General features: G+C 45.9%; 45 protein-coding genes (2 of these 45 only partly in view). 31 read left to right on the top strand and 14 right to left on the bottom strand.

The genetic code is table 11. The annotated features are described in order from the left end of the window. The 5 genes from MHI25_RS29500 to MHI25_RS29480 all read left to right on the top strand — a co-directional run. A protein-coding gene (locus tag MHI25_RS29500) for an ABC transporter permease (RefSeq protein ID WP_076191718.1) crosses the window boundary here: on the top strand, positions 1–474 show its 3' portion. The gene continues 339 nt to the left of window position 1, outside the view; the window shows 474 of its 813 coding nt (coding positions 340–813); its start codon lies beyond the left edge, outside the window; its stop codon occupies positions 472–474. Then, positions 474–1,391 carry an ABC transporter permease gene (locus tag MHI25_RS29495; RefSeq protein WP_081390534.1) on the top strand — a complete coding sequence of 306 codons (918 nt, stop codon included), beginning with the start codon at positions 474–476 and terminating at the stop codon, positions 1,389–1,391. Before MHI25_RS29500 ends, MHI25_RS29495 begins: the two co-directional genes overlap by 1 nt. 136 nt (positions 1,392–1,527) lie before the next feature. Further along, positions 1,528–2,628 carry an ABC transporter substrate-binding protein gene (locus MHI25_RS29490; RefSeq protein WP_076124036.1) on the top strand — a complete coding sequence of 367 codons (1,101 nt, stop codon included), beginning with the start codon at positions 1,528–1,530 and terminating at the stop codon, positions 2,626–2,628. Positions 2,629–2,732: 104 nt separating this feature from the next. Beyond that, a complete protein-coding gene (locus MHI25_RS29485; protein WP_076282151.1) occupies positions 2,733–4,196 on the top strand; it encodes a CoA-acylating methylmalonate-semialdehyde dehydrogenase in 1,464 nt (487 codons plus the stop codon). A 30-nt stretch (positions 4,197–4,226) separates the two neighbouring features. After that, complete coding sequence (locus tag MHI25_RS29480) at positions 4,227–5,585, top strand: aspartate aminotransferase family protein (protein WP_312149343.1); 1,359 nt, start codon at positions 4,227–4,229, stop codon at positions 5,583–5,585. Here the strand turns inward: MHI25_RS29480 and MHI25_RS29475 are convergent. Beyond that, the gene (locus MHI25_RS29475) at positions 5,560–7,248 is read right to left on the bottom strand and encodes a PucR family transcriptional regulator (protein ID WP_076124031.1); all 1,689 of its coding nucleotides are present in this window, start codon (positions 7,246–7,248) and stop codon (positions 5,560–5,562) included. The two genes, MHI25_RS29480 and MHI25_RS29475, sit on opposite strands and share 26 nt — an antisense overlap. A gap of 318 nt (positions 7,249–7,566) precedes the next feature. On the opposite strand from MHI25_RS29475, the gene MHI25_RS29470 reads away from it, so the two are divergent. The 4 genes from MHI25_RS29470 to MHI25_RS29455 are packed head-to-tail and all read left to right on the top strand — an operon-like array spanning position 7,567 to position 11,973. After that, on the top strand, positions 7,567–8,958 hold the full coding sequence (locus tag MHI25_RS29470) for an NAD(P)-dependent oxidoreductase (protein ID WP_076179221.1): 1,392 nt from the start codon (positions 7,567–7,569) through the stop codon (positions 8,956–8,958). A gap of 44 nt (positions 8,959–9,002) precedes the next feature. Next, the gene (gene preA / locus MHI25_RS29465; protein ID WP_076099706.1) at positions 9,003–10,292 is read left to right on the top strand and encodes an NAD-dependent dihydropyrimidine dehydrogenase subunit PreA; all 1,290 of its coding nucleotides are present in this window, start codon (positions 9,003–9,005) and stop codon (positions 10,290–10,292) included. A gap of 2 nt (positions 10,293–10,294) precedes the next feature. Then, positions 10,295–11,722: a dihydropyrimidinase gene (gene hydA / locus MHI25_RS29460; protein ID WP_248548949.1), complete on the top strand. Its 1,428-nt coding sequence runs from the start codon at positions 10,295–10,297 to the stop codon at positions 11,720–11,722. Then, on the top strand, positions 11,722–11,973 hold the full coding sequence (locus tag MHI25_RS29455; protein ID WP_051491218.1) for a hypothetical protein: 252 nt from the start codon (positions 11,722–11,724) through the stop codon (positions 11,971–11,973). The genes hydA and MHI25_RS29455 overlap by 1 nt, the downstream gene beginning before the upstream one ends. Before the next feature lie 322 nt (positions 11,974–12,295). Here the strand turns inward: MHI25_RS29455 and MHI25_RS29450 are convergent, their stop codons facing one another. After that, positions 12,296–12,814: a GNAT family protein gene (locus tag MHI25_RS29450; RefSeq protein WP_248548950.1), complete on the bottom strand. Its 519-nt coding sequence runs from the start codon at positions 12,812–12,814 to the stop codon at positions 12,296–12,298. A gap of 180 nt (positions 12,815–12,994) precedes the next feature. On the opposite strand from MHI25_RS29450, the gene MHI25_RS29445 reads away from it, so the two are divergent. Further along, positions 12,995–13,612: a TVP38/TMEM64 family protein gene (locus tag MHI25_RS29445; protein ID WP_036682051.1), complete on the top strand. Its 618-nt coding sequence runs from the start codon at positions 12,995–12,997 to the stop codon at positions 13,610–13,612. A gap of 59 nt (positions 13,613–13,671) precedes the next feature. After that, positions 13,672–14,583: an aldo/keto reductase gene (locus tag MHI25_RS29440; RefSeq protein WP_076301471.1), complete on the top strand. Its 912-nt coding sequence runs from the start codon at positions 13,672–13,674 to the stop codon at positions 14,581–14,583. A 12-nt stretch (positions 14,584–14,595) separates the two neighbouring features. Here MHI25_RS29440 and MHI25_RS29435 read toward each other — a convergent pair whose 3' ends face one another. The 4 genes from MHI25_RS29435 to MHI25_RS29420 form a co-directional block, all read right to left on the bottom strand. Further along, positions 14,596–16,107, bottom strand: coding sequence for an aminotransferase class V-fold PLP-dependent enzyme (locus tag MHI25_RS29435; protein WP_340394720.1), 1,512 nt, complete (start codon positions 16,105–16,107; stop codon positions 14,596–14,598). A gap of 125 nt (positions 16,108–16,232) precedes the next feature. Continuing rightward, a complete protein-coding gene (locus MHI25_RS29430) occupies positions 16,233–16,709 on the bottom strand; it encodes a DsrE/DsrF/DrsH-like family protein (protein ID WP_036682046.1) in 477 nt (158 codons plus the stop codon). Positions 16,710–16,830: 121 nt separating this feature from the next. Then, complete coding sequence (locus MHI25_RS29425) at positions 16,831–17,148, bottom strand: hypothetical protein (RefSeq protein ID WP_076124017.1); 318 nt, start codon at positions 17,146–17,148, stop codon at positions 16,831–16,833. A 54-nt stretch (positions 17,149–17,202) separates the two neighbouring features. Next, positions 17,203–17,826 (bottom strand): GPR1/FUN34/YaaH family transporter, encoded by a 624-nt coding sequence (locus tag MHI25_RS29420; protein WP_036682044.1) that lies wholly within the window; start codon positions 17,824–17,826, stop codon positions 17,203–17,205. Positions 17,827–18,161: 335 nt separating this feature from the next. Between MHI25_RS29420 and MHI25_RS29415 the strand changes: the two genes are divergently transcribed. The 4 genes from MHI25_RS29415 to MHI25_RS29400 all read left to right on the top strand — a co-directional run bounded on the left by MHI25_RS29415 (position 18,162) and on the right by MHI25_RS29400 (position 22,042). Next, a complete protein-coding gene (locus MHI25_RS29415; RefSeq protein ID WP_340394719.1) occupies positions 18,162–19,079 on the top strand; it encodes a prenyltransferase in 918 nt (305 codons plus the stop codon). A 35-nt stretch (positions 19,080–19,114) separates the two neighbouring features. After that, positions 19,115–19,891 carry a DUF6081 family protein gene (locus MHI25_RS29410; RefSeq protein WP_076303570.1) on the top strand — a complete coding sequence of 259 codons (777 nt, stop codon included), beginning with the start codon at positions 19,115–19,117 and terminating at the stop codon, positions 19,889–19,891. 38 nt (positions 19,892–19,929) lie between these two features. Beyond that, complete coding sequence (gene menA / locus MHI25_RS29405) at positions 19,930–20,883, top strand: 1,4-dihydroxy-2-naphthoate polyprenyltransferase (protein ID WP_076219134.1); 954 nt, start codon at positions 19,930–19,932, stop codon at positions 20,881–20,883. 163 nt (positions 20,884–21,046) lie between these two features. Further along, positions 21,047–22,042, top strand: coding sequence for a Gfo/Idh/MocA family oxidoreductase (locus tag MHI25_RS29400; RefSeq protein ID WP_076179214.1), 996 nt, complete (start codon positions 21,047–21,049; stop codon positions 22,040–22,042). Positions 22,043–22,130: 88 nt separating this feature from the next. On the opposite strand, the gene MHI25_RS29395 is transcribed toward MHI25_RS29400, so the two are convergent. Next, complete coding sequence (locus MHI25_RS29395) at positions 22,131–23,486, bottom strand: dicarboxylate/amino acid:cation symporter (RefSeq protein ID WP_036682429.1); 1,356 nt, start codon at positions 23,484–23,486, stop codon at positions 22,131–22,133. Positions 23,487–23,842: 356 nt separating this feature from the next. On the opposite strand from MHI25_RS29395, the gene MHI25_RS29390 reads away from it, so the two are divergent. The 5 genes from MHI25_RS29390 (at position 23,843) to MHI25_RS29370 (ending at position 33,815) form a co-directional block, all read left to right on the top strand. Next, positions 23,843–24,613: a hypothetical protein gene (locus MHI25_RS29390; protein ID WP_340394718.1), complete on the top strand. Its 771-nt coding sequence runs from the start codon at positions 23,843–23,845 to the stop codon at positions 24,611–24,613. Between the two features lie 73 nt (positions 24,614–24,686). Then, a complete protein-coding gene (locus tag MHI25_RS29385) occupies positions 24,687–28,415 on the top strand; it encodes an S-layer homology domain-containing protein (RefSeq protein ID WP_340394717.1) in 3,729 nt (1,242 codons plus the stop codon). A gap of 693 nt (positions 28,416–29,108) precedes the next feature. Next, positions 29,109–29,915: an ABC transporter ATP-binding protein gene (locus tag MHI25_RS29380; RefSeq protein ID WP_036682032.1), complete on the top strand. Its 807-nt coding sequence runs from the start codon at positions 29,109–29,111 to the stop codon at positions 29,913–29,915. After that, positions 29,908–31,566 carry a hypothetical protein gene (locus MHI25_RS29375; RefSeq protein ID WP_340394716.1) on the top strand — a complete coding sequence of 553 codons (1,659 nt, stop codon included), beginning with the start codon at positions 29,908–29,910 and terminating at the stop codon, positions 31,564–31,566. Before MHI25_RS29380 ends, MHI25_RS29375 begins: the two co-directional genes overlap by 8 nt. Positions 31,567–31,799: 233 nt before the next feature. Further along, positions 31,800–33,815, top strand: a complete 2,016-nt coding sequence (locus tag MHI25_RS29370; protein ID WP_038573706.1) for an EAL domain-containing protein — start codon at positions 31,800–31,802, stop codon at positions 33,813–33,815. Positions 33,816–33,892: 77 nt separating this feature from the next. On the opposite strand, the gene MHI25_RS29365 is transcribed toward MHI25_RS29370, so the two are convergent. Further along, positions 33,893–35,590: a methyl-accepting chemotaxis protein gene (locus tag MHI25_RS29365; RefSeq protein WP_076303575.1), complete on the bottom strand. Its 1,698-nt coding sequence runs from the start codon at positions 35,588–35,590 to the stop codon at positions 33,893–33,895. Between the two features lie 243 nt (positions 35,591–35,833). Here MHI25_RS29365 and MHI25_RS29360 point away from each other — a divergent pair, with 243 nt between their 5' ends. After that, entirely contained in the window at positions 35,834–36,265 is a 432-nt protein-coding gene (locus tag MHI25_RS29360; RefSeq protein ID WP_081383619.1) for a MarR family transcriptional regulator, read from the top strand. A gap of 112 nt (positions 36,266–36,377) precedes the next feature. Here MHI25_RS29360 and MHI25_RS29355 read toward each other — a convergent pair whose 3' ends face one another. Further along, positions 36,378–38,243 carry an LTA synthase family protein gene (locus MHI25_RS29355; protein WP_076124004.1) on the bottom strand — a complete coding sequence of 622 codons (1,866 nt, stop codon included), beginning with the start codon at positions 38,241–38,243 and terminating at the stop codon, positions 36,378–36,380. 282 nt (positions 38,244–38,525) lie between these two features. On the opposite strand from MHI25_RS29355, the gene MHI25_RS29350 reads away from it, so the two are divergent. Continuing rightward, positions 38,526–40,838, top strand: a complete 2,313-nt coding sequence (locus MHI25_RS29350) for a helicase C-terminal domain-containing protein (protein ID WP_340394715.1) — start codon at positions 38,526–38,528, stop codon at positions 40,836–40,838. Positions 40,839–40,891: 53 nt separating this feature from the next. Continuing rightward, positions 40,892–41,860 (top strand): Gfo/Idh/MocA family oxidoreductase, encoded by a 969-nt coding sequence (locus tag MHI25_RS29345; protein WP_076182005.1) that lies wholly within the window; start codon positions 40,892–40,894, stop codon positions 41,858–41,860. 76 nt (positions 41,861–41,936) lie between these two features. Here MHI25_RS29345 and MHI25_RS29340 read toward each other — a convergent pair whose 3' ends face one another. Beyond that, complete coding sequence (locus MHI25_RS29340) at positions 41,937–42,620, bottom strand: CidB/LrgB family autolysis modulator (protein ID WP_076123999.1); 684 nt, start codon at positions 42,618–42,620, stop codon at positions 41,937–41,939. Then, entirely contained in the window at positions 42,614–42,988 is a 375-nt protein-coding gene (locus tag MHI25_RS29335) for a CidA/LrgA family holin-like protein (RefSeq protein ID WP_340393038.1), read from the bottom strand. The genes MHI25_RS29340 and MHI25_RS29335 overlap by 7 nt, the downstream gene beginning before the upstream one ends. Positions 42,989–43,099: 111 nt before the next feature. Between MHI25_RS29335 and MHI25_RS29330 the strand changes: the two genes are divergently transcribed. The 7 genes from MHI25_RS29330 (at position 43,100) to MHI25_RS29300 (ending at position 52,849) form a co-directional block, all read left to right on the top strand. Beyond that, positions 43,100–44,029: a LysR family transcriptional regulator gene (locus MHI25_RS29330; RefSeq protein WP_340011539.1), complete on the top strand. Its 930-nt coding sequence runs from the start codon at positions 43,100–43,102 to the stop codon at positions 44,027–44,029. Between the two features lie 114 nt (positions 44,030–44,143). Then, positions 44,144–44,413 (top strand): aspartyl-phosphate phosphatase Spo0E family protein, encoded by a 270-nt coding sequence (locus MHI25_RS29325; RefSeq protein WP_076099698.1) that lies wholly within the window; start codon positions 44,144–44,146, stop codon positions 44,411–44,413. Between the two features lie 164 nt (positions 44,414–44,577). After that, positions 44,578–45,975: a DNA-binding protein gene (locus MHI25_RS29320; protein WP_076105042.1), complete on the top strand. Its 1,398-nt coding sequence runs from the start codon at positions 44,578–44,580 to the stop codon at positions 45,973–45,975. A 270-nt stretch (positions 45,976–46,245) separates the two neighbouring features. Further along, a complete protein-coding gene (locus MHI25_RS29315) occupies positions 46,246–46,767 on the top strand; it encodes a MarR family transcriptional regulator (protein ID WP_081383179.1) in 522 nt (173 codons plus the stop codon). Beyond that, positions 46,760–48,520 (top strand): ABC transporter ATP-binding protein, encoded by a 1,761-nt coding sequence (locus MHI25_RS29310; RefSeq protein ID WP_076123992.1) that lies wholly within the window; start codon positions 46,760–46,762, stop codon positions 48,518–48,520. The genes MHI25_RS29315 and MHI25_RS29310 overlap by 8 nt, the downstream gene beginning before the upstream one ends. Beyond that, positions 48,517–50,412, top strand: coding sequence for an ABC transporter ATP-binding protein (locus MHI25_RS29305; protein ID WP_076123991.1), 1,896 nt, complete (start codon positions 48,517–48,519; stop codon positions 50,410–50,412). Before MHI25_RS29310 ends, MHI25_RS29305 begins: the two co-directional genes overlap by 4 nt. Positions 50,413–50,632: 220 nt before the next feature. Continuing rightward, entirely contained in the window at positions 50,633–52,849 is a 2,217-nt protein-coding gene (locus tag MHI25_RS29300; protein ID WP_340394714.1) for an MMPL family transporter, read from the top strand. Positions 52,850–53,331: 482 nt separating this feature from the next. Here MHI25_RS29300 and MHI25_RS29295 read toward each other — a convergent pair whose 3' ends face one another. The 3 genes from MHI25_RS29295 to MHI25_RS29285 all read right to left on the bottom strand — a co-directional run bounded on the left by MHI25_RS29295 (position 53,332) and on the right by MHI25_RS29285 (position 57,051). Beyond that, positions 53,332–53,643, bottom strand: coding sequence for an antibiotic biosynthesis monooxygenase (locus tag MHI25_RS29295; protein WP_076179209.1), 312 nt, complete (start codon positions 53,641–53,643; stop codon positions 53,332–53,334). Between the two features lie 992 nt (positions 53,644–54,635). Beyond that, on the bottom strand, positions 54,636–55,355 hold the full coding sequence (locus MHI25_RS29290; protein ID WP_036681981.1) for a 3-ketoacyl-ACP reductase: 720 nt from the start codon (positions 55,353–55,355) through the stop codon (positions 54,636–54,638). Positions 55,356–55,503: 148 nt separating this feature from the next. Continuing rightward, a complete protein-coding gene (locus tag MHI25_RS29285) occupies positions 55,504–57,051 on the bottom strand; it encodes an FAD-dependent oxidoreductase (protein ID WP_340394713.1) in 1,548 nt (515 codons plus the stop codon). Positions 57,052–57,210: 159 nt separating this feature from the next. Here MHI25_RS29285 and MHI25_RS29280 point away from each other — a divergent pair, with 159 nt between their 5' ends. Beyond that, positions 57,211–57,671, top strand: the 5' end (the start) of a protein-coding gene (locus tag MHI25_RS29280; RefSeq protein WP_339170298.1) for a spore germination protein. 898 nt of this gene lie beyond the right edge of the window; the window shows 461 of its 1,359 coding nt (coding positions 1–461); it begins with the start codon at positions 57,211–57,213; the stop codon falls past the right edge of the window.

The raw sequence follows: 57,671 nt of genomic DNA, 5'->3' as shown, positions 1-57,671 counted from the left end.
ATTCTGGGGTTGGCGCCCATCATCTACGGGATTGTGCGCGATGAGCAGACCTCGCGGATTATTATTTCGGGATATATCACCTTTTTCCCCGTGGCTCTGAACATGCTGCGCGGCTTGCGGAGTGTAGATCCATCAGCGCTCGAATTGATGCATTCTTACGCGGCGAAACCTTGGGCGGTCTATTGGAAACTCAGATTCCCGGCGGCTTTGCCGGGTTTGTTCGGTGGGCTTAAGATAGCTGCCCCACTTGCTGTGACTGGAGCTATTCTGGTGGAGCTTATGGGTGCCCAGCATGGCATTGGTGTAATTATGCTGCGCAATCTCTATTATGGAAGCTCTCACACCTATATGTTCTGGTCTACGGTGATTGTGGGTGCCTTGCTGGGAATCGTAAGCTACTGGTTAATCAGTCTGATAGAACGCCTGGTAACGCCTTGGCAGCCTGAATATCGTCCGAAAGGAGGCAGCCGCTAATGGAAACTAACTCCGTTCGGGAGACCACGTTTATAGGCTCTACTGGTAAAGAAATGGCTCAGCCGGCGCTAACGGCTACACCAAAGAATGCTGTAGCCGTTCCGAAACCTGCGGAAGCTACGGCGAGTCGCGGCGGCTCACGAATGCTGAAGAGGATATTTAGCGCAGGGGTACTGCTGCCTGTACTGGCAGGTCTGTTATTTCTTGCACTATGGGAATTTCAATTTTTTCATAAGATCTTTGATCTGAAAAAATATCAACTCCCGCTGCCTACAGCCATCGCCGAAACCATGCGAGATAATTTCAGCTTGTTGCTGTCCTATACCGGATACACTCTTGCTGAAGCTGTGCTGGGAATGTTGGTTGGTTCTGCTATCGGCTTCCTGATCGCTTTAGTCGCGACAGCTTGGCCGCGCTGGGGGAGTGGAAGCTTGACGCTGGTTGCCGCCCTAAATGCTGTGCCTATCGTCGCCCTCGCGCCCATCATGAATCTGTGGTTTGGAGATGGGATAGGCTCACGAATTGCCATAGTAACAGCAACTACAATGGCAGCGATGGCGATCAACGCCTATAAAGGTATGGCGGCGATTGATCCATTGGCGCTGGATCTGATGCATTCTTATGCGGCGGGTAAACCGGCGGTATTCCGTTATCTGCGGATTCAGAGCAGTCTGCCCTATGTATTTACAGCACTGAAGATTAATGCTACTGCCAGTATGATTGGTGCCATTGTTGGGGAATTCTTTTTCTCCTCAAAAGGGCTTGGATATCTGCTCTCCAATTCCATTAAAGTTGCCAAAATGCCACTGGGTTGGTCCTGTATTGTGTTGGCTGCAATTGCAGGCGTGCTCTTCTATTTAGTGGTTGAGCGGCTGGAGAAAGTATTCATTAAGTGGCATCCTTCGCAGCGTACTTAATATTACCCTCATTACATCCGGCCATAGTGGGAATGGAAAAGAGAAACCGCCCACGGCTGTATGCATAAACGCACCACGATGATTGTCCATACTGTGCTTGTTACAAACTTAAATTACGATAGGGGGAGTTCGATTGATGAACGGGAAAAAACGCAAATTTCGTGGTGGTTTGTTGGCAATCGTGATGATGTTGAGTGTTTCTTTAATGGCGGGTTGCGGTGGCAACAATAATAACTCGGCAGCTGAAGCTACGACTGCCCCTGAAGCTTCAGCAGCTCCTGACGCAAGTGCTGCTACTGAACCGGCTGCTGATCCAGTTACAGTGAAGCTACAGCTGAAATGGGTGCCGCAGGCACAATTCGCTGGGTATTTTGTGGCGCAGGATAAAGGATATTACAAGGAAGAAGGCTTGGATGTAGAAATTCTGCCGGGTGGGCCTGATATCGTTCCGGAACAGCAAGTGGCAGGTGGCTCCGCAGATATCGGTGTGGGTTGGGTAGCCAGCTTGCTGCCGAGTCTTGAAGAGGGAATGCCGCTGGTGCAGATCGCGCAAATCTATCAAAAGAGCGGGTTGGTCCTGGTCTCCAAAAAAACTGCTGGCATTAACTCAGCCGCTGATCTTAAGGGTAAAAAAGTCGGCAACTGGATGGGTGGCAACGAATTTGAACTATTAGCGTTATTCGATAAATATAAGTTCGATCCGAATAAGGACCTAAGCTTTACGAAGCAAGGGTTCACGATGGATCAGTTCTTGGGCGATCAGATCGATGCGGCCTCAGCGATGACTTATAACGAGTACCAAGTGGTTTTGGAGTCAGGTATTAAGGCTGAGGATCTGAACGTCATCGACATGAATACAGAAGGCGTTGCGATGCTTGAGGATAACTTGTTCGCGAATAAGGAATGGCTTGCGGAGAATAAAGAGACTGCAGCAAAGTTTGTACGTGCCTCCCTGAAGGGCTGGAAAGATGCAATTGCTGATCCTGCAACTGCCGTGGACAGTGTGATGAAGCAAGCGGAAGACGGCAGTACGACGAAGGAACATCAGCTGACAATGATGACTGAGGTTGCCAAGCTGATTCTGCCTGAAGGCTTTGACAGTGCCAAGATGGGATATACCGATGCGGCGGCGTTCCAGCAAACCGCTGATATTTCGCTTAAATTTGGTGTCATTAAAGAACCGGTTAAGGTAGATGAGGCTTATACGAACGAAATCGTAGAAATGGCGGCAAAATAACTAACTGAGCTTAATGTTATAGTGGATGGCCGCCTGATCTGGCGGTCATCTATTATAATCAGCAGTCCATCAGTGCATCTGAAACAGAGAAAGGGGTGCGAACTATGTCTCTCCTAGTAACGCAGGCTGAAAGAGTTAAGAATTATGTGAATGGAGCTTGGGTAGAATCGTCGTCCGGGCGAGATGAAGAGGTTTATAATCCGGCGACAGGTGAAGTGATTGCTTATGTGCCCATTTCTAGTAAGGAAGAGCTGGGTGCGGCGGTAGAAGCGGCTGCGGCGGCATTTCAAGCGTGGAAAAGGGTCGCTGTGCCGCGTCGTGCCCGCTATTTTTTTCAATATCAACAGCTGCTGGTAAAGCATTGGCATGAGCTGGCCGAGCTGATTACGCTGGAGAATGGCAAAAGTCTGGAAGAGGCGCAAGGTGAGGTGCAGCGTGGAATTGAGTGTGTGGAATTTGCCGCAGGCATCCCCACGTTGATGATGGGCAGCCAGCTTCCGGACATTGCTACCGGAATTGAATCCGGGATGTACCGTTATCCATTGGGGGTTATCGGGGGGATTGCCCCGTTTAATTTTCCGATGATGGTTCCTTGTTGGATGTTTCCGCTTGCCATCGCTTGTGGAAATACCTTTGTGCTGAAGCCTTCTGAACGGACGCCGCTGCTGGTTAATCGACTGGCAGAGTTATTTGCCGAAGCGGGCTTTCCTCCAGGTGTACTGAATGTGATACATGGGGCGCACGAGGTTGTGAATGGGCTGCTGGAGCATGATGAAGTGAAGGCGATTTCGTTCGTGGGTTCGCAGCCAGTTGCGGAATATGTATATAAGACAGGGACAGCGCAGGGAAAACGGGTGCAGGCGCTAGCTGGAGCCAAGAATCACTCGATTGTGCTGCCTGATGCGGAGCTGGACAATGCGGTCAAAAATATCATTGCGGCTTCCTTTGGTTCGGCAGGTGAGCGGTGTATGGCTTGCTCGGTCGTAGTGGTTCATGAGGATATCGCTGACGAGCTAGTGAACCGTCTGGCTGCGGCTGCGGATGAGCTTAAAATTGGTAATGGCGCGGATGATGGGGTGTTTTTGGGTCCGGTAATTCGCCAGTCGAATAAGGAGCGGACGCTTTATTACATTGAGACTGGTGAAGCTGAGGCAGCCAAGCTTGTGAGAGATGGGCGGAAGGATGCGGCTACGGGTGGTGCGGGTTATTTTATCGGGCCGACGATATTTGATCATGTACAGCCGGGAATGACCCTCTGGAAGGATGAAATTTTTGCGCCGGTATTGTCTGTGATTCGTGTAAAAAGTCTGAGTGAAGCGATTGCGGTAACGAATCAATCCCCATTCGCGAATGGGGCGTGTATTTATACAGATAGCGCAAAGGCGATCCGTGAATTTCGGGAAGAAATTGATGCAGGGATGTTGGGTGTGAATCTGGGTGTGCCTGCCCCCATGGCATTTTTCCCCTTCTCGGGTTATAAGAAATCGTTCTATGGAGACCTGCATGCCAATGGGCGTGATGGGGTGGAGTTCTATACGCGTAAAAAGATGATCACTGCCCGTTATTAGAGAAAATAGCTGCTGAGAGGAGAAAATGTTATGCAGATTCTGGGGAACGATAGTGAGCTTGCGGTGAAGAAGGATCAGGAATATTTATGGCACAACATTACGCCTTATAGTGAAAAGAACCCGCCTATGATTGCCGCCTCGGCAAGTGGGTCGTGGATTACAGATATACAGGGCAATCGATTTTTGGACGGGATGTCTGGCCTGTGGTGTGTAAATGTGGGATACGGGCGCAAGGAGCTGGCGGAAGCTGCTTACAATCAATTGCTGACCCTGCCATATTTTCCTCTGACACAAAGTCATCTCCCGGCGATTGCGCTGGCGGAGAAGCTGAATGAGTGGCTCGGAGACGATTATGTGATCTTTTTTTCCAATAGTGGATCGGAAGCCAATGAGGCTGCTTTCAAAATGGCCCGCCAGTACCAGCAGCAAATCGGCCAGCATTATCGCCATAAATTCATTGCCCGTTATCGTGGGTACCATGGCAGTTCACTTGGGGCATTATCTGCAACGGGCCAGGCCCAGCGCAAATATAAATATGAACCGTTGGCGGGTGGTTTTCTGCATGTAGCTCCCCCGGACAGCTATCGCCGCCCGGTCGGGATGACTGTGGAAGAATTCAACCTCCAGTGTGCACAGTCCATAGAGGATATGATCATCTGGGAAGGCGTGGAGACGGTAGCTGCGGTGATTATGGAGCCTGTAATTACGGGTGGTGGCGTCATTGTACCGCATCAGGTTTATTTGGATCGGGTGCAGGAAATCTGCCGTAAGCACGGTGTGTTGCTCATTATGGATGAGGTGATTTGTGGATTCGGACGTTCTGGACGTAAGTTTGGTCATCACAACTTTAATGTGAAGCCTGACATCGTAACGATGGCTAAGGGACTGACTAGCGCTTATCTTCCTCTATCTGCCACTGCTGTTCGTAAGGATATCTATGAGGTATTTAAGGACAATAGCGATGACTATGGGCATTTTCGCCATGTGAATACTTTTGGTGGTAACCCTGCTTCCTGTGCGCTGGCGCTGCGTAATCTGGAAATTATCGAGCAGGAGAAGCTGGTGGAACGTGCGGATCTTTTAGGTAAAAGAATAAATACAGAATTTACTGAGCTGCTTGATCACAAGCTTGTAGGTGATGTCCGCAGCTTTGGTTTGGTGACAGGGATTGAGCTGGTTGAAGACAAGGTCAGTAAGAAACCGGTTGATCTGAATATTGTGAAGGGGATTATTGCCGAATGTAAGTCCAAGGGGCTTATCATCGGTAAAAATGGCGATACCGTAGCTGGGTTCAACAACGTGCTTACCTTCGCCCCGCCGTTATCCTCCACGGATGAAGATATAGAATTTATTATCGATACCTTTAAATCTGTGCTGAACGGGGGCTAGGTAAAGTGATTTTGTCTGGATATAGAAATTGGTAAGCGCGCAGGGCGACTTGAATGGAGATCCGATTCTCTGGCTGCATGAAGTCTTCACCCAGTAGCTCTGTTATTTTGTCCAGGCGATAATAAAGGGACTGTCTGACAATGAATAGGTTTCGAGCGGCAATTTGTTTGGAACCATCATGATCCAGATAAACACGAAGGGTAAGCAGCAGCTCGCTGCCTTTGGTTTGGTCGTGGTCGATTAGCGGGCCGAGATAACTGCGAATGAAGTTCTGCAACGTTTTTCCGTCATTTAAGCTCAACAGCAACTGGAATACACCCAGCTCTTCATAGAAGAGTAGTGACTTCTGGTAACAGGAGTATAACGACAATGCCTGTAGGGCTTCCTGATAACCGGAATAGGCTCGTTTTAGGCGCTTATGCGATTTGCTAACTCCAATGACGAGCTGCAAATCCTTGAGCTTCTCATCGGAGCGGATGTTCTGCAGGGCTTCAAGTGCTTGTTGAAGTCGCATTTTTCCAGGCATTTTCGATTGGATATCGAGGGCGATGACGGTGAGGCGATTGTTCTTAAGGGTGATCAGCGGACGTAAAGAATATTTCTCAAAGATGGAACGCAGGATGAGCGAAAGGTGGAAGGTGATGGACTCCCATTCGTTCTCTGAGCTGTTCCATTTTACATCTCTGGGGTTCTTGATCTCTATAAGGCATACACGGTAAGGGAGCTCGTTGACTACGTTGAAATTAGAGCCGATCAGGCCCTTTAAGCGGTTATCATCTTCGATGCGGCCATTGATCAGCTCGTCGACCCATAGATTTTCTGAAAAAAGCTTACGCTCCTCCATATACCGCGTCCGCAGCAGCTCTTGTGCAATGGACAAAGAGGCGGAATCCAGCAGCAGACAGTCGAACTCCTGTGGTTTGTGATTGCATACCATCAGAATGTAAGCCCAGGTCTGATCCAGCGCACCTACAGGCTTGAGCGCGATGGTCTTCTGTCCATATTCCCGGATATAGGGGGCGGCGTCAGGTTGAATTCCTTCCAGCTCGTCGCCGAAGGCGGTGAAAAAATTCAGCAATGGAGCCTGCTCTTCCGGCGGAAGTGCCGGAAAAAATAAGGGTTTGCCTTGCAGCTGCATATAGACAATTTGTGTGCGGGTACTTTTGCACAATAATTGCAGCACTTTCAGCGTTCCTTGTGAAGTTAAGGTCAGGCGGTGGAATTCACGTGAGATTTTTTCAAGTTCTTGGAGCATCCGGTGATGCCGGTTGATGATAATCGAGTGAAGATCCAACGTGATATCTACGAAACGAACCGTGCGGGTGAAGATGATTAGCGGAAAGTCATGCCTGTCGGCTAAGTCGATCATCTCTTGCGGGATGGTACTGAAATACGTACCTAACTCAATACATAGGCAAGCTGCATTTTTGTCGATCAGGTTCTGCATAAACTCCAAGGAGGAAGGGAGATCGACACTTGCACCAATCCCCGTAGTCAAAATCATTTCTTCGCCATGAATCAGAGTCTCGAAGTTGGCACTTTCCAGCACATGCACCCAGCGAATGGCACGGCTTAGGCCGCTTTTCCCGCCGATCACCTCGGCTTCTGCGAATAGTGGTCTTTTTAAAGCGTCACGAATGGTTAATACAAGCTCCCAATCCATAGGTACTCCCCCTCGATCTTCTGCGCTCTGGCCTTCGGCTAACGCCTTGTTATTCTCAGCCTATTCTCACACGTAAAAAATACAGTTTTGAAATTAGACAAAGTGTCTAATGCAACGAAAATTCGAAATGACTATAGTTTGATTAACGGATGTCAGTATATATAACCTAATCAGGAAGAACGTTGAGAGATAATTTCTGTTAATGCTTATATTACTACAATAAATTAAAGATGTAAGCAAAATATTCAGACAAAACTTGAAATAATGTTATATTATATAACACAAATATGAAAAATTACCCATAAGGAGGGACTAGTGATGGAGCATTCATCTCCGTTAACAGCATTTACACCTGATATGTTCATGCGCAATTTCGCCGAGGCTGAGCCGCCTCTGACCCATAAAGGTGCCCTGGATGAGTCTAATCGCTGTCTATATTGCTACGATGCCCCATGTATAAAAGCATGTCCGACCAGCATTAATATTCCCTCCTTTATCAAACGGATCGCTACTGACAATTTGAAAGGCTCGGCACAGACGATTATGGATTCCAATCCTGTGGGTGCCAGTTGTGCTCGTGTTTGTCCTACAGATGAGCTGTGTGAAGGAGCCTGTGTGTTAAATGATGCCTCGGCGCCGATCCAAATCGGACTGCTGCAGCGTTATGCGACAGATTGGGCGATGAACAGCGGAGTTCAATTATTTAAGGCTGGCACCCCTAATGGGAAAAAGGTAGCCGTAATTGGTGGTGGTCCTGCGGGATTGTCTGCGGCTAGGGAGCTCGCCCGTGAAGGTTTTGCTGTTGTGATCTACGAAGCAAAGGCGTTAGCGGGTGGGCTGGATACACATGGGATTGTATCGTTTCGGCTCCCGCAGTCTGTATCTCTTTGGGAAGTAGAGCAGGTAGAGAAGCTGGGTGTGGAAATACGTACAGGTGTAAAAGTCGGAGTGGATGTTTCTGTAGATGAGCTGAAGTCGAATTATGATGCTATCGTTTTGGCAGCGGGTATGGGATATGTGCCTCCAATAGGGATTGAAGGTGAAAAAATGGCTGGAGTTTATGACGCTATTGCGCTTGTAGAATCTACTAAGACGGGCATTCCTCTGCTAGAGCTGATGGGTCAGCGGGTCGCTGTCATTGGGGCAGGGAATACGGCTATTGATGCAGCGACTTGCTCAGTGCGGCTGGGAGCCACCAATGTGAAAATGGTCTACCGCCGGACCCGCGAAGAGATGACGGCATATGACTTTGAATATGAATTCGCGAAGCAGGAAGGTGTGGAGTTCAGCTGGCTTACCTTACCGAAACGTATCGTGGGTGATGAGCTTGGGAATGTAACCGCACTGGAATGTGTGCAGATGAAGCTGACGGAGGAGCTGGGCAAAGATGGGCGTCCAATACCTATGCCGATCGAGGGTTCTGAGTTCTTGATTCCTGTAGATGCGGTTGTAATAGCTATTGGTCAAAAGCGTCGTCTGGATCTAATAGATTCCTTAGGTCTTATGCATGACCGTGGGGTTGTTAAGGTGGATGAGGTCACCTGCCAAACCTCCGATCCGCAGATTTATGCCGCTGGGGACATTATTTTTGGTTCAGGTAAGGGTGAGGCCATGGTTGTGTCAGCGGCACAGCAGGGAAAAGATGCAGCCCATGCGATTGTTAAACAATTCTCAGGCCAGCAGGAGGTCGTTGTTAGATCAGCGGGCTGAGCGTAGAAATCAAATTGGATTTTACATGACAGGGAGGGAACATCATGGCAGATTTAAGTATTAATCTCGCAGGAATCAAATCACCGAATCCGTTCTGGCTGGCCTCCGCGCCGCCTACGAATACAGGTTATCAAGTGCAGCGGGCCTTTGAAGCAGGTTGGGGCGGTGCGGTGTGGAAGACGCTCGGCGATCCGATCATTAATACCTCATCGCGTTTTGCGGCAGTAAATTTCAATGGGCAACGGGTCGCGGGCTTTAACAATATTGAACTGATCACCGACCGTCCGCTTGAAGTTAATCTGAAGGAAATCTATGAAACGAAAAAAAGATTCCCTAATCATGCGATTATAGCCTCCCTGATGGTAGAACCAACGCAGCATAAATGGCATGAGATTGTTAAGCGGGTAGAGGATGTGGGTGTAGACGGCCTGGAACTTAATTTTGGCTGTCCGCACGGGATGGCTGAGCGTGGAATGGGCGCTGCTTCGGGGCAGCAGCCTGATCTGGTGCAGGCACAGACCACCTGGGTAAAAGAAGTTGCAACGACCCCGGTGATTGTGAAGCTGACGCCTAATATTACGGATATCACCGTCGTTGCCCGCCATGCGGTTAAGGGTGGAGCAGACGCAATTAGTATGATCAACACGATCAACAGTCTTGCTGGTGTAGATATTCATAGCTGGAACACAATTCCGAATGTTGGGGGTCAGGGTGCACATGGCGGTTACTGCGGGCCGGCTGTGAAACCAATTGCGCTTAGTATGGTGGCCGAGTGTGCCCGTGACCGGGGAGTAGGCATTCCTATCTCCGGTATTGGAGGGATTTCGACCTGGCAGGATGTTGTTGAATTCATGCTGATGGGTGCTACGGGCATTCAAGTATGTACAGCGGTCATGCATCATGGCTTCCGGATTGTAGAGGAAATGATCGATGGCCTGAACAACTATTTGGATGACAAAGGCTTGGCTTCTGTAACAGAGTTAATCGGTAAATCGGTATCCCGGTACTCCAACTGGGGTGATCTGGATCTCAACTATAAGGTTGTTGCCCGTATTAATGAGAACAACTGCATCAACTGTAATAAATGCCATATTGCCTGCGAAGATGCTTCACATCAGTGTATTGATATGTTAACTAATGCAGATGGGAAAGCTATTCTACAGGTCCGCGAGGAAGATTGTGTAGGTTGTAATCTTTGTTCTATTGTCTGTCCAGCAGACGGCGCGATCGATATGGTTCCAGTGGATACCGGGGCAGCTCCACTGACCTGGAATCAGCGGCAGAAAGTGATCGGCAGTTTGAATGGCACCTATTCGGAAGTGGAGGTGGTGTAAGGATGAAAAAGATTATTAAAAATGGCATCATCGTTACCGCAGCAGATACTTATACAGGCGATGTGGCGATTGAAAACGGGGTTATTACGGAGATTGGCCTTCATTTGGATGTCCCTGGTGCGGAAATTATAGATGCCTCGGGGTGTTATGTTTTTCCTGGAGGCATTGATCCTCATACCCATCTGGATATGCCTTTTGGCGGCACGGTTACAGCTGATAATTTTGAGACGGGAACTATTGCGGCTGCATATGGCGGAACGACCACAGTCATTGATTTTTGCTTAACCACCAAAGGACAACCGCTACAGCAAGCCGTAGATACATGGCATCATAAGTCGCAGGATAAAGCGGTGATTGATTACAGCTTCCACCTTATGGTCTCAGAATTAAACGATAAAGTACTGGGTGAGCTTCCGGAGATAATTGAGAATGAAGGCATTACCTCGCTCAAAGTATTTATGGCTTATAAGAATACTTTTCAGGCGGATGACGGCACACTTTTTAAGACCCTTCAAGCTGCGAAAAAAGAAGGTGCACTCGTTATGGTGCATGCGGAGAATGGAGATGTCATTGAATATCTTGTTGAGCAGGCCTTGGCCGCAGGCAACACTGATCCGATCTTTCATGCGCTGACCCGCCCGCCGGAGCTGGAGGGTGAAGCTACGGGACGCGCAGCTTATCTAACCGAACTGACAGATTCTCAGCTGTATGTTGTACACGTGACCTGTGCGGAAGCTGCTTGGAAGATTGCTGAAGCGCGTAAAAAGGGACTGCGCGTCTACGGCGAGACTTGTCCACAGTATTTAGTGCTGGATCAGACGGCACTGGAAAAGCCTAATTTCGAAGGTGCTAAATACGTGTGGTCTCCGCCCCTGCGTGAGCAGTGGAATCAGGATGTTTTGTGGGATGCGTTATGGAGCGGCAGCTTGCAGACGATTGGCTCTGACCAGTGCTCGTTTGATTTCAAAGGACAAAAGGATCTGGGGCTGGGCGATTTCTCCAAAATCCCGAACGGTGGGCCGACCATTGAGGACCGGTTTACAATTCTATATTCGGAAGGTGTGCAGAAAGGCCGGATCTCATTGAACAAATTCGTAGACATTATTGCTACCTCTAGCGCCAAGCTGTTTGGCTTGTATCCGCAAAAAGGCACGGTCGCAGTAGGTAGTGACGCTGACCTGGTCATTTTTGATCCTTCTGTAGAAAGAACCCTTTCTGCGGACACGCACCATATGAACGTAGATTATAATGCGTTTGAGGGCTTTGAAGTGAAGGGAGAGCCTGTTTCTGTTCTCAGTCGAGGCGAATTTGTTATTCGTGACAAACAATTTGTCGGCAAAGCAGGTTCGGGAAAATATTTGAAACGCAAACGTTTTGCAGCGGAGGCTCCTCTTCCTTCTAAGGCAGAAATCAGCGGAGGTGTAGTCTAATGTCTGCTTTTGCGGAATATGCCAAAGAACAGCAGGAGATTGATGGGCTGCTTTTTAAAGGATATACGATTGCCGGCATCCAAGAGGATTTGGACGGTGCCCGAATAAAGTTTGTCAGAGGGGAGCCGGCTAAAAGCTCGGTAGAGCTGTTACTGCTGACAGCGGATGCCCGTAAGTACGTGACAACCCTTGTGGTTGCGGGGCTGAGGGCGGAAGGTGAGCAGGCGGGTTGTTACAGTGGAGAGGTTTGAGGGAAATGGAATTGAAAGCTGAGTAGTGAGCCTGCGCAGGATAGGGGGCCTACTGCTCGGCTTTTTATTGTGTTCCTGAAAGGGTGCGTGGAGATAACTTCTCTGAAAATAGCCGATTATCATCGCGGCATACACTTTTTGGGGAAAACCTCCCTAAAAAGTGGCTGATTAGGGTCCCCGAATAGACGATTTAGGGAAAACCTCCCTAAAAATTACTGAAATACGCCGATTTTGCTCAAATTCGCTGAATATTAGGGAAGTTTTCCCTGATTTGCAGTTATAGGCACCTGAAAGACCAAAGATCAGGGAGGATTTCCCTAATCTATTTCTGTCGCTGCTGCTCACGCTCTATATACTCATACCGTAATATGGACATGATATGCAGAGATTCAAAATGTCCCTCAACCTTCATACAATCACGTAGAGTCCCTTCCAGTGTAAAGCCACAGCTTTCATAGACATGGCGAGCCCTGTGGTTGTGATCTCTAACATCCAACCATAGCCGATGCGTCTCGGTGTGCTGGAAGATCCAGTCGCTCACGAGACGAAGCGACAGTTTGCCATACCCAAAGCCCTTGGAATGGATGACGATTCGTTTAATACAAACGGTAAGATGAATATCTTGAAGTCCTGTTACGATGATATAGCCGACTCTTTTCCCGGACCTCTCCCAAATTGTAAGATGCAGGATATCTGGATCATGGATAGCCGTAATGTGCTCGTCTTTACTCCACTGTCCGATATAGGCACGATTAAGCTCACTTTGTTCAATGGCTAGAACGAACGCTAAATCCTGCTCAGTGGTAGTTTGCAGATCCAACGTTTCTGAATGAATGATCATAACCTTATGCCCCCGTCTAATATGTATTTTTGTCTATAGTAACGAAGAATTTTCTCCCTGTCATTTAATTAGTCCCGGTTGCTCACTCTATATTGGCGGCACTGTAGGAATAAACGTAACTTCGTGTATAATTGAGACCAAGTGTTAAGAATTCCAATCGGATGAGGAGATCAGCTGGTTATGTATTTTCTTGATATTATGTCTTGGCTGACAGAGGATAATCTGCGGCATCTGCTTGAACAATATCGTTCGTTTGGGCCCTTTCCGGGCATTGCGTTAACGTTTATGAAATCATTTATACCACCACTGCCAACTATTGCGATCGTAGGGTTAAATGGGGCCGTATATGGTTTATGGTTAGGTTTTTTGTATTCTTGGATCGGTCTGGTTGCAGGCTGTGTGACTACCTTTTGGATTATCCGCAAAGTAGCCTCCCATCGTTATTTACGAAAATGGGCAGCGCGGCCCAAAGTAGCCAAAAGCATGACGTGGGTGCGGCAAAGCGGATTTAGCTATGTTTTTCTGCTTAGTATATTTCCGGTAGGACCTTTTGTTGTGATTAATATGGCAGCGGGGCTTGCCGGGATGAGGTTCCGTTCGTATCTTCTTGCGCTCACGGTAGGCAAAGCGATTATGGTATTCGCAGTTTCATACATTGGCAACGATCTGGAACGTTTCATTCGCCAGCCGTGGGAGATTATCTATGTTCTGTTGTTTATCGGGCTGTCGTTATGGGGAGTCAAAGCCATCGAAGCGCGTTTTGCTAGAACAGCACAGGATGGGAACAAGATAGCTTAGCATAGAGTCAGAATTAACTTGAATCCCTAAATTTAAATAGAATAAAGGAGGAAATGATGATGAAATATCGTAAGCTTGGCAGTACAGGAATGAATGTCTCGGTGATTGGCCTAGGGACTTGGCAGTTTGGCGGAGAGTGGGGCAAGGATTTCACTCAGGTTGAAGTCGATGCCATGCTGGATAAGGCTGGAGAGCTGGGTATTAATCTGATTGATACGGCAGAATGTTACGGAGATCACTTGTCGGAGAAGTTCATCGGGGATTATCTGGCGCGCCGCAAACGCGAGGACTGGGTTGTAGCTACGAAATTTGGCCATCATTTTCAGGGGCATTTGCAGCGGGAACAGCTATGGCGTGCTGAGGATGTGCTTAAGCAGCTAGACGACTCCCTCCGCGCACTCCAAACAGAGTATATTGACCTCTATCAATTCCATTCCGGAACGGATGAGCAATTCGATAATGATAAGCTGTGGAGTATGCTCGACAGACAGAAGCAAGCCGGCAAAATCCGTCATTTGGGCGTGTCGATCAGTGCATCGGGCTCGGGGGTGCACCAGACCTCTGCGGCAGCGGATGTGCAAGCAGAGGCCATACAAGTAGTATATAATCGGCTGGATCGTCAACCTGAAGAAGAGATTCTTCCGCTGTGCATCGAGCATCAATTAGGTGTGTTAGCTCGCGTTCCGTTAGCCAGTGGTTATTTGAGCGGCAAGTATAAGCCAGATGCGGTTTTTGCTCAGGGTGATGTGCGAGCTAACCATAAAGAGGATGTAAGACAAAAGCAGCTGCGCGCAGTAGCAGAAATTGCTGCTACTGAAGTGCCGTCAGGTCTGGATATGGCGCAGTGGGCTTTGGCTTGGTGTCTCCAGCATTCCGCAGTAACCAGTGTAATTCCGGGCTGCAAAAATGTAGAACAGGTCATCTCCAATGCCAGTGCTGCCGATTTGGACATGGTGAAGGGCAACGTGTGATAAGTTAGATTGTTACATGGTGAAGAGTTCTTGGAGCTTCATCTCGGGTGAATGCTGCGCGTAGATATGATTCCAGCTGTTCGTGGAAGTATCGTAAAGGTAGTCCTGCTTCCATTGCTGGACATGGGTCGCAATACTCCTTACAGCGGATACAATTCTCTCTACTTCCTGATTAGTCATAATGGGATGTAGGGAGATGCGAATCCACCCTGGTCTGAAGGATTGGTCGCCGCTCATGATCGCTCCGGCAATCTGAGCGGATTGCGTCCACCCTAATCCAAGAAGGTAATGTCCGTATGGACCTGCACAAGAGCAGCCGCCTCGAGCTTGTATGCCGAAACGGTCATTCAACAGCTGAACAGCGAGGTTGTAATGGATATCACGAAGTGTAAAAGAGACGATTCCATGACGTTCTGTATGATCTCCGGCCAGCAGCGCGCACTCCGGGATGCTGCGGAGTCCTGCCATTAATTCCTGACACAGCTCGTGTTCTCTAATCACCATATATTGACCGTTTCCATTCATCTGCTCCTTCAGCTTCACGCAAAGTGCCGTGCGAAAAGCCTGTAAAAACCCCGGTGTTCCCCCGTCTTCCCGCATCTCAATCGCATTAGTGTAGCGGCGTCCTCCCCAAGGGTTGACCCAGGCTACTGTACCTCCACCCGGTTCGTCAGGAATACGTCCATTGCTCAGCGCTTCATCAAAGATTAGAACGCCATTTGTGCCCGGCCCACCCAGAAATTTATGCGGAGAAAAAAAGATCGCATCAAGCTTCTCCAGTGGGGAAGGTGGGTGCATATTGATAGGCTCGTAGGGAGCACTGGCGGCAAAATCCACAAAGCATACGCCCCCATGACGATGCATAGTAGCCGCTAGCTTTGCGTAAGGCGTCTGAATTCCAGTCACATTAGAACAAGCTGTAAATGAACCAATCTTGAAACGGCGATTGGGGTACAGTCGCAGCTGGTCTTCAAGCTGTTGAGGGTCAATATTTCCGTCCTTTCCGGCGGGAATGGTAACGACGTCACCAAGTCCCTCCTGCCAAGGAAGAATATTGGAATGATGCTCCATATGGCTGGTGAAGATAACGGGGCGGTCTTCCAGTGCACGGTTATTATGTTCCAGTAGCCATTCCGGGAGCCTTAATCCCATGATACGCTGCAGCTTGTTCACGGCTCCTGTTGTTCCATTGCCGCAGAAGAGCAGTACATCCTGAGGGCCAGCATTTACATGGTTCTTAATGATTTGGCGAGCTTCATTATAAGCCTGCGTCATGATTAGTCCGGTGGTGTTGGAATCTGTATGTGGATTGCTGACGTAGGGACCGAAGGCTTCCTGCAACTTGCGTTCGATCGGTTCATATAAGCGCCCGCTTGCGGTCCAATCGGCATACAGAAGCGGCTGTCTGCCATAAGGGGTGTTGATTTGATGCCGAATGCCGATGGTGTGACCACGAAAAGTATTAAAATGGTCTTGTAATGAAGCGGGCGTCTCTGCAGAAGAGGCGTGGATGATGTTTAGCACGGATATTCCCTCCAGCCCGTACGCCGTCAGTGTTAAGTTAATGGGGTGTATTTTCGGCGTGCCAGTAGTTTCTATGGCAACAGTATATGCCTGCATGGGGGATTGGGTTAAAGCCTAGTCAGACTTTAAATAAATAACTGTACATCACTTTCTAAAGCGTCCTTTAAATATGCCGCAGCATCAATGATTTCGACCTCTGGCAGCAGTTCCTCGGGCTTAAAGCCCATGATCTCCACAGAGAGCTTGCAGGCATAGAATTTGATGTTTTTTTTACGAGCCCCTTTTAGAAAATGAATCAGCTTCGGTGCGCCTTGTTCCTCCATCATTTCCTCCAGCATCATTCGTCCCAGCCCGCTAAAGTTCAGATGAGAGAGCGGCAGCTGCCCAGGGCCCTTCGGTGTAATAACATCCATCAGCTTCTCGTAGATACTCTTGTCCTCAAGAGTCATTTTCTCCGGATCACGCACCAAAAATAGACCCCAGAATGAAAAAAACATAGTAACCTCGACATCGATATCTCTTGCGGCATTTGCTAGGATCAGTCCAGCCATCGCTTTGTCGTATTCCCCACTGAACATTAGCAGATTGATTTTTTTGCTCACCCTGATAATCCTCCCGTTACTTTTATTAGAATGTCATTAGTATGGTTGTGGTGGGGAGAACTATGCGAAGAAGCTTTCTGAAATTATAAAAAAAAGCCCCCTTTCGGGAGCTTGAGATTTACTAATGTACTTCAGGATCTTTAGATTCTGGACCTGCATTGCGACTGATGTCGTAATAACGGGCGGACAGCCAAATAGCTCCGGTAAATAACACAATGAGTCCAAGGACGATAGAAAAGCGCCAATCGCCTGCTTTAAAATTCAACTGAAGCACCGTTAGTACTAGTGAAACTTGGGTCCAAACCAGTGTTCTTTTGCGAAAAGCCGCAATATCGCCAACCATCTTCGGGATATTCCGAATGATCAGATAGGCAATAACTGCGAGAATAAGGGCGAAAATAGCAGTTACCGCTAATTCAGAAGAGGACAGGACATGCATAGTCTCAGCATCCTTTCGGCTTGCAAAAGTATTAGTTTCAGATCAGAACAATTTCTATTTTTTGAAGATGCCCAGCGGAGCTCCAATCGGTAAGAAGCTGCGGCCGAAATGAGCGTTTAGCACGGATGCTCCACATCCGTAAAGGGACACGATACCAATACCAAGCTCAGCACAAGCAGCTAGCTTATGGAAGAATTCTGGAGCGATCCCAAAGGAATCAAAGGTTAGTCCGATAAAGAGAAAATCTATCAATACAAAAATGATAAGCAGAACTCTATTTGCCTCAACGGCACCAATCGTCATAAAGAGTGTGAAGATCAAGTAACCCAGAAATACAAATCCGAGCTGCTTAGGATCTACAGCCTCCGCAAGCGTTGGACCAAATACGCCAAGCTTGATTAGCCAGCTGCTAGCCATGCCGAACCAAAAGAAAGCGTAGGCGCCAAAGGCGGTCATACCAAAGGTATTGTTGTGCTTAGCATCCTGAATGGCGGCGAATAGCTGCGCGAATGCTCCCAGGAAGATAGCCCAAGGAATAACGTAGCTAAGTCCTGTTGTAAATTCAAGCTTCTGTGAAGAAGCGACCAATGTGACAATAGCCAGTCCGAATAGCCCGATGGCGCTAGGGTCGGCAGTGACGATTTTGACAGATTGGGTGTTAGGGGATTGCGCTGACATGACAGTAAAAGCCTCCATTATTATATATAGTTTTACGCTCTTAAAAACAGCCCGTAAGGGGTGCTGTTCATAGGCTTGCCTATCATATCATATCGGTATGTGCTTGCCTATAAAACAACACTCATTTTTTGTCGTAAAATAGGGGTCCTGCGTGAAATAAGGAATTGTTTACATTTTTATCTTCCATTATCAAGATACTTAACCAAACAAACGGAAGTATTATGTCAAGAATAGACATTATATGCAGTGATAATCTTCACAATCTATTGAAAATTGATGTATAATAGTCAGTGATAATTATTATCAAATCATATGAAAAAGGCGGTAAGCTTGAAGTGAACAAATGGACATTATTTACCAAGGCGACCCGGTTTTGGAGTTTTTCTGTTATGCTCATCCCGATTGTTTTGGGGACCGTTGGGGCATATGTATGGGAAGGGACATTCCATCCGGTTTTATTTATTCTTACCTTAATAGGGGCGATTTCGGCGCATTTGTTCTCCAATATGGTGAATGATCTGTGGGACTTCCGCAACGGAACCGATACAGAAGCAAAGAATTCCGCTGGTGAAATCAGCACAAACTCCGGGCTACTGACAGGTGGAATCCTCTCGGAGCCTTTTTATGCAAGGATGACCTGGAGTATGCTGGCGATTGCCCTTATCTGTGGTGGGATCCTTAGTATATATAGCGGTTGGAATATCCTTTGGTTTGTACTTGTTGGTGCTTTAATCGCTTATTTCTATGTGGCTCCGCCACTGCGTTATGGCTATCGCGGCAAAGGCTATAGTGAGATGGCCATTTTTATTGCTTTTGGGATTATGCCTGTATTAGGCTCCTATTTCGTACAAACCGGTCAGTTTAGCATGAAGCCTGTAATTCTCTCGCTGCCTGTCGGATTTTTAACTACATTATTGTTGTTTAATCACCATTTCCTACATTGGAAAGCGGATGAGCAGGCGGGTAAGCTTACGCTTGTTGTAGTATGGGGAGAACAAAAGGCACTTGTATTCTCACGTGTACTTCTTTTTACTGGTTACGCTTCGGTGATAGTCTGTGTGCTGTTGGGTGTACTTCCTGTTTACGCACTGCTGGCGCTGGTTACAGCTTTCTGGCCGCTGCGCATTTACAGTAGTCTCAAGCAACATAATGCTTCGCCGGCTTATATCCCGCTGATGGGTGCTTCACAAAAAGCCTCCGTACGCTGCGGAGTAGTAATGGCAATAACTTTATTAATTCAAGGCTTGATCTGATACTAATAGATGGACTACAGAAGGAGTGAGCTTTCATGGAAAAGAAGGACAAGGAATTGACGGCAGAAGAACAACAAGTTAAAGGCAATCGCATGGTTCTTGGGGATTTCCACTCCATTTTAGAAGAAGGAAAGGTCTGGAAGACGGGTGGATTTACACTGCCTGACGGATCATTTTGGGCTTACCGTGAGCCGGAGGCTGTAGTTATCGTTCGTAATGATACCTTGTATGTACGTGCGAAGTTATCTCGTGAGAACCATCAAGTGCAAATTCTGGACAATGCCAAGCACATGTATTATTCAGCCAAGCCAGTGGAGATTCCGGAAGCTGGAGAGATTAGCATTGAGCTGCAAATTCGTTGCCGTACACAAGGAACTGCACCTGGAGATCTGTATGATGGATATGTATCGCTGAACCTGCTGGATTTCACGACAGGCGCTGCGCTTGATTTCTTCGCGGGAAATGACAAATACGCTAGTGTATATGGTATATTGCCATTCCCGGGTGTACAAGTGCCAGAAAGCACTGGAACGAAATATTTCTGCATCTTTAAAGAAGATACGGATTTCAAACCACGGGAATTCAATACGTACCGTATTACCTATCACCGCGGCAATGATGAGGCTGTATTCTATTTGAACGGCAAGGAAGTACGCCGCGAGAAAAATATACCGCTTAAATTCAATAACTTCACTGTAGCGCTCGGAATTATGACAGAGAAGGATCTGAGTCCTGAAGGCAGTGTGTCTGTACATGGACAAACAGTTATTGCAGAATGGTCCCCGGTGACGGTTACAACAACTGAACAGTAATGCCTTGCAGGCTCATTTGACAGATAAGGGTGTATGGTGTGAATATTAAAAGCTTTCTAAGATTTGTGGAGCTGCCGACGAAGGTAGCCAGTATTATTCCGTTTCTAATGGGAACGTTGTATGCCCTGTACCGGTTTGAGGATTTTTACGTATTGCGTTTTGGATTGATGTTCGTGTCTTTGCTTAGCTTCGATATGGCGACGACGGCGATTAACAACTATTACGATTTCAAAAAAGCCTCCAAAACCCACGGCTACGGCTACGAAACGCATAATCCGATTGTTCATTTTAAGCTAAAAGAGCGCACCGTCGTGGCGACGATTGTTATTTTGCTGGCGCTGGCAGCAGGGGGCGGGATTGCGCTTGTCACTCAGACGGGTTTGCTGGTCTTTTTGCTGGGTGGACTGTCGTTCTTGATCGGTATACTTTATTCGTTCGGGCCGATTCCCATCTCGCGTATGCCGTTAGGTGAGCTGTTTTCGGGTTTGTTTATGGGCTTTGTTATTATTTTTATCTCTGCCTATATCCATACGGATGAGCATGTGGTTTCACTGCTGCTTCAGAACGGCTGGGTCAGCTTGAATATCAACATCGTGGAAGTGCTGTACCTTTTCTGGTTTTCCGTACCCGCTATCTTGGGGATCGCAGGGATTATGCTCGCTAATAATATTTGTGATATTGATGAGGATGTGGAGAATCGCAGGTACACGCTTCCGGTGTACATTGGCCGCCGCAATGCGCTTGTGCTTTTTAAATATCTCTACTATGTCTCTTATCTGGATCTTGTAGTGCTGCTGATCTTAGGGATTAACCCTATTCTGGTTCTGTTGATTCTACTTACGCTGATCCCGCTTCGCCGAAATATTGCCTTGTTCACAGAGAAACAGGAGAAGGCGAGTACCTTTATTCTTGCCGTCAAAAACTTCGTATTGATGAACCTTGCGCGTATAGTTGTGCTGGGTGCGGCTGTGCTGTTGAATGCACTAATATAAACATTCATATTTTATAAAAAAGCAGTGTCTATCGGGGTTGGAGCTCCTTTTGGCACTGTTTTTTTGCAATTTGCAGGCTTCTTTCTGTTAGAGAAACGTTTCATTCTATGATAAGGTGGCTTTAAGTATAGTAAGTAATCTATAAGGAAGAAGGTTAGCAACGATGGTGCAAAAACTTCGCTGGGGAATCATGGGCTGCGCGCAGATTGCGACAGGTTCAGTGATGCCGGCTATAATGGATTCGGAGACGGGAATGATTACAGCGGTAGCCAGTCGCGGTTTAGAAAAAAGCAGCGCTGTAGCCGCAGAGTTCGGAATAGATAAAGCTTACGGCAGCTATGAGGAATTACTGGCGGATAAGGATATTGATGCGGTGTATATTCCACTGCCAAATCACCTCCATCGGGAATGGGTAATCCGTGCGGCGGAAGCTGGCAAACATATCTTATGTGAGAAACCGATCGCGCTGAACAGTGAAGAAGCGGCTGAGATGGTAAAAGCTTGTAATGATGCTGGAGTCCATTTGGCAGAAGCTTATATGTATCGGCATCATCCTCGGATTGCGGAATTGCAAGAGATTATCGCTAGCGGAGAAATTGGCGAATTACGCTCCATTCGAGGCACTTTTACTTATAATGACGCTACAGACACCTCTAATATTCGCTTTAAATCCGCTTGGGGCGGTGGCTCGCTTTATGATATCGGCTGTTATCCGCTAAGTGCAGCACGACTGCTGTTCGGAGCTGAGCCAGAAGCCGTAACAGTACATGCTATGTTCTCTCCGGAGCATGACAACGTAGATATGATGGCTTCAGGACTGGTAGAGTTTCCGAAGGGGCTAAGCCTGATTTTTGATTGCGGGATGTGGGCATATAACCGCCAGCTGTTAGAGATTCTGGGGACCGATGGAATGATTGAAGTGCCTATGCCTTTTAATGCTAGAGATGAGGACGCTGAATTTTTTGTGCATACGGGAGAAGGGGTAAGACGGGTTGATGCCACCGGGGCGAATCCCTATACACGGGAGGTCGATGATTTTGCCGCCGCAGTATTTACAGGAAAAAAATTATTTGCACCTGAGGATGCAGTGCTGGGCATGCAATTGATCGAGACTTGTCTAGCTTCTGCTAAAAAGCGGGAAAGAATTAGTATGCTATAAGAAGATGAATCCAATAGGAATCTATGCAAAAAAAACCTCCGGGCGCTCTGCTTTACGCAGCTTCCGGAGGTTTTTACAGTTTCAGCTTTTAAACGGTGCTCAAGAGAATATCATCGTCATCATTGCTATTAAACGCTTCGCGGTCAAATTCACCTTCGGAATTAGCTACTAACAGAGCTGTTACAGCTGTTCCAGTTGCGTTTACAGCGGTACGGCCCATATCGATGAGCGCTTCAACACCTGCAACGATAGCGATTCCTTCAAGCGGCAGGCCGAGAGCAGTTAAGACTACTGTGGTGGAGATTACGGCTGGTCCAGGTACGCCAGCTACACCAATGGAAGAAATAATACTTACTAATACCAGTGTAATATAGTCGGTCCAGTTCAGATCAATACCGAATACTTGGGCGGTAAATACAGCCACAATAGCTGGCCAAATCCCACCGCACGCATTAAAGTTCACAGATGCCCCTAACGGTGCGATAAAGCTCGCGATCCGCGGGGAGACATGAAGCCGCTTCGTAATCACTTCTAGATTGACCGGTAGGGTTGCGTAGCTGCTTCTGGTTGTGAAGGCAACGGTAATGGTTGGATATACTTTGCGGAAGAAACGAATTGGATTCACCTTCGCTACTAATAGAACCAATCCGCCAAAGATAAGTACAAAATGTATAATCATTGCTACGTACGAGGTTATAATTACGCTGCCTAGCTCCTGCAACGTCTCCCAGCCATAACGTGCGGTGATTCCGGCAATCAGTGCGAATACGCCATAAGGCGTCAGGCGAATAATGAATTTCACAACCTGATGCAGTATCAGTGTCAGGGATTCAATAAGATCACGTACAGGCTTGACGGCTTCCGGTTTCTTGGAGCCAATCTTGATTATAGCCACTGCTAGGAAGATCGCGAAAATGAGTAGAGGCACAACCTTACCCGTAGCTGCTTCATTAACAGGGTTAGAGGGAACAAGATCCAGAATAACCTGGGAGAAGGTCGGGATTTCACGGGCTGCAAAATCTGCGGGTACATCTTGTTGTATACCTTGGCCGGGATTGAACAGCAGCGCAACGGATAGGCCGATAATAGAAGCGATGCCCGTTGTTCCGAGGAACCAGGCGAAGGTTTTGATCCCGATTTTGCGTAGATACTCCAGATTGGTTAAGGAAGAAATGCTGTTTAATACGAGTACGAATACTAAAGGAATGACGAGCATGCGGATCAAGCTGACATAAATGCTGCCGAATGTGCTAATAGCTTTGGTCTCTAAATCGAAGTACTGAAAGAATATACCGGCAATAAGTCCGATGCCAAGTCCGATGAGTACCCGGGTGCCAAATCCAATTCGTTTACGTGCCAGTAGAAACAAAATTGCAAACACAAATATGGAAGCGACAAATCCATACCAGTTCGTTTCGATGGCGGATAATAAGTTGTTATCTATGTTCACTACCAATACCCCCTTAAACCTAGTTTTTTAATGTGATTAATCCTATTGAGATCAATCTATATAGAATTTATAGTAAAGTCAATGTAATTATATGTTAAAAATAATTAATTCCGATAAAAACCATGTGAAAAATAAAAATTGATTGACAAGGCACTATGGCATGAATAATATGGAACTTAATCACAAGCCAATTGGAATCGACTGGACAGCCGGAGATTCAACGAAAGACGCGTAAATTGCGTCCCGTTGAGTCTCTTTTTTTTTACTTTAGAGAAGGGAGAGTTACGGATTTAAGGTACAAGAATGTAGTGAAGGGGTTTCTTATTTTATTTGAAAAGGATGGTACACATATGAAAAAGCTTTCGATCTCTTTGGTTGCCGCCGCTATCGTCTTCTCCGCATTGACGTATGCCGCAGTATCCGCTAACAAAAAAACAGCAGAGGCAGCACCCATTCAAGAGAGTAGTAATACAGCAGTAACCGCAGCAGCTTTACCAGCAGCTACTTCTGCGGCAGCAGTTGTTGTTCAGGCAGAAGCTACTGCAGCTCCTGTAACAGAAGCTGTCCAGCCGGAAGCTTCGGCTCCAGCAGCTGAGACAGTCACGGCAAAAGCGACTACGGCCCCAGCCGCAGCTGTTGATTCTGCGGCGAAGGTTGTGGCTTCAGCAGCTCCAGAAGCGGGTGCAGCTCAGCCTAAAGCAGCTGCCTCCCCGGCTGCGGACACCGCTAAGACAGCAACAGCTGCAACAACGGTATCTGCATCTGTTAAACCGCAAACCAGCGCAGCAACGCCTGCGCCAACTGCTGCGCCTACGACTGCTCCAAAAGCAAACGTAACCGCTAAAGCCGTTCAGCCGACTGCCGCTCCTGTTGTATCTGAACAGCCTAAGGAAACCGCAGCTCCCGTAGCAAAAGCAACGGAGACACCTTCCAAAAAGGCTATAACCTTCTCTACCACAGAGGTAGTTAAGGCGACCCCGGCTCCGGTAGTTGAGTCTTCTCAACCGAAAACATCGTCTTCTGCACCTGCATCCACAGTCAGCGCGCCAGCAGCTGCTCCAGTGGAAACGGTTCAGGCACCCGCACCGGCACCAGCCGCTGAGGAAGAGGTTTGTCCTTGATGAGCAGCAGGCTCATTCAGGATTCCTTTCAGCCCATTCATCCCATAAACCTATTTAAGGCGAGGTGCACATAATGATACGACCATTAACCTTCAAAAAAATTGTAACGCTGCTGCTGGCAGCCTCCCTGCTAATCCTGCCTACTCAGGCAGGAAGAGCTTATGCTAATCCGGATACCGCAGAGGCGATAACCTCTTCCCAAGGCGGCGTTAACCAGTTTGACTATTTCAGTCATGTCTATGACCGTCTAAATGATGCTAACCATGTATTTAAAACAGCGACATATGAAGATATCGTTCATCTTTTTGAGAGTGAAGGCACATACGCTGTTCTGGTTGGCGGCGCTTGGAGTGAGAATACACAGGCCGATATCGGCTTTATCAACGAGGCAGCCAAGGAATATGGCATCTCAACGATTTATAACTTTGATACTAAGCTGGACGGGGACACCCTTCAGATTGCAGACAGCAATAATAAATTTGCCTATAAATATGTTGATCTGGTCAACAAGTATTTGAAGAATTTAAATCTGTCTTCCAAAGATGATCCAGAACGCAATGTCAGCTATACCAATAAAAACGGGGAAGTTGTGACTGCTAACAAGCTCGAGTCTCCATTCTTATTGGTATACAACAAGGATCACAAGGATGCACAGGGAAATAGTGCTCCTGTCGTATCCTATCTGGATAAGAGCTATTCGTGGAATGAGTTCCTGACGAACGGAACACTTGATGCGGCGAAGGTTAATGCGTATAAAACATCAGTAAGTGAGGTGCTGGGTGCCGCTTCCCGATATGACACTATCGACGAGTCGGCTTATATCAAGGCTGCATTTAATAAGAACTATGAAGGGGAAAATGAGGGCAAACCTACGATCTTCAACGAAGCGGATGGCACGCTTGTTTATGAACATGTGACCTATCATCAGCTGAAGCAAATTTTAGCGAGTGAGGGAAACTATGCGATTTTGTTAGGCGGCTCGTGGTGCCCTAACACGCAAGCGGTGATTAAATATATCAACGAATATGCCAAAAAACATAATATCCATAAGATCTACTTCTTCGACACTAAGCTGGATGCTGGTGTGACCGTTGCTGAGCCTAATAACAACAGCGGCACTAAGGGCAGTGCGAATCCGCATAATAATAATGAGCTTCAGATTAGAACCACCAATCATCCGTATGCGCAGCTTTATGTTGATCTGGTTCGTACTTATCTGACCAATATCAAGACCGAAAACAATACAGCTGCTAAACCAACTGTAATTAGTTATGTAGACGGACTTGGAAACACTGTGAGCGGAGACAGACTTCAGGTTCCATATCTGTTCACTTATAACAAGGACAACAAGGATGCAGGAGGCAAAAACACACCGATTCTAGGGCATGTTGAACTTATGTACAGCTGGACGAATATCCAACCGGATTACGTGCAGGATAATTACCCAATCGGAGCCAGATACAATAACACTACAACAGCGCTGGATAAAATATTCTCCAGACTCGAAGCTGTGCCGGCAGGACTTACGGGTGTAGCACCAACTGCGGCCGACAATAAGGATGGGCAAATTGTGGGCACCAGTTCAGCATTGGAATTTAAGCTTGCTGGAGACGAGGCTTACACCCCAGTTTCGGGATCAGCCATCACAGGGCTTGCACCTGGTGTTTACAAGGTAAGATATGCCGCAACATCGGGCTATCAAGGGCCAACTTCCGCAGCTGGACCCACAATCATTCCTTATAATTCTGGCGAAGACGTAAGTGTGGAAGTTCCTGCTTACACCCATCAACAAGCAGCTCCGATAGGACTGGTAGGCGTAGCCCCTACTTCTGAAGCTAATGATGATGGGCAAATTACGGGTTCAGCGGAAGGACAGGAGTATAAAGGCGTTGGAGAAGCTGATTATAAGCCTGTAACAGGTGCGGCTATCACTGGTCTTACTCCGGGCTTCTATAATGTGCGATATGCGGCAAAAGAGGGATACAGCGTTGGTAAAGACGCTACAGTTGAAGTCCCGGCATATGGTGAGCAAGCGGCACCTACAGGATTAGTAGGTGTAGCACCAACCAGTGCAGCTAATGACGACGGTAAAATTATAGGAACTACGAAAGCGCTGGAGTATAAGCTGTCTACCGTTACCGATTATGTCTACGCATCAGATGTAGAGATCGTTGGATTGGTGCCGGGTATCTATCAGGTAAGATACGCAGCTAAAGAGGGATTTAACGCGGGTAGAGCAGCAGATGTAATCGTTCCAGCATTCACTGCGGAACAAGCAGCCCCAACTGGGTTACAGGGAGTTGCTCCTACCTCAGCAGCGAACAACGATGGAAGAATTACGGGAACCACGACAGCCTTAGAATATAAGCTGTCGAGTGTAACTAATTATGTGTATGCACCAGATAAAGAAATCACAGGATTAATACCGGGCACGTATCAAGTGAGATACGCAGCCAAAGAAGGTTATAAGGCAAGTCCAGCGACTGACATTGTGGTTCCGGCCTATGTGCCTATTTCAGATCCTGGAACAGGTGGAACAAGTGGATCGGGTGGCAATTCTACACCGAGCACGACTACACCAACACCATCGGCAAGCCCGCAACTGGTTGCTACGGCAACAGCAGGGAATACCGTGAACCTGTCAGCAACAGCAGCAACTAAAACGGATAAAACCACAGGAGTTACTACTGCAACGATCACAAAAGAAACGGCTGCTGAATTTGTGAGTCTCACTAAGAAGGCAGAAGCTGATGGGAAGAAGGCTATTCTTGAAATTAAAGTTGCAGCTACTTCGGATACTCAAACAGCTGATCTTATACTTCCAAGAAGCATAATTAATGAGTTAGCCGCCGGAACGAAGGCGGAGATTACCATTGATTATGAGAATGTGGGTACGATTACGTTTGATGCCAAATCATTGGCGAGCATTAGTGCAGCTTCAGATGCCGGAGACATCATTGTTAGAATCGCGAAGGTGTCATTAACGGCAGAAGGCAAGGCTGTTCTCGGAGACAGACCGGTTTATGACTTGTCGGTTATAGCGGGTGAAAGTACGATTTCCACCTTCGGTGGGGGGAGTGTTCGTATCAGCGTACCGTATGTGCTGCAAGCGGGAGAACGGTCAGATGCGGTTATTGTGTATCACATTAACAGCACTGGAAGTTTGGACAATGTACGTGGAAATTACAATGCCGCCAAGAGAACTGTAGATTTCGTAACCACACATTTCTCCCAATATATTATTGGATATAATCAGGTGAGCTTTGCAGATGTTCCAGAGGCATCATGGTATAGCCATGCAGTAGGTTTCTTAGCAGCACGCAGTATCACATCTGGTACGGATGCTGAACATTACAGTCCTAATGCTGCAATCACTAGAGGGCAGTTCATCGTCTTGTTGCTCAAGGCTTATGACATCACACCGGATGCCATTGCTGCTGATAATTTTGCAGATGCAGGTAATACGTATTATACGAATTATCTTGCTACAGCTAAGCGTCTTGGGGTAGCAACCGGTTCGGGAGATAATCAATTCCAGCCAGATATTCAGATCACTAGGCAGGAGCTATTTACACTCTTGTACCGCTCGCTTGTAGCGCTAGGTGAACTGCCATCTGAGAAGACAGCGGCCACGCTTGCCGGCTTTAGTGATGCTGGACAGATCGCTGGTTATGCACAAGAAGCCCTTCAAGCGCTGGTAGAGAGAGGCGTAGTGACCGGAGCGAACGGTAAACTCAATCCAAAAGAAGTCACTACAAGAGCAGAAGCAGCACAGGTTATTTACAATTTGCTATCCAAATAATCAGCCACTAAGACATAGCGGACGTCACGTAAGTAGCGTTCAACTATGAATGCGGCGACTTGGTTTGACTAAGACAGCAGAGCAGCGGTTCCTCTTTTATTGGAGTATCGCTGCTCTGTTTTTTTGTTTGTTAGCAGGCTGGCTGGTTGCCCTTGCCCTGTCCGCTTGCCCTCATGCCCTCTTGCCCGCTTGATTCAGCAGTTCATTCATTATCGGCGCGGCTTTCGGACCCAGATGACGTTATTTTCCGCTTTCCAGCCTTTGGGGCATAGTTTCGGACTCCAGCGACGCTATCGCTTTGAAAAAGGTGCGTTTATGGTGTTTTTCATGCTGATAGCGACTATGGGGTCCTTTAGCACTCCAAATGTGGTAAAAAGCCGCGTATAAGGTCAGCTGTGTCCGCTAGCGTGCTCGCTCTCTTACTTATAAATGCTACCCGACCAAACGTACGCTGATCTTAGGCCGGTTTGCTCAAATAAAGGGGGTGCCAACAGCCATTTCGTGGCATCGGTGGCGCTGCCTTTCGCTATAAATCTCTAGTGGGTGGCCTAATGGCCACTCTTTTTTTAACTAGACATAAGATTAGCAGACTAAATCATGGAAGAGGATTCTACTAAATGATACAATTATTGTAATTACATAAAGTAGTAATATTTCACATTATTGATTAGTTACTAGAAAGGGGACTGAGATATGGGTTTAGCTGACGATCCGGTCATAGCGATTTCAGGTTTATGGATGAACTATACAGACCGAATGGTGCTAAAGGGAATTGATCTTAAGGTATATAGAGGACAAATTATTGGTTATATCGGCCCTAACGGGGCAGGCAAGAGTACAACGGTGAAGATTATGCTCGGTCTGGTAGAAGGATATAACGGTAAAGTGGAGATTTTCGGTAAGGATATTGCCGATGGAGATGTTTCTTACAAGAAACGTATAGGTTATGTGCCGGAGGTAGCCGAATTATATGATAGCCTCACTGCAAGAGAGTATCTAACCTTTGTTGGCGAGCTGTATGGGTTAGGTCGTGCGGAGGCGGACTACAAGGCCAAAAAATTAACTACACTGTTAGGTTTGGAGAAGTCTTACGATATGCGGATTTCTTCGTTCTCAAAAGGGATGAAGCAAAAGGTGCTGCTTATCTCCAGCATGCTGCATGACCCTGATATTTTATTCCTGGATGAACCGCTGAGTGGTTTGGATGCTAATAGCGTGATGATAGTGAAGGAGATTTTTGCATCGCTGGCAGCAAGGGGGAAGACCATTTTTTACTCCTCACATATCATGGATGTGGTTGAGAAAATCAGCAGCCGGATCATTTTGATTGATGGCGGGGATATTGTGGCGGACGGAAGTTTTGCAGAGCTGAAGGAGAAAGGCCGCGAAGGGACGCTTGAAGATATTTTCAATCAATTAACCGGATTTGATAAATACCGTGATATCGCTGGTGAATTTGTTGCGGTCATGCAGGAGCAAGAGGTATCCTCTTATGACTGATTTCTTCGTGCTGAGGCTGTTGGATAAGCTGCGGGGTGCCTTTATAAGATTTGGAGTCGATTACGACACCATGCGGAGTATTTTACAGATCAAACTGACCATGGACGGAAGAAGAACGCCTACAGCGCTTGCAGGTATGCAGAAAAAGGAGAACGCTAAAGAAGGTTCACCCTTGCGATTACAGTGGATTTATTTACTATTTGGTTTAATATTAATTCCGCTAACGCTATCCAACGATCACTATATGCTGCAAATGAGCTTAACCTTTGGGATCATTATGTTTTTTGTCTCCACAACCCTGATCTCTGACTTTTCTTCAGTAATGCTTGATTTACGTGATAAAAATATTCTTTTTTCCAAACCCGTCAACCGTACCACCTTAAATATGGCCAAAACCATCCACGTACTTCTCTACTTAGGGACAGTTACATTGTCGATCACTGGTCCATCTTTGGTATTCAGCCTATTTAAGCAGGGGATCGCTTTTTTTCTGATGTATGCGGTGACAATTGTCTTGTTAGACTGTTTTATCCTCGTAATAACTGCACTGCTCTACCTGATGATCATGCGTTTTTTTGATGGGGAGAAGCTCAAGGATATTATAAATTATACGCAAATCCTTTTGACGATCGGAATAATGGTGGGCTATCAATTCATCTCCCGGTTGTTCAACCTCACTGAGCTTGGCGCTGCTTATCATCCTGCTTGGTGGCAGTACTTTATTTTTCCGGTTTGGTTCGCGGCTCCGTTTGAACTGTTGCTTGGTGGAGCGAGAGAACCCTATTACTTCATTCTTTCAATGCTGGCTTTGATAACCCCACTTGTACTGATCGCAGCCTATATTAAGCTGATGCCACAGTTTGAACGGAATTTGCAAAAGCTGGCGGAGCAAGGCTCCGGTGGAAAAGACAAGGGCCAGATCGCAGAGTGGCTCTCGCGCAGAGTATGCAAGGAACCGGCAGAGGGGATTTTCTTTCGGGTTACTTGGTCCATGATGAAGAATGAGCGCGATTTTAAGCTGAAGGTCTATCCTGCACTTGGCTTTTCTATCGCATTCCCGTTTATTTTTATATTTGGTATATTGCAGAATAGTTATGATGGTTCCCTTAAAGGTTCAAAAGTGTACTTGTTAATCTATTTCTGCACGATGTTAATGCAGACTGTAATACAGATGTTACGCTACTCTACAAGTTATAAAGGAGCTTGGATTTATAGGCTGATTCCTTTACCCGATAGCACGCCTATTTACCGTGGGATGCTTAAGGCGGCACTGCTACGGCTAGTCTTGCCTTTATTTGCTGTAGATGCGGTATTGTTCATTCTGTTGTTCGGTGTGCACATTGTACCTGATTTAGTAGTGGTATTATTCGCCATGCTGATTTTCTCAGTCATCTGCTTTCGTGTTTATCCCCGGAGCTTACCTTTTTCAGAGCGTTATGAGGCAGCCAAACAAAAGGATTACACTGGAGTCGCCTTCATGCTTATGTTTTTGCTGATGGGGATGGCGGGTGTTCATTATGTCTTCACTTTATTTACCGGAGGAATTTACATCTATCTGTTAGTTCTGGTAGTTTTGAATCAATGGTTATGGCGAAAGACCTTCCCCAAAACCCCATCAACCACAGGTCACATATCCAACTTTTCGGGGTGAGTGAATGCGTCAAATATGGACATTTTTTGCCGACATAAAAAAAGGGTATAAATTCCAGTATTTTCTTAGACAATCGGCTGAATACAAGGTAGAATACATCTAAAGTTGCTTTTCAGGGATAACCTATAATCTTTACGCACTCTTCCATTTATCTGATATTCGTGTACTGATTTTTTACTTGAGAAATACGCTGCAGCGATTACGGTATTCAAAACCGGTGAAGAGGTTAACTAATGGATAAAATGGGAATCCACTATAACGTTTGGATTGTTTTACTATCATTTGCGCTAGCGGCGACTGCAGCTTATTCCGCGCTGAATCTGATCTCGCAAGTCCCTCGTTCGTTTGGGAAAGTTCGTCGCTTATGGTTAATATCGGGGGCATGTGTACTCGGCAGTGGCATATGGTCGATACATTATGTAGGGATTATGGCGAGCCGTTTTCCTTTTAGCGTGAATTATTATCCAGGCAGGGCTGTATTATCGTTATTGGTTGGTGTGTTGTGCTGCTATTCGGCATTCCGGATTACGTTTGTGCCACGTTTAAGAAAAAGTTGTTTAATAGTTAGTGGTGTTCTTCTAGGCAGCGGAATTTCGGCTATGCATTATATCGGAATGTCCTCCATGAAGATCGCAGCGGAGATTCATTATGAGATATGGACTCAGACATGTGCTGTAATCCTCGTTATGCTCTCGTCTTTTATCGGATTATTTCTATTTCACAAGTTTAAAGACTATGTGGGTTTTAACCGCTGGAAGTTATACTCTGCTCTCTTTATCGGATTTTCGGTGACTGGATTGCATTATACGAGTGTAAGGGCGACTCATTTTGAATATAACGGTCTACTAGGCAATACAACTTTTTTTATGGAGACTGATGTTATTCTTTTAATGGGAGTGTCCTTGGTAACGCTATTTATGCTTGCGATTTCTGGTGGTGCTGTATTTCTGGACCGGCATGTGCTGGAACGGATGGCTTATTATGATCCACTAACTGATCTTCCGAACAGGCATGGCCTGGTACGTTATTTTAAAGATGAATTTTTCGGGAGTAGATCTGGCGCCGTATTTTTTGTGGATCTGGATCGGTTTAAGTCGATTAATGATACGCTTGGACATGATATAGGCGACTTGTTACTGCGAGAGGTCGCTATAAGATTAAGACGCTCTGTAGGAAGTAAGGGCAAGGTCTTTCGTTTGGGCGGAGATGAATTCCTGATCGCTCTTCCAGATTGTACTGTGGAGGATGCGCAAGAGGAAGCAGAGCACATTTTATATGAGCTTAAGAAATACTACAGCATTCAAGGTAATGAGCTATATGTTACTGCAAGCGTGGGGATCAGTATGACCCCTATGCATGGAACTGACCGCTCAGCGTTAATGAAGGCAGCCGATACAGCTCTTTATACCTCTAAGGATTCGGGTAAGAATAAATTCAGTGTGTTCGATCAGGAGATGAACCGCCATCAGCTGCGACGGATGTCGCTGGAGAAGGATCTTCGTAAAGCGCTGGCACGCTCCGAGTTTATGGTTGTGTACCAGCCAAAATGGGATTCGTATATGAACGTTACCGTGGGTCTTGAAGCACTGCTGCGTTGGCGGCACCCTGAACATGGGATAATCTCCCCGGCTGAATTCATTCCCATTGCAGAGGAAACGGGACTGATTGTCCCGATTACCTATTGGATGCTGCATGATGTATGCAGCCAGAACATGCTTTGGCATAAGGAAGAGATAGCAAATGTCGCAGTCTCTATTAATATGTCAGCACGGATGTTTGAGGGCGGGGGCTTATACGATGTTGTAGAAGAAGCACTCACACGTTCAGGTCTAGAGCCGCATTTCCTTGAACTGGAGATTACAGAGTCCATTGCGATGAATAACATGGAAGAGACGGTTGCGCAGCTCTCCAGACTTCGGGCACTTGGGGTAAGGGTATCACTGGATGACTTTGGGACAGGCTTTTCATCCCTTGGTAATTTAGATGAGATTCCAGTTAACACACTCAAGATTGATCAAGTGTTTATTCGTAAGAGCAAGATGCATTCCAAGAAAGCCATTATCAGTAATATCATTGCGATTGCCACCAATCTTAATATGGAGGTCGTGGCGGAAGGTGTGGAGACACCAGAGCAGATTGAGCTGCTGCAATCCTTAGGCTGCAGAGTGATGCAGGGTTATTATTATGGGCGGCCAATGCCGGTGCATGAGCTGGGCCAGTGGTTTATAGCGAATACAGCAGTATCGTAGCAGATGATCTCAATACATAGAATAAGGGGCTAGCGTCTAAGCAGAATATCTCTGCTTGAATGCTAGCCCCTTTGTTATTAAGAAACCTTAAATCGTTCAATCAGAATTTGCAGCTTCTCAGCTAGGGAGGACAGGAAAGCTGCTGCAGACTCAACTTCCTCCATTGCGGCAAGCTGTTCTTCTGAGGAAGCGGATAATGTCTCTGCACTGCTGGCCGTCTGATTAGCGACATTTACGATATTCTGAAGGGTTGTAACGAGACGGTCGGAGATCAGCGAAAGCTGGCGAACCGTTCCTGAGATCTGCTGGCTTTGTGAGGCCATTCCCGAGACAGACATTTCAATCTCCGAGAAGGACTGGCCTGCCGTGGCAATCATTTCTCTGCCGTGCTCCATCTCTTCTGTAGAGCGTTTCATAGTTTCTCCTGCCTGATCCATCTGGTTTACGATGATGTTGACCAGTTGGCCAATTTGCGCAGCGGAATGGGCTGAGCGCTCAGCAAGCTTACGTACGGAATGGGCAACGACCGCAAACCCTCTTCCCTCTTCTCCAGCTCTTGCGGCTTCAATCGCTGCATTCAGGGACAGGAGATTGGTTTCTTCTGCGATGCTGGCAATAGTACCCACGATATTTTCAATTTCTTTGGAATAACCACCCAAGGTTTCAATAATGAGTGCTAGGTCGGTAATACTGTCACTTACGACTCTCATCTGCTGTGTGGTGGAATCCATTGCCTCACGGCCTGTACGCGCTTTATTAGCGTTGCTGACCGCATTATTCATTGCGTTATCTGCATTGCCTGCAATCTCTGTGATGAAACGAGACAGGTCTTGTACAGACTTATATTCACCCTCCATATTCTGCAGCTGTGAATTCGCGGTATCGGCAAGTTCAATCGTAACATTGACGCTATATTCACCGGCCCGGTTGGTTTCCTGCGCACTGGCGGAGAGCTCTTCGGAAGAGGAGGCTACCTGCATGGAGGTCTCATTGACCTCGGTAATAAGTAAGCGCAGGCTTTGGGTCATGTCATTGAAATTACGGGCTAATGTACCAATCTCATCCTTGCTGTTGAATAAAATAGGATTATGAGTAAGGTCGCCCTGTGCAACAAGGTTGACCCCTTTGGACAGCTTCGTTAACGGACTAATCATTCGGCGGATTAACAGATAAGCTGCCACAATAGCTATAACCAGAATGGAAGCACCGATAATAAAAGGCTGAACAATGATATCTTGAGTTCGGTCTTGAATTATGGAGCCATCGAAATTAATAGCCATCAGCGCAACTATAGGTTTAGATGGATCATGATCCTGATAGATGGGGCCGTAACCTGTCTTAAGTGAGGTACCTTCGTATGTATAAACCTTGGAGTAGGAGGAATGCTTGGACTCAGTGATATGTTGCTTAACTTCAGCTGGGAAATAAAAAGTATCGCCTGCTTTATAACCTCTAGCCTGGAAGCTTGAATCTGCGGCAAGTACTTTTCCGTCTAAGGATAAGATGAATGCCTCTTTAAAAATAGCTTTATGTGCTACAATCCAACCGATTCGATCCTCTACAGCCTCCAGTTTACTTTGATCGCCTGCCAACAATGCGGAAATGTCTGCTGGGTCAATCAGGCCGGTTGTAATATTAGCGCATCCTACCAATTCGATACCTGCGGCTTCGTCTACTTGCTTATAAGCTGTACGGTATCCGAAAAACCCGATGGATGATCCTACAAGAAGTAAGACGACGAACATCATCCAAGTTAATTTAGTTGCTAATTTCATTCTTCGCACCAACCTTGACAAATTATGTTCTCAGTGATAATAGCTCTCACCTCTACGATTATATCGTATTGATATGCTTATAACCTTACATGGAATATAGTATTTCTGTGTCGGAAATTGGAGAATGGTGGAAGTTTGCGCTTTCCATCATGCTTTCAATGGTTTAGTAGACAAAACCATTGAATCATAACCAGTTCTAATGGTACGCTTGAGTTATTAAAAACGGATTGGGGTTGAACAAATATGCCACATCAAATAGATCCGTTAATAGATCGTCTAGGACTATCCATGTGGAGAGTACAGCGTAAGATTATGTCTCAAATGTCTTTGCACAAAGAACTCGGACTTACGGTGCCACAGATGGGTCTGTTAAATATGATAGCGAAAGAAAAGAAGTCGCGGGTGGTACAGCTGGCAGAATGTATGGAGGTCAAATCCAGTGCGGTGACGGTGATGCTGGACCGTTTGGAGGTGCTGGGTTATATCAAACGTGAGCCGGATGGGAAGGATCGGAGAGCGGTTGTAGTGACGATCACCGAAAAAGGTCAGCAGGTGCTCGAAGAAGGACATTTCCGGTCGAAAGAACTGCTGGCGGAGCATTTATCCATACTGAAGCCCGAAGAACTACGCAACTTTGCAGAGTATTACCGTATGATCGAGGACCAGGAGCGTTAGTCAGCTAAGCTTCGGAATGGATATCTTTATAAAAACAGCAGAGCAGCGGTTCTCCTTATTGGAGAATCGCTGCTCTGCTGTTTTTGTTCGTTGGCTGCCTACGCCCTGTAATTTATTGTTTAGGTTGTTTGTCAGGCAACTGAGTGATATAGCTGTGGGAAAGCTGTAAAAGCCTCAAGGCACGGTTATATTCGTCTTCAGTGGCACTCGGCGTTGTTCCATTGTTATAAATAGAGTACTGAGTGTTGTCTTCAAAGCTGTTACCAGGAATAAGCAATCCTGAGCTGGCAATGAATGAACCAGAAGGTAAATAATATCGTTCTGGCAGCAAATTATAAGTCTGACTGAGTAGATCTTGACCAAAATATACGTTATTCTCTAATGAAATCCCAAGCAGACTGGCTGCGGTTGGCATGATATCTACTTCCCCGCCTACTTCGTCAATGGTCTGCGATGCTACGCCAGCACCTGCATGAATAAGCAGAGGGATGTTCATCATATCCGCATAACTGTATTCATGACCATAGATTTCAGTCATCAATTCTTTATCATCATGATCGAGGGAATAAATCGGCAATCCCATATGATCTCCATAAATCATGATTACACTATTGTCCCAGACACCATTTGCTTTTAGCTCTTCTACAAAATGTCCAAAAGCATCATCCGCATAGTTCTGGGAACGGATATAGTCACCAACAAAAGTACCTTCATAACGCTCCGGCAGCTTCATGCGGTATTTTTCTTCCGGAATAGTAAAAGGGTGATGCGCTGACATTGAAATGACTTGAGCGTAAAAAGGCTGCTCCTGTTGGTCCATTTCTTTTAGTTTATCGGCTGTCTTACTGTAGAGCGTATCATCAGAAGCTCCAAAGAAGAAGACATCATCTTCACCAAAAAATTTGCGGTCATAATAATGATCGAAGCCGAGGGAGTCATACAGCTCGCCGCGGTTCCAGAATTCTACGACATTGGTGTGGAAGGTTGCTGTCTGATATCCATTTTCTTTAAGCACGCGTGGCAGACTTGGAAGTACCTTATCCACATAAGACATCGTTGCCGCTCCACGTGGAGGGATGTAGAAGGAAGTGTTAACTACGAACTCTGCATCCGACGTATTCCCTTGGCCAACCATTTGATAGAAATTAGGGAAGTAAAGACTGTCCTTCATTACCTTGTTCAGGTTCGGTGTAATTTCTTGACCGTCTAATTTAAGTCCCAGCAAGAAATTCTGGAAAGATTCCATTTGAAGAATAATAAGGTTCTTGCCTTTAGCGATGCCTTGAAGTGGAGAACTAGCCGCAGTATTAATCCCCTTCAATTTGTTGATGGCATCCTGTGTAATGTCACTTGAATCGACTAGCTCAGGCTCTTCTTTAGCGAAGATCGTATAAGCTTCATAATTAAGAATTCCCATTTCTTGAGCTTTCTTAATTTCGTTCATACTGGCCTTATTAGGCAAGATGTTGAACAAACATAAAGCAAGTGAGACTGCAAACAGAACACTATACTTAAGTTTTCCGCCACGGCGGTGGTTGATATTCTCTTTCTTATAGACCCGGCCTTTTTTATTAAAGAAGAAGTAGACGCCAAGAATAATGATGTCTGTAAAAATCAGCAGGTAGTATGGATCCATTAGTGAGAATACGCTGTTGCTGACGGCGGTGACTTGATTCACCTGCTCCGCTGCATGGTAAGTCACAATAACACCGTAATATTTAAAATACATAATGGCTGCGAAGAAAATGGCTGTCACTAATAAATTTACGGTCATGTAATATCCGAGCTTGCGCTTGGAACCAAAACGTTCAATGATACAGAAGAGCGCCCAAGCAAAGGGGATTTCAGTTAATAATGATTTCCAGGGCAATATATCGTCAAAGATTACGCCCCATGCCAAGAAAGCTTTTAGAATAAAAATTATTGTGAAAAACACAAAAGGTTTAACGATCCACTGTTTAAAGTTAAAGGATGACACAGCTTCGCCTTCTTTCTACATGATAAAACGCCATTTCCCGGCTAGGAAGAAACAGCGCCCAGACAAAATAATTCCATAGTAATTAAATTTATTATGCAGGGCTGGCTATAGAATGTCAAAAATCGAGAACCTAAGTATAAGCTTAGTGAAGCGCGTAAAGTTGAACACAAAGGGTTGAAGCTGACGCTCCTGCTCTCATGCAGGGTTATACAGCGAATTCAGGACTAAAATGGCAATTGGGAACAAAAAGGATATATGGATAATAAAAGGAGGTGATGCTGGATGAGCTCTACAGTAGCTTTATCAGTTAGAACTCTCGTTGAATATGTTTTTCGCAGCGGAAGCATTGAACCTGGCTTTCATGGAACGGGCGCTATGGTCGAAGGCACAAGAATTCATCAGAAGATCCAAAAGCAATATAAGGAAGGTGACCGCAAGGAGGTTTATTTGAAAACGGAGATTCCTTATAGAAGCCTGCTTTATGTTGTAGATGGGCGTTGTGATGGATTGCTTGTCTCGGAGGATGGGAGCTTTACGGTCGAAGAAATCAAATCAACCTCCGGACTGCTGGATTTACTGGATGAAGGACATGAGGTTCATTGGGCACAGGCGCTGATGTACGCATATATGGTGGCTCTGGAGCAAGAGCTTTCTTCTATTCAGGTTAAGCTTACCTATGTCCACCGGGCCACTGATGAGCAAAAAAGCTTGTACCGAACGTTGTCTTTTGAAGAACTGATTTCATTTGTGAATGACACAGTGGCTAGATATGCTCCATACGCTGAGATGATGGTTCGTCATGATGCTAAGAAGGAGCAGAGTCTTCGGGAGTTGAGCTTTCCGTTCTCCTCTTATCGAAAGGGACAACGTCATTTTGCAGGAGCTGTATACAAGTCCGTCGTGGAAAAGGTCAGTCTGTTCGCTCAAGCCCCCACAGGTATCGGGAAAACAATGTCGACGTTGTTCCCTGTCCTTAAAGCGATGGGCGAAGGACAAGCTAAAGGATTGTTCTATTTAACGGCAAAGACGGTTACCCGTTTTGCCGCGCAGGAAGCCATCTCGCTGTTGCTAACGCAGGGTCTTCAGCTGCATGTCATCACACTTACCGCTAAAGAGAAGGCCTGTTTTCGCGAAGAGGGGATATGTGGTAAGGATTCCTGTCCTTATACGGATGGTTATTATGACCGGATCAACGAGGCATTAATGGATCTGTTAGAGCATGAGACGCTGATGAGCAGAGACACCCTTGCACTGTATGCTCACAAACACAAAGTGTGCCCATTTGAGTTCTCGTTGGATGCAGCCTATGCCTGTGATGCTGTGATCTGCGATTACAATTATATATATGATCCTCGCATCAGTCTGAAACGGCTAACAGAGGAAAGAAAGAGAGAAACGGTACTTCTAGTAGATGAAGCACATAATCTGGTAGACCGGGGACGGGAGATGTTCTCCGCCTCTTTGCTGAAAGCCCCTTTCCTGGAAATCCAGCGCCAATATAAAGAAATGAACCGGAATTTGAGTACAGCCGCTAAATCGGTGAATGCTTTTTTCATCTCCCTTCGCAAAATTTGCAATGAAGAGGGGCAAGGGCAGTGGGACTCGTTCCCGGAGGAGCTGCCGGCTTTGCTTGAGATATTTTCTTTGGAGGCGGAACAGGAGCTTATTCACCCGAGCTCCAGTATTGTCTCACTGAATGGGGAAGGAGAAGGGGAAAATGTCCTCTTGGATACCTATTTTGCAGTTCAGGGCATGCTCCGCACCTTTAAGACCTATGATGAACGCTACATTACCTATGCGGAGGTTCGTAGAGGGGATGTCTATCTCAAGCTATTCAATTTGGATCCCTCGCATCTGCTACGGCAGATGTCCAAGAGCTTTCGCAGTCAGATCCTGTTCTCAGCTACACTTTCTCCATTATCTTACTACCGGGATATGATTGGTGCGGCGGAGGAAGATTACAGTTTAACCGTTTCTTCCCCTTTTCAGAAAGAGCAGTGGGAAGTAACCGTCTTACCTGTCTCCACACGTTATCATGACCGGGAAGCCTCCCTAGTTCCGTTGACTAAAGCACTGAGCCAAATGGTCTCTAAAAAGGGCAACTATCTGGTGTTTTTTCCTTCGTACCTCTATTTGCAAAACGTATATCAGGCCTTTACGGAGTATTACCCTGAAATCCGGACATTGATGCAGGATACTGGCATGAGCGAGCAAGCTAGAGAATGTTTTTTAGCCGCATTTAGTCCAGATAATGACGAGACGTTATTGGGATTTGCTGTACTTGGAGGGATTTTTTCAGAAGGTGTGGATCTGCCAGGGGATCGCCTCAATGGGGTTATGGTTGTTGGCGTTGGCCTGCCACAGCTTGGTCTTGAACGCAATCTGCTGCGTCAATATTTTAATGCCAGAGGAAAAAATGGCTTTGATTATGCCTATGTCTATCCGGGAATGTGTAAGGTACTCCAAGCCGGAGGCAGGTTGATTCGCAGCGAGACGGATACGGGCATTATCGTGTTGGCGGATGACCGTTTTTTGCAGAGTCCATATATGCATTTGCTTCCCGAAGAATGGAGAGATTATCTTATACGCTCATAAGAGGTTATAATCTACGAAAGGGTATTCATAATCAATCGGCAGGAGGAAATAATATGACAATAAAAGTGGGTATTGTGGGTACAGGTTGGTTCTCTAAGGTACATGCTGATTTGCTGGCAGGGATGGCTGATGTCCAGTTGCAGGCAGTCTGTGGAAGCAGTAAAGCCAAAGGCGAAGATATGGCACGTCCATATGGAGCTGCTGGATATGGTGATATTACAGAGATGTTGGATGCGGAGAAGCTTGATGCTGTTTATATCTGTGTGCCTCCACAATCTCATGGTGCGATTGAACGTTCATTAATCAAGAGGGATATTCCTTTTTTTATAGAGAAGCCGCTTAGTATGACTACTGAAATTCCTGCCAGCTTGCTGCAAGATATTAAAGAACATAATTTATTGACCTCGGTAGGCTACCATTTCCGCTATCAAGAGAATGTTAAAAGGCTCAAGGAAACATTACGTGGTGACAAGATCGGTATGGTCATGGGCCAGTGGATGGGCGGCATGCCGGGCGTAGCTTGGTGGCGTGATCAGGAGCAATCTGGAGGACAGTTCACCGAGCAGACCACTCATATCGTCGATTTGGTGCGTTATCTGGCAGGAGAGGTAAAAGAAGTATACGGCATGTTCGGAAATCGAATTATGCATGAGCAGCATGAAGGTGTGAGTGTAGCCGATGTAGGTACCGTATCTCTGAAGCTTGAGAATGGAATCATAGCTAATATTTCAAATACATGTGTCCTGCCTGATCCGGTAGGAAGTGTAGGTCTTAGTTTCTATAATGATCGGGGATTGCTGGACTGGAACCCGGATCGTCTCTTGGAAGTGCGAAGTGGCAATAGCACCGAATTTGAAAACACAGGAAATCCATATTTAGTGGAAAGTGAAGCTTTTCTGTATGCTGTACGGACAGGAGATCGTTCGCGTATTCTCAGTGACTATGAGGATGGATTCAAGACGCTTAAAGTAACTTGTGCGGCTTACGAGTCCGCACAAAGTGGACTTCCGGTTAAATTCTAAGTTCGGATTCTTAAAAAAAGGACATGCCGCCTTAGATGTGCTAAAGAGACATGTCCTTGGCTCAAGCTGGGTTAGCCTAGTGGAGGAATATTGCGAGTAAAGCTGGCGCCACACCTATGGATAACAGCGCGGACAGAATCATCGCAATACTGGAGATGGTTCCGGTCAGTGAACTAAGCTCGAAGGCCTTGGATGTTCCTGTACCATGCGCAGCGGTTCCCAGCGATACACCACGCGCGATTTCATTGTCAATGCGGAAGATGCGGAGTACTGTAGGGCCCATCATTGTACCGAGTATCCCGGTAATGATGACGAAGACTGCAGTAATACTCGGTACACCGCCGATACTTTGCGAGATGCTCATAGCGATCGGTGTAGTCACCGAACGTGGAACCAGACTGGCTGCCAGATCGCCGCTGACATGCAGCCATTTGGCGAGCAGAATGGAAGAGATCACCGCTGTTATCGTCCCTGACAGCACGCCTGCCGCAATTTCGGCGGCGTGCTTTTTGAGCACCTTGAAGTTTTTATGCAGAGGGATTGCAAAGGCCATAGTTGCCGGTTGCAGCAAATCCGTCAGCCATTTGCCTCCCGCATTGTAAGAATCATAAGTAATGCCTGTGATGAGTAAGAAGATAATCATAAGCACGGGTGTAATGATCAATGGAGAGGTGTACACTTTGCCACTAGAAGCATAAATGCGTTTCGCCAGTAGATATACAGCAACCGTAAGACCGAAGAATAATAGAGCGTTTAACATGATCCTTTCCGCTCCTTTGCTTTGTAAATTCTACTGGTAAGTAATCCGGAACTGGCCATTACAACAATCGTACCCAAAATGACCACCGCGAGGATTCGTAAACCATCAGTTTCCAGAATATTGGCGTATTTCATTACGCCGATAGCAGATGGAATAAAGAACAGCAAGAGCTCAGCCAGTAGCCAAGAAGCACCAACTTCAACCCAATTCAGATGAATGACACCAAACTCAAGCAGAAGAAACAATATAATCATTCCGAGTATGCTTCCGGGAATAGGGATATGCAAAAATGGGGTTACAGCATTGATTAGTAATGAGAATAGGGTGAGTCCCGCTACCTGCAGCAAGCCTATAATAATCTTTTTCATAAGGCTTCGCTCCTTTCATGATAATGAAAGTTTACATCAATTGTTTTCATAGGTAAAATGAATAGATTGAATAAATGACATTCCTTTTGTCTATGGATCGGAGGTTGGAAAATGGATATCCGACAATTAGAATATTTCGTCCAAGCAGCACGAATGAAAAGCTTTACTCGGGCTGCCGAATCCTTATATATTTCACAACCTACGATCAGTAAAATGATCCGGAATATGGAGATCGAGCTGGAGGCTGATTTGTTTTACCGTGAAGGGAAAAGTGTCCGGCTTACAGATGCGGGGGAAATTCTGTTCACCAAAGCGCAAAATATCGTGGAGTCGTTCGCCAGCTTGTCTTCTGAGCTGGATAGCTTACGAAATTTGGAGCAGGGCCACATCCGCATCGGTCTGCCTCCAATGGTAGGAGCGAGCTTTTTTCCTTCGGTGATTGGTCAATTTCATAAACGTTATCCGCAGGTTACTATTCGTCTGCATGAGGATGGCGCGAAAAAAGTGGAGGAAGATGTAGAAACGGGCTTGTTGGATATCGGAATGGTTGTGCTGCCTGTAAATACAGCCAAACTTCATTGCTTCACCTTTGTTGAAGAGAAGCTGAATCTTATTTTACCTGTTGGACATAGATTGGCCGAGGCAGACCTTGTTCCGTTAAGTGAACTAGCCGAAGAGGAGTTTGTGCTGTTCCGGGAGGATTTTACGCTGCATGATCGGATTATTACGGAATGTGTGAAGGCGGGATTTCAGCCTAAGGTTATCTATGAGAGCTCCCAATGGGACTTAATTAGCCGTATGGTGGCTGCCGGAATGGGAATCGCATTGCTGCCAGAAACCATTTGCCGGGATATGGATCGTTCACGATTGGTCGTTGTGCCTTTGACGGATCCGGTAATTCCGTGGCAGCTTGCTATGGCGTGGCGTAGAGACCGTTATTTATCTTTTGCGGCACGCGAATGGATTGCTTTTGCAAAGGGACTTTTGCGAGAACAGTATCCAAATGAGCTCCCTGACGAACTTGTGGAGGACTCTGAATAAGTAGTAATTCCGTTTTTGTTAGAAGCTCTACAATTTTTCTTTTTTTTGAAAATATGTTTTTTGGTATCATGACTTATGATAGGAGAAGATGTTGATAGAGAGAAGGAGAGAGATGTGACACAAAATCCAAATTCCTCCAAGAATAATCATAGAAAAGATTATAAAGAAGATGAGCTACTTGTAACTATAGAGAGTCTTAGATGTGAATTGCTGGAGGTTGCAGAGCAACGCAGTCTTAGTGACCGTGCTGTTCTAGAGCTCAGTGAGCGATTAGACAGCTATATTTTGCTGGCACAAAATAAGATGATGGAAAATTTGCGCAACCGGAAAGCCGGCATTACATCCTATAGTAGAAGTTCCAAAACCGCCATCACTGTTAGCTAAACTACCGACAACATAGAAATATAATACTATGAAGATGTTACTGATCTAGAGGAGCGTATTAGGCTCCTCTATTTGTCGTACAATCTATTTGTTGTACAATCCATAACTTTCACCTATAATGTCAATTAATAGAATCTTTTCAAGTCAAACTTTGGGGGTGCCGAGTGGAGGGAAAGTTAACAACTATACGCTCAGAAATTGAGAAAAATTTGTCCCGCTCCGGCCATAATCTCGCCTCATTTTCAAAAATTTGTGGCCTGAATCGAGGCAGCCTCAGTGCAATTCTGCATGGAAATCCGCCGAAGCCTATGTCCTTGGGACAAGTAGATGCAATTATAAAAGCCTTTGGTTTTCCAGAAGGTTGGTTATATCCTCTATATGTTGATGAATGCTTCAATGATGAGAAGGTCTCACGCCGTAGAGTGGAGCCCTTTTTGATTCGTTGTGCTGAATTGGGCAAACAGAATTGCATTGATGAAACTATAAGCAGATTATTAGAGTCTACCAAGCCGCTGGATATCATTTATTCTGTTGCTGATAAATTATTCAATAAAGGCAAAGTTCAGGAATCCATGTTTTTTTACAAGATTGTAGTAGAGAACGAGTCGGATAGTTATAGTGAACGTCTCGCGATCAGTCATTATCGTAATTTTAAATTTTTGCAAACACTTGATATGGAGGAGAAGCTACGCGCAGTCATTAGCTTTAGTCCTTTTAGGGGGCGCCTTCCGGAAAATTTGCAATTAGATGGTTTATTGATGCTGACACAGCTATGTTTCGCCCTTCGCAGATGGGAAGAAATGGAGATCTATGCTGATGAGTTGAGAGCTTTAGCCAATGCAGTTTACCGCCAAGAACTGCGGAGGAGCGGAGACAAACGAAGAGAAGAACTCTGTACGGAACGTCCGCTCGTTGTTTATTATGGACACGGATATTTGCTTAAAGCAATTTCGTTGACGAAGCAAGGTCAATATGAAGCGGCGAAGAAATATACCGCTGGTTATGCAGACTTAGGCTGGTTTGAGATGTTGGATGAAGTAGGCCAGCAAGCTGTAGAACAATTCCGATTATTTGCAGTTGGGAACAGTTTCACACTGGAAATGTTGGAGGGAAACGTAAAGGTTGTACCGGACTATGTAGCTTTTTTGGCTGAGCACCCCGGAGAAATATTGCCAGGACTCATTATTATTATGGAATCGGCTAATCATTACAGATTTTCTGTAGACGATGTGCTTAAACGTTTTGCACGGGAAATGTTACGATTTGAACAGTTTGAAGATCCCATTAATATTGACCGATTATATCGGTTGTACTATCAAATAGCCATGTATCTAATAAACAATGGACAATATATTACGGGTGTAGACTATATCATACAGTCTTTAGAGTTATCTATTAAGACTAATAATGGAATAGACTTCATTAAGTGCGTGACCTTGTTTGAGACCAATAGGGACTATGCAACTCTGAATCAACAGGAGAAATACAGAAAGCTGATAAGGGAGGTGAGAAAAGATGAAAAAATCACTATTGATGATGGCAGGCATTTTAGCATTGTTTAGCTTCATCATTATCGGCCCAGTTGGTTCCGGAAGTAACGGACCAATCACAACTTATGAGCACGGAGCAGGATTCTAAAGGTTATCCTTGGCAATATTCTATATACAGATACATATACGAATAACTACTCCCTTGCACTCGTGCTGGGGAGTTTTCTTTTTCGTAATAATTGATAGCGTATTCATAATTTGACAAAGCAATCTGGCGAAAATATAATTAGGTAGCCTAAATAATATAGAGTTTAATAATTAGTTGACCTAACTAAAATAGAGGTGAAGGAAATTGGGATAAACGGAGGAAATACAGAAAATACTGAAAATTCAGTCGCACACGGGCTTTTTGCGGCGATGAAACGCCTGCACAAAGCTCAATGGCAAAAGGGCGTTGAGGGCCACAAGCCAAGTGAGATGACTTTAATGATATGCATTGAAAAATGGAATCATTCTGATGAAGAGGGTCTCAAGGTGTCTGAAATCAGCCGACTACTTGGATTCACTCCTCCTACCATCACGCAGCTGATTAACAGTCTTGAAGCGAAACAGATGGTGGAAAGACGCGCGGATCCTTCGGATCGAAGAGTTGTACGCGTGAAATTAACGGAAAGTGGAAAAGAACTCACACGAAAAGCAGAACATTATCGTGATGTGATGCTAGATAAGCTTGTACAACACTTAGGCGAAAAAGACACTAAACAGCTCACAGAGCTATTGCTTAAGGTACATGAATACGTTGAGGATAATCCACCACCTGATTGGGATAGGCTACAAATGAACGGAGATGAGAAGCTTGATTAAATTATTTAAACAACTGAAGCCTTTTAGGGTAGCTATTGGTGCTGTATTAATCCTTGTATTTTTGCAGTCCATGGGCGATTTATACCTTCCTACTCTGATGTCCGACATCGTCGACAAAGGGATTGTTCAAGGAGATCGCGCTTATATTTGGAAAATAGGTAGTTTCATGCTCCTGGTTGCAGGTGGCGGTGCTTTATGTTCGGTAATTGCCAGTTACTTATCGGCAAAAGTGGCAGCCGGGTTTGGTAAACTCACCCGTGCACGAGTATTTAACCATGTAGAAAATTTTACGCTGCATGAATTCGATAAGCTGGGTACAGCTTCCTTGATTACACGTACAACAAATGATATTACACAAGTTCAAACGGTACTTACTATGATGTTGCGCATGATGATCGGAGCACCGATGATGATGATTGGTGGTATCATCATGGCAGTATCTGAAGATGCTAAATTATCATTGATTTTTGTAGTCGTTATTCCTGTACTTGTAGGGGCGATCTTCTTTATTGGGATGAAGGGTCTGCCACTGTTTAAAGCCATTCAGATTAAGCTTGATAAATTAAACCTGGTGCTGCGTGAGCATCTGACAGGTATTCGTGTTATTCGTTCTTTTAACCGGATTGATCATGAGAATAGACGTTTCACCGAAGCTAACCGTGATCTTACGGATACAGCTATCAAGGTCAATAAAATTATGGCCGGCCTGATGCCGCTGATGATGATTGTAATGAACTTTTCTATGATTGCTATTCTTTATTTTGGTGGAATACGAATTGGTGATGGCGACTTGCAAGTTGGGTCCCTGATGGCATTTATCCAATATGCAATGCAAATTATGTTCTCTCTGATTATGGTATCGATGATGTTCGTGTTAATTCCGCGTGCTTCAGCTTCAGCCGTGCGTATCAATGAGGTACTGGATATGCAGCCTGAATTTACAGATCCTACTGAGAGTGAACTGCATACAACAGCTCAAGCTACTAAAAAAGACGGACGCGATTCTTTGCGTGGTTTTGTTGAGTTTGAGAATGTATCTTTTTCCTATCCAGGGGCAGAACAGCCTGCACTTTCGAAAATTAGCTTTAGTGCTCGTCCGGGTGAAGTTACCGCAATTATCGGGGGTACCGGATCGGGTAAATCTACACTGCTTAGCCTGATTCCAAGATTCTATGATGTTAATGAAGGTGCTGTACGCGTAGACGGAGTGGATGTACGTGAGATGACACAGGAAGAGCTGCGGAGCAAAATCGGTTACATCCCACAAAAAGCAGTATTGTTCTCGGGTACGATTAATGAGAACATCCGCTACGGTAAAGAGGATGCTACGGATGAAGAAATCATTCATGCATCTAAGGTGGCTCAAGCCTACGATTTCGTATCCGCGATGAAGGATGGGTTTGACTCGGAAATTGCTCAGGGCGGGAATAACGTCTCAGGTGGTCAGAAACAGCGGTTGTCCATTGCTCGGGCGCTTGTGAGAAAACCTGAGGTTTATCTGTTTGACGATAGCTTCTCAGCTCTTGATTTCAAGACAGATGCCAAACTTCGCGCGGCTCTCAAATCTGAAACTACGGAATCCACCGTATTGATCGTAGCTCAACGGGTTAGCACCGTTATGGATGCGGACCGGATTATTGTAATTGATGAGGGTGAAATTGCTGGAATGGGCACTCACCGTGAACTGCTCGAGAGCAGTGATGTGTACCGCGAGATCGTATCCTCGCAGCTGTCAGAGGAGGAAATAGCATGAGTGAACAAAACAGAGAACATAAACCTGCAGCTCCCCGCGGCCATAAAGGCCCGGGTGGACCGGGTGGTCCTGGAATGAGGATGCCGGCAGAAAAAGCTAAAGATTTTAAAGGTACACTTCGTCGCCTAATCAAATACTTGCGCCCACGTATGGTTCAATTGATTATTGTATTAATTATGGCGATTGCCAGTACGGTGTTCAGTATCTTCAGTCCAAAAGTTATGGGTAAAGCTACAACCAAACTGTTCGAAGGTGCTTACGGCAAACTGATGGGTGTAGAAGGTGCCTCCATTGATTTTGGATATATTAATGATATTCTGATCCTGCTCGCGGGATTGTATCTGCTTAGTGCTTTGTTTAGTTACATTCAGCAATATGTAATGGCGGGTGTAGCGCAGAAGGTAGTTTATGACATGCGTGAGCAGATCAACAGCAAGCTGGAGCGTTTACCTTTAAAATATTTTGACTCCCGTACACACGGGGAAATTCTCAGCCGTGCTACGAATGACGTAGATAACATCAGTACTACGTTGCAGCAAAGTTTAACGCAGCTGATTACCTCAATCGTCACTATTATTGGTGTTATTGTGATGATGCTTACCATCAGCCCATGGCTGACGTTAATCACGATTACTACGTTGCCACTCAGCTTTATTGTGATTATGGCGATCTCTAAACGTTCGCAGACTTATTTTGTGAGACAGCAGAAATCGCTTGGCCAGTTGAATGGTCATGTAGAGGAAATGTATACGGGGCACCGGATTATTAAAGCTTTCGGCCGCGAACCGCAGTCGCTTAAAGATTTTGATGAAATAAATGATAAGCTTTATGATTCTGGCTGGCGGTCTCAATTTATGTCAGGTATGATTATGCCGCTTATGATGTTTATCGGTAACTTGGGTTATGTGCTTATCTGTGTTGTGGGTGGTATTTTTGTTACTAAAAAAATGATTGATGTCGGGGATATTCAAGCCTTCATTCAATATTCACGTCAGTTCACCCAGCCGATTGCACAAACGGCTAATATTGCTAACATTATTCAATCCACCATTGCTTCCGCAGAACGTGTATTTGAACTTCTGGATGAAGAAGAGGAAGTTAAGGAAGTTAATACTACACTTGTGAAGCTTGATGAAGGTGCTCCGGAAGGTTCCGTTGAGTTCCGTCATGTGAAATTCGGCTATAAAGAGGATGCTATTCTGATTGAGGACATGAATATTGAGGTTAGTCCAGGTCAGACTATAGCGATTGTCGGTCCTACTGGTGCTGGTAAAACCACTTTGATTAACCTGCTGATGCGCTTCTACGAGCTTAACGACGGGGAAATTATCATTGATGGCGTCAACATTACCGACATGAAACGGAGTGACCTACGTAGCAAGTTTGGTATGGTGCTTCAGGATACCTGGCTCTTTAACGGTACGATTCGTGACAACATTGCTTACGGTCGTGAAGGTGCATCTGAAGCTGATGTGGTGCGGGCTGCCAAAGCTGCGCATGCCGATCACTTTATCCGCACACTTCCGCTTGGCTACAATACGGTGTTAAATGAAGAAGCTTCTAATATTTCACAAGGACAGAAGCAGTTGATTACTATTGCTCGCGCTATTCTGGCCGATCCATCGATCCTTATTCTTGATGAAGCCACGAGCAGTGTCGATACACGGACTGAATTGTTGATTCAAAAAGCGATGAATGCGCTGATGCAAAACAGAACCAGCTTCGTTATTGCCCATCGTCTCTCGACGATTCGTGATGCGGATCTCATCCTTGTCATGAATCAAGGTAGTGTAATCGAGAAAGGCAACCACGAAGAACTGCTGGCCCAAGGCGGATTCTATGCGGATCTCTATAACAGTCAGTTCTCTGAAGGAGATTTGGACGTAGGCTAAATTGAAGTGAAGAAAAAAGTATAGATAACCCATAAACCCCTCTTTTCACATGTTGCTGATTTTTTATGTGAAGAGAGGGGTATTTTATATGTGATGATGTGTTTTAATTTTTCTGAAAAATAAAAAAAGTTTGATTAAAAATTAAAGCATATATATGATAGAATAAAAAATGACCCGCGGCTCATTTTTAAGGCTGCAAGGTAAAGGAGAGGATGAAGGAATGTCAGGCTACGGAAAATGGGTGGCAGGAAAAAAGACGAAGTGGATTACTCTTCTCGTATGGATAGTGCTTGTAGGTGCACTTACCCTGTTATGGCCTGCAGTGAATTCTCAGGTTGCTAATAATGCGCCTAACCTCCCAGATGATTCACAATCGGTACAGGCAGCAGCTATTGCAGAGCAAGAATTCCCTAGTGGAAGTGGAGTGCCGGCGCTGCTCGTATGGCATAGAGAAGGTGGGCTTTCACAAGATGATTTAGTACATATCACTGCTGTGTACAAGAAGTTGGAGCAGCAACCATTGCCCCATCAGAATTTTGTTCCCCCATTAGGACAACTGCCGCCACAGGCATTACAAGCCTCGTTATCTGAGGATCTTAGCACGCTGGTAACCCCGGTGCTTTTTGATAAAACGGCAGATAGTGATCAGCTCGGTGAAGCTGTGACAGAAATGAAGAAGATCATAAACACAGAGACGGGTGGAGACCCCTCCGCGGCTAAGGTGGATGGAAAAGACCTGAGTTTACGTGTTACGGGTCCAGTGGGCATCTCTATAGATGCTTCAGGCCTGTTTCAGAACGCAGACGTTTCCTTGTTAATTGCTACGGTTATGCTTGTGCTGGTGTTCTTATTGGTGATTTATCGTTCACCGATCTTGGCTTTTATTCCACTTATTGCGGTTGGATTCGCTTATGGTGTGACTAGTCCGATTCTTGGAAAAATGGCACAAGAAGGCTGGATCACAGTAGATTCACAGGCTGTCTCGATTATGACTGTTTTGCTATTCGGAGCTGGTACGGACTATTGCCTGTTCCTGATCTCACGGTTCCGGCAGTTGTTGAAGGTAGAAGAGAGTAAGAGTCGTGCGCTTCTTCGCTCCATTACCGAATCTTCAGGCGCCATTGCTATGAGTGGCTTCACCGTCGTGCTCGCGCTGTTTGCGCTATTGCTGGCTAAGTATGGAGCTTATCATCGATTTGCCGTTCCATTCAGCGTATCTATCTTCATCATGGGAATTGCCAGTCTAACTCTCGTACCAGCACTGCTGGCAATCTTCGGAAGGACCTCGTTCTTCCCATTCATTCCGCGCACACCGCAAATGGAGGTAGAACGGGCTAAGGCTAAAGGCAAACCTGTTCCTGAACTCAAGGTTTCCCGTAAAAAGGGTATTGGCGGCTTGGTAGTAACCCGGCCATGGGCTATCGTGGGTGTGACCGTTATCGGACTGGGGATTCTGGCTTCATTCTCCAGTGGCATCAAATTTACCTATGATATCCTATCCTCTTTTCCTAAAAATATGGAGTCCCGCGAAGGTTTCGACCTTATTGGCAAACAGTTCTCTCCCGGAGAATTGGCTCCAGCGAAGCTGATTATTGATACCCAAGGAAAAGCAAGCGGAGAGGATCTAAAGGTCATTCTTGGCGGACTCACCTATGTGGACACGGTTTCCGATCCGCAGCAGGGGGCAGTAAACAAAGATATTGTTGGTTTTGATATTGAATTTAAAAGCAATCCTTACTCACTAGAAGCGATGGGGCATATTCCCACCCTTCTTGATACCGCAGAGCAGGCATTAATCGATGTAGACGTTGCGAACCCTGCGGATCACGTGTGGGTAAGCGGACAGACGGCGACACAGCACGACACTAAAGAGATTGGGGATCGGGACACCGATCTGATTATCCCCGTAGTCATCGGAATGATCACCGTACTGTTGTTGATATATCTGCGTTCAATAGTGGCCACCATCTATCTGGTCGGCACTGTTATTCTCTCCTTCTTCTCAGCGCTTGGCTTAGGCTGGATTATCATTCACTATGTGATGGGAGCAGATGCTATTCAGGGAGCGATCCCACTGTATTCCTTTGTTTTCTTGGTGGCACTTGGAGAAGACTACAACATCTTCATGATCTCGAATATCTGGAAAAAGCGTAAAACCATGCCGCTTAAGCAGGCTATCGCGGAAGGAGTGAATGAGACCAGCTCGGTAATTACCTCTGCCGGCCTCATTCTGGCAGGTACATTTGCTGTATTGGCAAGCTTGCCGATTCAGGTGCTTGTGCAGTTCGGTATTATCACCGCTCTTGGTGTTCTGCTGGATACCTTCGTGGTTCGGCCGTTCCTTGTACCAGCTATTACAACGCTCTTTGGCCGTTGGTCGTTCTGGCCGGGTAAACATCAAGAGGTGGAGACCCCTCAGCCAGATGTAAGTAAATAATGAGTTTATAAATAAACAGGGATGTCTCAGAGCCATATTGGCTCCGGACATCCCTATTTGTTTTAGGCTTGGGCACAGGACATCGCTGGATAATAGCGCTGCTTGTACCAACTAACTTAATTGTATCTATTAGGCTAATCAATCAGTCTGCTTGACGATAGTTATTCTAAGTATTCACTGTGCTAATTAGTATCTAGAAGCGATAACTGTGTTAATTAGCCCGCTGATTCTCTTAGCCCAGTGGTAGAAGACAATTAGCGTGCTGCATTGGCTAGCCCAGTGGTAAAAGACAATTAGGTGGCTCCATTGGTTAACCCAGTGGTAAAAGACAATTAGGTGGCTGCATCAATAATAGTCAATTAGCTCGTAGCACCGGTTACCTAGCAGTAATAATCAATTAGTTAACTGTACTTATCGGGCTACCATTCCGTACACACTGCTGGTTCAATCTAGCTACTGCTCTGTTTGGGTGGTCCAAATCCTTAGTTACTGGGCGTGCGGCTGATCATTAGTTCATATTTATCGATGGAAGCACCCAGGATTGCGTCATTACCACCAGCACCACGGTGCGACTGACGGAAGGACTCGCTGGAGGTCCAGCCTTTGAATGCATCCTCATTCTCCCATACGGTGCAGATTTTTAATTCCTCGACACCTTCTTTGGCATTTCCACGCCAAACCTCCATACGTACAAACCCTGGCATATCCTGCACACCATTATTTCCTCCGAAACGTTGAGCAATAGCTTCGCCATGGCCTTCTTTTACTTTAATAGTATTAGTTACTACCAGCATGATAGATAAACCTCCGATCAGAAAGTTAGTATATTTTTCAGGACATTGTGAATCGAAATAATATGACATGGGAACCTCGAAAATTAGCCAATATCTCAAGGTAACATCGTGATTTTCAACTTACAAAATAAAAGACCATCCCACAAGACACAAGAGTGCGGGTGTTTAATTGCACTTTGTACACTTAAATTATCCGTCACACCAGAACCGATCGAATAAGTGTATTCTCTGCAACTAATTTGTGCGAATCTGGTGAATCGCCGAGATTAGCCTTCTTTTAACTGTATAGAGTGCAATTAAAGTATGATTTCTACTCTAATTGCGCTGAATAGATGTACAAAGTGCAACTATTATCTATTTAAACGTTAAGTATTGTGCAAACTCAGGTACCTGCGAAAAATCAAAGTGTCTACTGCAAGTAAAGTGGCTATCGCAAGTTAAAGCAACTGCTGCACGTTAAAGTAACTACTGCAAGTAAAGTGTCTACTGCAAGTACAGTGGCTACTGCACGTTAAAGTAACTACCGTAAGGAAAGTGCCACCTCAACCGTAATGTTACTCTAAGCCAAAGTGCCAACCCAACTCCAAAGTTTTTACTCAAAACCACCATTACAGCTAGCACCTAATTCCAGTCCCAGTTCCCTAATAAAGCCCCCAAATGAAGTTGCATTGCAGAATGTGCAACAGAATAGCCTGAATGTTATCTGAATAAGGCAGTCTGTTGCATTCTGTACAATAGAATCAAGCCCAAATCGCCTAAAAAGGAGGGGAGCCACTAAACTGATTGCACAACGTGCAATCACCCAAGGTTTCGCCCTCAGCTAGAGGGATTCAATTGCACAAAGTGCAATGAGAAAACGGAGCAGAGCAATCCTGAAGCGTTATCCCGCACAAAGTGCAATTACCGAAGGCCTCACCCTCGTCTAGAGCGATTCTATTGCACAAAGTGCAATCACCCCAGATCATCCGGCTCCCTCCGCGTCCAGCGCGATTTTATTGCGGATTGGTGGTCCATAGTCCTGCTGTTTTTAGGAAGACGCGATCCGGCAGCTTCAAAGCTGTCAGTGCTAATTCAGCAACATCTTCAGGTTGCATCATGCGGTCTTCGTCACCGATTTTAAGTCCAGCATTGGAAGCTAGACCAGTGTTGACGGTGCTTGGAGTCAAGGCTACGACGCGGATATTGTGTTTGCGCACTTCTTGTGCGAGGGCTTCGGTCATGCCCATGAGAGCGAACTTGGACGCGCAATATGCAGAGCCTGTCGCGAAACCGCGTTCTCCGGCTGTAGATGAAATATTGATGATATTTCCGCCATTTTTCTCAATCATCGCAGGAAGTGCTGCACGGGTTACGTAATAAGTACCGTAGAGATTAACTTGGATGTGGCGCTCCCAGTCAGCAGGGTCCATTTCTACTAAAGTGCCGAATTTTGCGATCCCGGCATTGTTGATTAATGCATCAAATGCTCCAAGCTCATTTTGCAGGGAAGCAACAGCACGTTCAGCTTCTTCGCGTACAGCGATATCGGCCACGGCAATGCTGACTTTAACGTCATATACTTCCGTTAAGGCTGATTTTAACGCTTCGAGATCACCTGAAGTTCTGGAGATTAGACCTAAATTAGCACCTTCCTTAGCCAGTGCCATAGCCAAGGCTTTTCCGATCCCTTTGCCTGCACCAGTAATTACAACACTCTTTCCTCTCAAATCCATCTCTATCGTCACTCTCCTTCAAACTTTTTTGAAGCAGCTGCTTCATTCAAGTCTTATTATACCTGAATGCTATAGGGCAATTACAATCGCCCCTTAGAAAAGGGACTGTAAATTTTCATGAAGCCGAACTGCCTTTTCATGAAAAGTATTATTCATGGAGTTTCGTCAGCGGTACCGACGCAGGGCCCTCTAAAACTTCGCCATCGTAGGAGAAGCGGGAACCATGACAAGGGCAATCCCAAGAGCGATCCCCGTTGTTCCATTCGCATTCACAGCCCATATGGGTGCAGGTTCTATCCACCAGATGAAGTTTACCTTCTGGATCCTTATAAGCTCCCACACGTTTGCCATCATGGAACACAACGGCTCCTTCGTCAGCTTCTAAATCAGTGGTCTTTTTATGGACGATTTCCACTTTGCCCGCCACGAGCTCTTTTGCTACATTGGCATTTTGCACGATGAAGTTTTTTAGGCTGGTGCCAGCTTTGAAGCGGGACGGATCGTACAATTCGGTATATGGATTATCTTTGCGCTGAATCTGATCCGAGATGATCTGTGCGGCCAGCGTACCGCTTGTCATGCCCCATTTTCCAAAACCTGTGGCGATATAAATTTCTTCGTTGTCTGAAATCTTGCCGATGTAGGGCACCCTGTCTAAGGTGATTAAATCCTGTGCTGCCCAGCGGTAAGGGATTGTTTTGATGCCGAGCAGATTTCCTGCGAAAAGCTCCAAATTCTCATAATGTCCTATCGTACAGATGCCTTGGCCTGTCTTATGATTGTCTCCCCCGACAATGACCAGATTCCTGCCTTCCCACTCTACTGCACGCAGAGAACGGGTGGGTTCGCTTGCGCTTAGATACATTCCACCCTCAAAATCCGTTTCAGGCTGGATCGCCAGACAGTAGGAACGTTCAGCATGCAGCCGCGAGAAATATAATGCTCCTCCATCGTAAAAGGGGAAATGAGAAGCTGAAACAGCGTAGCGGCAGGTAATCCGATACTCGTCCTTTTCAGTAAAAAGCGTAAGCTTATCGTTCTTCTCCACCTTATCCGCCATCATCGTATGCTCATAGATTACGCCACCTTTATCCTGAATGACCTTCAGTAGCCCCTTCAGATATTGCAGCGGGTGAAAGCGGGCTTGTCCTGGTAATTTAATGGCGCCACTGGCCATCAGAGGGATAGAGACGTTATCTAGCCACTCTCCGGGCAGCCCCAATTGTTCATAGGCTTTATACTCTTCCTCCAGCTGTTTAAGCGACTTATGATCTTCAGCATCTGCGTACAGAAAAGCTGCCTCCTGTTTCATGCCGCAGGATACTTCAAGCTCATCAGCCGTATTCTGGATCCAATTCATAGCCTCGCTGTTCGAGCGATAATAGAGCCGGGCTTGCTCCTGCCCAAAATGCTTTATCAAATGATGATAGATTAACCCGTGCTGTGCTGAGATTTTTGCACTGGTAAAACCCGTTGTGCCACTTAGAATTTCCCCGGCTTCCAAGAGCGTGACTTTGTAGCCTGCTTTGCTGAGGAGATAGGCTGTTGTAATGCCTGTAATTCCACCGCCTACCACTGCGACATCTGTAGAGATATCTCCAGCCAGCTTTGGAAAAGCCGGTAAATCCGTGGTATCTCTCCATAATGATTCCGGAAATTGTGGAAGACTTTGCGTTATCTTACGGTTTGGGTCCATCTATTATCCCTCCATCTTTACAATCTTCATCTCATTTATTACCACAGTCCTGTGAAAAGAAACTTCCCATTCCATCGTGCTGTGCATGAATTCAGAGAAACAGTGCCAAAATAAGGTGGGAACCGGGACGTAAAGGATAAAGAGGAGGGATGATGTTCCATGTCAGATCAACAGGATAAGGACAATATTTCTCTGGAATGGATCAAAGATCAGCTGAACGGGTTCGCGGATTTAATCGATAAGACGATCGTTACCTCATTTGGGCAGGTCGACCTACTTTATATCAAAAGCGTTGCGGATTCGCAGATCCTCAGCCGAAATGTAATTGCACCGTTCTATGAGATGGAGAATATCAACGCTTATCAAAATTACATTTTGACGTATCCAGGCAGTGAAGAGGCGACTACAAAGGATAAGGCGATTGAGCTTTTGCTTAGCGGATATATTCTTCTGGGCTTGAAGGATACGTTCTGTTTCTTTGATGCTATGAATACGGAGATCAGCGGGGTTAATGAAACATCTGCAGAAAGCATTTCTCAGGGGCCTTCAGATGCACTAACTGAGGATATTGCAGTGAATATGAACATGATTCGTCGGCGGTATCAATCCACCAATCTCAA

The sequence above is a fragment of the Paenibacillus sp. FSL E2-0177 genome (genome assembly GCF_037992975.1).
Taxonomy (GTDB): Bacteria; Bacillota; Bacilli; order Paenibacillales; family Paenibacillaceae; genus Paenibacillus_AQ; species Paenibacillus_AQ odorifer.
The sequence above is the reverse complement of the archived record's forward strand: the minus strand, read 5'-3'. Positions and strand labels throughout refer to the sequence as shown.

Coding starts and splice junctions, on each gene's coding strand:
- MHI25_RS29495 (WP_081390534.1), top strand. CDS start 474: ATGGAAACTAACTCCGTTCGGGAGACCACGTTTATAGGCTCTACTGGT.
- MHI25_RS29490 (WP_076124036.1), top strand. CDS start 1,528: ATGAACGGGAAAAAACGCAAATTTCGTGGTGGTTTGTTGGCAATCGTG.
- MHI25_RS29485 (WP_076282151.1), top strand. CDS start 2,733: ATGTCTCTCCTAGTAACGCAGGCTGAAAGAGTTAAGAATTATGTGAAT.
- MHI25_RS29480 (WP_312149343.1), top strand. CDS start 4,227: ATGCAGATTCTGGGGAACGATAGTGAGCTTGCGGTGAAGAAGGATCAG.
- MHI25_RS29475 (WP_076124031.1), bottom strand. CDS start 7,248: ATGGATTGGGAGCTTGTATTAACCATTCGTGACGCTTTAAAAAGACCA.
- MHI25_RS29470 (WP_076179221.1), top strand. CDS start 7,567: ATGGAGCATTCATCTCCGTTAACAGCATTTACACCTGATATGTTCATG.
- preA (WP_076099706.1), top strand. CDS start 9,003: ATGGCAGATTTAAGTATTAATCTCGCAGGAATCAAATCACCGAATCCG.
- hydA (WP_248548949.1), top strand. CDS start 10,295: ATGAAAAAGATTATTAAAAATGGCATCATCGTTACCGCAGCAGATACT.
- MHI25_RS29455 (WP_051491218.1), top strand. CDS start 11,722: ATGTCTGCTTTTGCGGAATATGCCAAAGAACAGCAGGAGATTGATGGG.
- MHI25_RS29450 (WP_248548950.1), bottom strand. CDS start 12,814: ATGATCATTCATTCAGAAACGTTGGATCTGCAAACTACCACTGAGCAG.
- MHI25_RS29445 (WP_036682051.1), top strand. CDS start 12,995: ATGTATTTTCTTGATATTATGTCTTGGCTGACAGAGGATAATCTGCGG.
- MHI25_RS29440 (WP_076301471.1), top strand. CDS start 13,672: ATGAAATATCGTAAGCTTGGCAGTACAGGAATGAATGTCTCGGTGATT.
- MHI25_RS29425 (WP_076124017.1), bottom strand. CDS start 17,148: ATGCATGTCCTGTCCTCTTCTGAATTAGCGGTAACTGCTATTTTCGCC.
- MHI25_RS29420 (WP_036682044.1), bottom strand. CDS start 17,826: ATGTCAGCGCAATCCCCTAACACCCAATCTGTCAAAATCGTCACTGCC.
- MHI25_RS29410 (WP_076303570.1), top strand. CDS start 19,115: ATGGAAAAGAAGGACAAGGAATTGACGGCAGAAGAACAACAAGTTAAA.
- MHI25_RS29400 (WP_076179214.1), top strand. CDS start 21,047: ATGGTGCAAAAACTTCGCTGGGGAATCATGGGCTGCGCGCAGATTGCG.
- MHI25_RS29390 (WP_340394718.1), top strand. CDS start 23,843: ATGAAAAAGCTTTCGATCTCTTTGGTTGCCGCCGCTATCGTCTTCTCC.
- MHI25_RS29385 (WP_340394717.1), top strand. CDS start 24,687: ATGATACGACCATTAACCTTCAAAAAAATTGTAACGCTGCTGCTGGCA.
- MHI25_RS29380 (WP_036682032.1), top strand. CDS start 29,109: ATGGGTTTAGCTGACGATCCGGTCATAGCGATTTCAGGTTTATGGATG.
- MHI25_RS29375 (WP_340394716.1), top strand. CDS start 29,908: ATGACTGATTTCTTCGTGCTGAGGCTGTTGGATAAGCTGCGGGGTGCC.
- MHI25_RS29370 (WP_038573706.1), top strand. CDS start 31,800: ATGGATAAAATGGGAATCCACTATAACGTTTGGATTGTTTTACTATCA.
- MHI25_RS29365 (WP_076303575.1), bottom strand. CDS start 35,590: ATGAAATTAGCAACTAAATTAACTTGGATGATGTTCGTCGTCTTACTT.
- MHI25_RS29360 (WP_081383619.1), top strand. CDS start 35,834: ATGCCACATCAAATAGATCCGTTAATAGATCGTCTAGGACTATCCATG.
- MHI25_RS29350 (WP_340394715.1), top strand. CDS start 38,526: ATGAGCTCTACAGTAGCTTTATCAGTTAGAACTCTCGTTGAATATGTT.
- MHI25_RS29345 (WP_076182005.1), top strand. CDS start 40,892: ATGACAATAAAAGTGGGTATTGTGGGTACAGGTTGGTTCTCTAAGGTA.
- MHI25_RS29340 (WP_076123999.1), bottom strand. CDS start 42,620: ATGTTAAACGCTCTATTATTCTTCGGTCTTACGGTTGCTGTATATCTA.
- MHI25_RS29335 (WP_340393038.1), bottom strand. CDS start 42,988: ATGAAAAAGATTATTATAGGCTTGCTGCAGGTAGCGGGACTCACCCTA.
- MHI25_RS29330 (WP_340011539.1), top strand. CDS start 43,100: ATGGATATCCGACAATTAGAATATTTCGTCCAAGCAGCACGAATGAAA.
- MHI25_RS29305 (WP_076123991.1), top strand. CDS start 48,517: ATGAGTGAACAAAACAGAGAACATAAACCTGCAGCTCCCCGCGGCCAT.
- MHI25_RS29300 (WP_340394714.1), top strand. CDS start 50,633: ATGTCAGGCTACGGAAAATGGGTGGCAGGAAAAAAGACGAAGTGGATT.
- MHI25_RS29295 (WP_076179209.1), bottom strand. CDS start 53,643: ATGCTGGTAGTAACTAATACTATTAAAGTAAAAGAAGGCCATGGCGAA.
- MHI25_RS29290 (WP_036681981.1), bottom strand. CDS start 55,355: ATGGATTTGAGAGGAAAGAGTGTTGTAATTACTGGTGCAGGCAAAGGG.
- MHI25_RS29285 (WP_340394713.1), bottom strand. CDS start 57,051: ATGGACCCAAACCGTAAGATAACGCAAAGTCTTCCACAATTTCCGGAA.